Annotated in this window: 48 protein-coding genes (2 of these 48 cut by a window edge); 25 read left to right on the forward strand and 23 right to left on the reverse strand. The window is 71.7% G+C overall.

The features are described 5' to 3' along the window. On the reverse strand, positions 1–192 hold the 5' portion of the coding sequence (locus ACZ4IF_RS38235; protein WP_467571762.1) for a phosphatase PAP2 family protein. The gene continues 834 nt to the left of window position 1, outside the view; only the first 192 of its 1,026 coding nucleotides appear in the window; its start codon is at positions 190–192; the stop codon falls past the left edge of the window. Positions 193–431: 239 nt separating this feature from the next. Continuing rightward, positions 432–1,601 (reverse strand): glycosyltransferase family 39 protein, encoded by a 1,170-nt coding sequence (locus ACZ4IF_RS38240; protein ID WP_467571765.1) that lies wholly within the window; start codon positions 1,599–1,601, stop codon positions 432–434. Positions 1,602–1,861: 260 nt separating this feature from the next. On the opposite strand from ACZ4IF_RS38240, the gene ACZ4IF_RS38245 reads away from it, so the two are divergent. Continuing rightward, a complete protein-coding gene (locus tag ACZ4IF_RS38245) occupies positions 1,862–3,469 on the forward strand; it encodes an MFS transporter (protein WP_467571767.1) in 1,608 nt (535 codons plus the stop codon). A gap of 252 nt (positions 3,470–3,721) precedes the next feature. Continuing rightward, entirely contained in the window at positions 3,722–4,912 is a 1,191-nt protein-coding gene (locus ACZ4IF_RS38250) for an acyl-CoA dehydrogenase family protein (protein WP_467571770.1), read from the forward strand. A 44-nt stretch (positions 4,913–4,956) separates the two neighbouring features. Here ACZ4IF_RS38250 and ACZ4IF_RS38255 read toward each other — a convergent pair whose 3' ends face one another. After that, the gene (locus ACZ4IF_RS38255) at positions 4,957–5,394 is read right to left on the reverse strand and encodes a cell division protein SepF (RefSeq protein ID WP_028805261.1); all 438 of its coding nucleotides are present in this window, start codon (positions 5,392–5,394) and stop codon (positions 4,957–4,959) included. 290 nt (positions 5,395–5,684) lie between these two features. Here ACZ4IF_RS38255 and ACZ4IF_RS38260 point away from each other — a divergent pair, with 290 nt between their 5' ends. Further along, positions 5,685–6,983, forward strand: coding sequence for a DUF5685 family protein (locus tag ACZ4IF_RS38260; protein WP_467571774.1), 1,299 nt, complete (start codon positions 5,685–5,687; stop codon positions 6,981–6,983). A 258-nt stretch (positions 6,984–7,241) separates the two neighbouring features. Here the strand turns inward: ACZ4IF_RS38260 and ACZ4IF_RS38265 are convergent, their stop codons facing one another. After that, positions 7,242–8,198 carry an ABC transporter substrate-binding protein gene (locus ACZ4IF_RS38265; protein WP_467571777.1) on the reverse strand — a complete coding sequence of 319 codons (957 nt, stop codon included), beginning with the start codon at positions 8,196–8,198 and terminating at the stop codon, positions 7,242–7,244. A 436-nt stretch (positions 8,199–8,634) separates the two neighbouring features. Between ACZ4IF_RS38265 and ACZ4IF_RS38270 the strand changes: the two genes are divergently transcribed. The 11 genes from ACZ4IF_RS38270 to ACZ4IF_RS38320 all read left to right on the forward strand — a co-directional run bounded on the left by ACZ4IF_RS38270 (position 8,635) and on the right by ACZ4IF_RS38320 (position 23,858). After that, positions 8,635–9,486: an amino acid ABC transporter permease gene (locus ACZ4IF_RS38270; RefSeq protein ID WP_467571779.1), complete on the forward strand. Its 852-nt coding sequence runs from the start codon at positions 8,635–8,637 to the stop codon at positions 9,484–9,486. Next, positions 9,483–11,237 carry an FAD/NAD(P)-binding protein gene (locus tag ACZ4IF_RS38275; protein WP_467571782.1) on the forward strand — a complete coding sequence of 585 codons (1,755 nt, stop codon included), beginning with the start codon at positions 9,483–9,485 and terminating at the stop codon, positions 11,235–11,237. Before ACZ4IF_RS38270 ends, ACZ4IF_RS38275 begins: the two co-directional genes overlap by 4 nt. Positions 11,238–11,360: 123 nt before the next feature. Next, the gene (locus tag ACZ4IF_RS38280; RefSeq protein ID WP_467571998.1) at positions 11,361–12,113 is read left to right on the forward strand and encodes an amino acid ABC transporter ATP-binding protein; all 753 of its coding nucleotides are present in this window, start codon (positions 11,361–11,363) and stop codon (positions 12,111–12,113) included. A 76-nt stretch (positions 12,114–12,189) separates the two neighbouring features. After that, positions 12,190–13,269: an LLM class flavin-dependent oxidoreductase gene (locus ACZ4IF_RS38285; RefSeq protein WP_467571785.1), complete on the forward strand. Its 1,080-nt coding sequence runs from the start codon at positions 12,190–12,192 to the stop codon at positions 13,267–13,269. Next, positions 13,266–14,600, forward strand: coding sequence for an NtaA/DmoA family FMN-dependent monooxygenase (locus tag ACZ4IF_RS38290; RefSeq protein ID WP_467571788.1), 1,335 nt, complete (start codon positions 13,266–13,268; stop codon positions 14,598–14,600). The genes ACZ4IF_RS38285 and ACZ4IF_RS38290 overlap by 4 nt, the downstream gene beginning before the upstream one ends. A gap of 4 nt (positions 14,601–14,604) precedes the next feature. Further along, positions 14,605–15,387 carry a DUF1684 domain-containing protein gene (locus ACZ4IF_RS38295; RefSeq protein ID WP_467571791.1) on the forward strand — a complete coding sequence of 261 codons (783 nt, stop codon included), beginning with the start codon at positions 14,605–14,607 and terminating at the stop codon, positions 15,385–15,387. Positions 15,388–15,646: 259 nt separating this feature from the next. After that, a complete protein-coding gene (locus ACZ4IF_RS38300; protein ID WP_467571794.1) occupies positions 15,647–16,546 on the forward strand; it encodes a S1 family peptidase in 900 nt (299 codons plus the stop codon). Positions 16,547–16,772: 226 nt separating this feature from the next. Further along, positions 16,773–17,780: a slipin family protein gene (locus ACZ4IF_RS38305; RefSeq protein WP_467572001.1), complete on the forward strand. Its 1,008-nt coding sequence runs from the start codon at positions 16,773–16,775 to the stop codon at positions 17,778–17,780. Between the two features lie 289 nt (positions 17,781–18,069). Beyond that, positions 18,070–19,152 (forward strand): S1 family peptidase, encoded by a 1,083-nt coding sequence (locus tag ACZ4IF_RS38310; RefSeq protein ID WP_467571797.1) that lies wholly within the window; start codon positions 18,070–18,072, stop codon positions 19,150–19,152. Positions 19,153–19,380: 228 nt separating this feature from the next. Further along, entirely contained in the window at positions 19,381–22,887 is a 3,507-nt protein-coding gene (locus ACZ4IF_RS38315) for a DNA polymerase III subunit alpha (RefSeq protein WP_467571801.1), read from the forward strand. After that, a complete protein-coding gene (locus ACZ4IF_RS38320) occupies positions 22,884–23,858 on the forward strand; it encodes a DNA polymerase Y family protein (RefSeq protein ID WP_467571804.1) in 975 nt (324 codons plus the stop codon). Before ACZ4IF_RS38315 ends, ACZ4IF_RS38320 begins: the two co-directional genes overlap by 4 nt. A 112-nt stretch (positions 23,859–23,970) precedes the next feature. Here the strand turns inward: ACZ4IF_RS38320 and ACZ4IF_RS38325 are convergent, their stop codons facing one another. Together ACZ4IF_RS38325 and ACZ4IF_RS38330 are read right to left on the reverse strand one after the other, a co-directional pair. Continuing rightward, entirely contained in the window at positions 23,971–24,171 is a 201-nt protein-coding gene (locus ACZ4IF_RS38325; RefSeq protein ID WP_467571806.1) for a hypothetical protein, read from the reverse strand. A gap of 96 nt (positions 24,172–24,267) precedes the next feature. Then, positions 24,268–24,642, reverse strand: coding sequence for a cupin domain-containing protein (locus tag ACZ4IF_RS38330; protein WP_467571808.1), 375 nt, complete (start codon positions 24,640–24,642; stop codon positions 24,268–24,270). Between the two features lie 105 nt (positions 24,643–24,747). Between ACZ4IF_RS38330 and ACZ4IF_RS38335 the strand changes: the two genes are divergently transcribed. Together ACZ4IF_RS38335 and ACZ4IF_RS38340 are read left to right on the forward strand one after the other, a co-directional pair. After that, on the forward strand, positions 24,748–25,191 hold the full coding sequence (locus ACZ4IF_RS38335) for a MarR family winged helix-turn-helix transcriptional regulator (protein ID WP_359492673.1): 444 nt from the start codon (positions 24,748–24,750) through the stop codon (positions 25,189–25,191). 171 nt (positions 25,192–25,362) lie between these two features. Then, positions 25,363–26,223, forward strand: coding sequence for an esterase/lipase family protein (locus tag ACZ4IF_RS38340; RefSeq protein WP_359492671.1), 861 nt, complete (start codon positions 25,363–25,365; stop codon positions 26,221–26,223). 58 nt (positions 26,224–26,281) lie between these two features. Here ACZ4IF_RS38340 and ACZ4IF_RS38345 read toward each other — a convergent pair whose 3' ends face one another. Further along, positions 26,282–27,328 (reverse strand): lytic polysaccharide monooxygenase auxiliary activity family 9 protein, encoded by a 1,047-nt coding sequence (locus ACZ4IF_RS38345; protein ID WP_467571811.1) that lies wholly within the window; start codon positions 27,326–27,328, stop codon positions 26,282–26,284. A gap of 658 nt (positions 27,329–27,986) precedes the next feature. Between ACZ4IF_RS38345 and ACZ4IF_RS38350 the strand changes: the two genes are divergently transcribed. Together ACZ4IF_RS38350 and ACZ4IF_RS38355 are read left to right on the forward strand one after the other, a co-directional pair. After that, a complete protein-coding gene (locus tag ACZ4IF_RS38350) occupies positions 27,987–30,062 on the forward strand; it encodes a hypothetical protein (protein WP_467571814.1) in 2,076 nt (691 codons plus the stop codon). 125 nt (positions 30,063–30,187) lie between these two features. Beyond that, on the forward strand, positions 30,188–30,637 hold the full coding sequence (locus ACZ4IF_RS38355) for a GNAT family N-acetyltransferase (protein WP_467571817.1): 450 nt from the start codon (positions 30,188–30,190) through the stop codon (positions 30,635–30,637). A gap of 208 nt (positions 30,638–30,845) precedes the next feature. On the opposite strand, the gene ACZ4IF_RS38360 is transcribed toward ACZ4IF_RS38355, so the two are convergent. Continuing rightward, the gene (locus ACZ4IF_RS38360; protein WP_359492661.1) at positions 30,846–30,980 is read right to left on the reverse strand and encodes a hypothetical protein; all 135 of its coding nucleotides are present in this window, start codon (positions 30,978–30,980) and stop codon (positions 30,846–30,848) included. A 137-nt stretch (positions 30,981–31,117) separates the two neighbouring features. On the opposite strand from ACZ4IF_RS38360, the gene ACZ4IF_RS38365 reads away from it, so the two are divergent. Continuing rightward, positions 31,118–31,732: a class I SAM-dependent methyltransferase gene (locus tag ACZ4IF_RS38365; protein ID WP_467571820.1), complete on the forward strand. Its 615-nt coding sequence runs from the start codon at positions 31,118–31,120 to the stop codon at positions 31,730–31,732. 103 nt (positions 31,733–31,835) lie between these two features. Here the strand turns inward: ACZ4IF_RS38365 and ACZ4IF_RS38370 are convergent, their stop codons facing one another. After that, positions 31,836–32,336 carry a ribonuclease FAU-1 family protein gene (locus ACZ4IF_RS38370; RefSeq protein ID WP_467571822.1) on the reverse strand — a complete coding sequence of 167 codons (501 nt, stop codon included), beginning with the start codon at positions 32,334–32,336 and terminating at the stop codon, positions 31,836–31,838. Then, the gene (locus tag ACZ4IF_RS38375; RefSeq protein ID WP_467571824.1) at positions 32,317–33,246 is read right to left on the reverse strand and encodes a GNAT family N-acetyltransferase; all 930 of its coding nucleotides are present in this window, start codon (positions 33,244–33,246) and stop codon (positions 32,317–32,319) included. The genes ACZ4IF_RS38370 and ACZ4IF_RS38375 overlap by 20 nt, the downstream gene beginning before the upstream one ends. Positions 33,247–33,316: 70 nt before the next feature. On the opposite strand from ACZ4IF_RS38375, the gene ACZ4IF_RS38380 reads away from it, so the two are divergent. After that, complete coding sequence (locus ACZ4IF_RS38380) at positions 33,317–33,685, forward strand: GntR family transcriptional regulator (RefSeq protein ID WP_467571827.1); 369 nt, start codon at positions 33,317–33,319, stop codon at positions 33,683–33,685. 178 nt (positions 33,686–33,863) lie between these two features. Here ACZ4IF_RS38380 and ACZ4IF_RS38385 read toward each other — a convergent pair whose 3' ends face one another. Both ACZ4IF_RS38385 and ACZ4IF_RS38390 read right to left on the reverse strand, forming a co-directional pair. Beyond that, entirely contained in the window at positions 33,864–34,616 is a 753-nt protein-coding gene (locus ACZ4IF_RS38385) for a DUF72 domain-containing protein (protein WP_467571829.1), read from the reverse strand. A 97-nt stretch (positions 34,617–34,713) separates the two neighbouring features. Next, positions 34,714–35,808 carry a DUF5925 domain-containing protein gene (locus ACZ4IF_RS38390; RefSeq protein ID WP_095933287.1) on the reverse strand — a complete coding sequence of 365 codons (1,095 nt, stop codon included), beginning with the start codon at positions 35,806–35,808 and terminating at the stop codon, positions 34,714–34,716. 167 nt (positions 35,809–35,975) lie between these two features. On the opposite strand from ACZ4IF_RS38390, the gene ACZ4IF_RS38395 reads away from it, so the two are divergent. Continuing rightward, entirely contained in the window at positions 35,976–37,397 is a 1,422-nt protein-coding gene (locus ACZ4IF_RS38395) for a GH39 family glycosyl hydrolase (RefSeq protein WP_467571832.1), read from the forward strand. Between the two features lie 134 nt (positions 37,398–37,531). On the opposite strand, the gene ACZ4IF_RS38400 is transcribed toward ACZ4IF_RS38395, so the two are convergent. The 5 genes from ACZ4IF_RS38400 to ACZ4IF_RS38420 all read right to left on the reverse strand — a co-directional run bounded on the left by ACZ4IF_RS38400 (position 37,532) and on the right by ACZ4IF_RS38420 (position 44,763). Then, on the reverse strand, positions 37,532–41,386 hold the full coding sequence (locus ACZ4IF_RS38400; protein WP_467571834.1) for a lipopolysaccharide biosynthesis protein: 3,855 nt from the start codon (positions 41,384–41,386) through the stop codon (positions 37,532–37,534). Then, positions 41,379–42,152, reverse strand: coding sequence for a polysaccharide deacetylase family protein (locus ACZ4IF_RS38405; protein ID WP_467572004.1), 774 nt, complete (start codon positions 42,150–42,152; stop codon positions 41,379–41,381). The genes ACZ4IF_RS38400 and ACZ4IF_RS38405 overlap by 8 nt, the downstream gene beginning before the upstream one ends. Positions 42,153–42,172: 20 nt before the next feature. Then, on the reverse strand, positions 42,173–43,186 hold the full coding sequence (locus ACZ4IF_RS38410; RefSeq protein WP_467571836.1) for a glycosyltransferase family 2 protein: 1,014 nt from the start codon (positions 43,184–43,186) through the stop codon (positions 42,173–42,175). Then, positions 43,183–44,001, reverse strand: coding sequence for a glycosyltransferase family 2 protein (locus tag ACZ4IF_RS38415; RefSeq protein WP_467571839.1), 819 nt, complete (start codon positions 43,999–44,001; stop codon positions 43,183–43,185). Before ACZ4IF_RS38415 ends, ACZ4IF_RS38410 begins: the two co-directional genes overlap by 4 nt. Before the next feature lie 417 nt (positions 44,002–44,418). Continuing rightward, on the reverse strand, positions 44,419–44,763 hold the full coding sequence (locus ACZ4IF_RS38420; protein ID WP_467571842.1) for a hypothetical protein: 345 nt from the start codon (positions 44,761–44,763) through the stop codon (positions 44,419–44,421). A gap of 529 nt (positions 44,764–45,292) precedes the next feature. On the opposite strand from ACZ4IF_RS38420, the gene ACZ4IF_RS38425 reads away from it, so the two are divergent. Continuing rightward, entirely contained in the window at positions 45,293–46,102 is an 810-nt protein-coding gene (locus ACZ4IF_RS38425) for an SGNH/GDSL hydrolase family protein (RefSeq protein WP_345648020.1), read from the forward strand. A gap of 3 nt (positions 46,103–46,105) precedes the next feature. Here the strand turns inward: ACZ4IF_RS38425 and ACZ4IF_RS38430 are convergent, their stop codons facing one another. From ACZ4IF_RS38430 to ACZ4IF_RS38445, 4 genes are all read right to left on the reverse strand, one after another. Beyond that, the gene (locus ACZ4IF_RS38430; protein WP_467571846.1) at positions 46,106–47,755 is read right to left on the reverse strand and encodes a serine/threonine-protein kinase; all 1,650 of its coding nucleotides are present in this window, start codon (positions 47,753–47,755) and stop codon (positions 46,106–46,108) included. Positions 47,756–47,800: 45 nt separating this feature from the next. Further along, positions 47,801–49,678 (reverse strand): HoxN/HupN/NixA family nickel/cobalt transporter, encoded by a 1,878-nt coding sequence (locus tag ACZ4IF_RS38435; protein WP_467571848.1) that lies wholly within the window; start codon positions 49,676–49,678, stop codon positions 47,801–47,803. Next, positions 49,675–51,306: a tetratricopeptide repeat protein gene (locus ACZ4IF_RS38440; RefSeq protein ID WP_467571851.1), complete on the reverse strand. Its 1,632-nt coding sequence runs from the start codon at positions 51,304–51,306 to the stop codon at positions 49,675–49,677. The genes ACZ4IF_RS38435 and ACZ4IF_RS38440 overlap by 4 nt, the downstream gene beginning before the upstream one ends. Before the next feature lie 122 nt (positions 51,307–51,428). Next, entirely contained in the window at positions 51,429–52,967 is a 1,539-nt protein-coding gene (locus ACZ4IF_RS38445) for a DUF4331 domain-containing protein (protein WP_359492635.1), read from the reverse strand. Positions 52,968–53,205: 238 nt separating this feature from the next. Here ACZ4IF_RS38445 and ACZ4IF_RS38450 point away from each other — a divergent pair, with 238 nt between their 5' ends. The 3 genes from ACZ4IF_RS38450 to ACZ4IF_RS38460 all read left to right on the forward strand — a co-directional run bounded on the left by ACZ4IF_RS38450 (position 53,206) and on the right by ACZ4IF_RS38460 (position 54,942). Next, on the forward strand, positions 53,206–53,748 hold the full coding sequence (locus ACZ4IF_RS38450; RefSeq protein WP_095933278.1) for a sigma-70 family RNA polymerase sigma factor: 543 nt from the start codon (positions 53,206–53,208) through the stop codon (positions 53,746–53,748). Beyond that, on the forward strand, positions 53,745–54,557 hold the full coding sequence (locus ACZ4IF_RS38455; RefSeq protein ID WP_467571857.1) for an anti-sigma factor: 813 nt from the start codon (positions 53,745–53,747) through the stop codon (positions 54,555–54,557). Before ACZ4IF_RS38450 ends, ACZ4IF_RS38455 begins: the two co-directional genes overlap by 4 nt. Positions 54,558–54,672: 115 nt before the next feature. Then, complete coding sequence (locus ACZ4IF_RS38460) at positions 54,673–54,942, forward strand: hypothetical protein (RefSeq protein ID WP_028801703.1); 270 nt, start codon at positions 54,673–54,675, stop codon at positions 54,940–54,942. 158 nt (positions 54,943–55,100) lie between these two features. Here the strand turns inward: ACZ4IF_RS38460 and ACZ4IF_RS38465 are convergent, their stop codons facing one another. Together ACZ4IF_RS38465 and ACZ4IF_RS38470 are read right to left on the reverse strand one after the other, a co-directional pair. Continuing rightward, entirely contained in the window at positions 55,101–56,309 is a 1,209-nt protein-coding gene (locus ACZ4IF_RS38465; RefSeq protein WP_467571861.1) for a CaiB/BaiF CoA transferase family protein, read from the reverse strand. A 220-nt stretch (positions 56,310–56,529) separates the two neighbouring features. Then, positions 56,530–57,080: the 3' portion of an ABC transporter permease gene (locus ACZ4IF_RS38470; protein WP_467571864.1), read on the reverse strand. The gene runs 232 nt beyond the window's last position; 551 of the gene's 783 nt are visible here — the last part of the coding sequence; its start codon lies off the right edge, out of view; it ends in the stop codon at positions 56,530–56,532.

Consider the following 57,080-nt stretch of genomic DNA (forward strand, 5'->3'; position numbering starts at 1 on the left):
GTCGAATCTGACCAGCCATGAAGTGATGGCGACGGCCCACACGATGGCCAGGTAGAAGGCCAGGGTCGCAGCGAACAGCACGACCCTGTGCCGGCTCATCCTCGGCACGTCGATGTGGGCCGGCCGTTCAGGTTCACGGTCGAGCCGGGCGAAGACCCGGTCCAGACGGGTCAGGTTTCGTTCGGTACGCACTCAATCGACGTTACAGCGAGTGAGCTGCGTTCCAGGCCGAATCACTCGCTTTGTGATGACGATGTGATGTGGGATTCCTCTCAGGTCCGTGTTTATTTTCTATGAATGTCTAATCCTCGGAGAGTGGACTTCGTAATTCCATTGATCCGTCCGTGGTTCGGTTTTATGACGCTTATATATTCGTTCACCGAATGCTGGGCTGGAATTGTCCGGCAGCTCACCGGGCGTCCGGGAGTCGATCATGGCGGACCGGAGCCGTTCAGCCAGAAGGCGCCGTAGACCGCGGAAGCCGCCGCCACGCCACCCAGGACCGCCGCCGACCTGGACGTACGCAGCCGGGACAGGGCCAGGGCGAGGGGCAGCAGAAGAGGGAAGGCGGGCAGCAGGAGGCGCGGTTTCGAGCCGAAGTAGCTCGACGCGCACAGGGCGAGCGCGGTGACGACGCCCGAGTACACCAGGAGCGGCAGCGGCTGCCCCTGGCGCACGCACGTCACGTACAGCCAGACGACCAGCGCGACGCCGACGATCAGTCCGACGCCGGCCAGGGCCGACGGGAAGGACGTGAACTTGTCGGCCACGAAGCGCGCGAAGGCGTAGCCGCCGTCGAAGCCGTTGCGCCAGCCCGCCTGCACGTCGAGATAGCCGAGCGGGCCCTTGCCCGTGCGACGGCCGACCCAGAGCACATAGCCGGCGGCGCCGAGCGGCGCGAGAAGCATGCCGAGGGCGCGTCGCCACCGGGGTGCGCCGTCCGGGCCGGGTGCGCTTCGGTCCCGTACGAACGACATGACCGCCGTCACCCAGACGGCCGCGACCACCGCCACCCCCACCGGCCGGGTCAGCCCCGCGAGCGCGGCGAGCAGGCCCGCCGTGACCCAGCGGCCGGTCAGCACCGCGTACAGCGACCAGGCGGCGAGCGCCGTGAACAATGACTCGCTGTACGCCATCGACTGCACGACACCGATCGGCAGCACCGCCCACACCAGCACGGCGCAGACGCCCGCCCGCCGCCCGTACACATGCTCCGCGACGGCGAAGATCCCCCAGGCCGCGGCGAGCGAGGCCACCGTGCTCACCAGCAGACCCGCGTCCGCGGACGACAATGGCGTGAGGGCCGAGCCCAGACGTTCCAGCCAGGGCAGCAGCGGGAAGAAGGCGAGGTTCGAGTGCACGTCGCCGTTCGGAAGCCGCACCTCCCAGCCGTAGCCGAGGTCGGCGACACGGGTGTACCAGAGCGCGTCCCAGCGGGCTGTGAGCAGGATGTGCGCGCTCTTGCCGTTCGCCGCGCTCCACGCGGCGAGGACCACGAGCCCCAGCGCGCGGACGCCCGCGTACCCGAGGAGGGCGGGGGCCGCGCGGCGCAGGGCGCCCGCGCGGGGCGGCGTCGCGACAGGTGTCTCAAGATCGGTCACGGGCTCGATTATCGATGTCGCCCGGAACCGTCGGGCCCGGCGGGGCGTGGTGCTCCGAGGGGAGCGTGGCGCACGCCACACGCAATGCGGGAAGAACGTGAGAGGTCTGCCACGCGTCATCACCGGGAACTCGCGTACTGTGGGCCGCTCACTCGCCTTTGTTGCGTGGGCCGGGACTCCGCTCCCCCAGGCCACAGCCCCAGGGAGTCCCCACCCTGAGGTTTCCGCCGAACGCGAGGGAACATCTGGGAGGTACGTACATGTCCGGGACGACCACGGCCGCTGCGCGATGCCGTCGGGAGACCGGGGCCGGTGCCAACCGCTGGGTCGTGCTCGTCGTCCTGTGCGTCAGTCTGCTGCTGGTGGCGCTCGACGCCACGGTGCTGCACGTCGCGGTGCCCGCCGTCACCGAGGACCTCAGGCCCGGCGCGATAGAGCTGCTCTGGATCGTCGACATCTATCCGCTGGTCTGCGCCTCGCTCCTCATACTGTTCGGCACGCTCGGCGACCGCGTCGGCCGCCGACGCGTCCTCCTGCTCGGCTACGCCCTCTTCGGCGTCGCCTCGGCCGTCGCTGCCTGCGCCGACAGCGCGCAGCTCCTGATCTTCGCGCGGGCCCTGCTCGGCGTCGGCGGCGCGATGATCATGCCCGCCACGCTCTCGATCCTGCGCCAGGTCTTCCCCGACCGGCGGGAGCGGGCCCTGGCGATCGGCATCTGGAGCGCGGTCGCCGCCGTGGGCGCGGCGGTGGGACCGCTGCTCGGCGGCTTCCTCCTCGAACACTTCTGGTGGGGGTCCGTCTTCCTGGTCAACATCCCGTTGATGCTGGTCAGCCTGCCGATCGGACGGATGCTGCTGCCCGAGTCGAAGGGCGACCGCAACGGTCCCTGGGACATCGTCGGAGCCCTGATGGCCGCCGCCGGACTCTTCGGGCTCGTCCTCGGCGTGAAGCGGCTCGGCGGCGGGGAGGCCCCGTTCGGCCCGCTCACGCTGGGCCCCCTGCTCCTGGGCGGGGCGCTGCTGGCCGGCTTCGTCCGGCGCCAGCGGCGGCGTGCGCATCCGCTGGTCGACCTGCGGATGTTCGCGCGGCCCGCGTTCAGCACCTCGGTGGGATGCATCGTCCTCGCCATGCTCGCCCTGGTCGGTCTGGAGCTGATCGCGGCGCAGTACCTCCAGCTCGTGCTCGGCCTCTCGCCGCTGGAGACGGGGCTGCGGCTGCTGCCGCTCACCGTCGCGGCGATGGCCGCCGGGCTCGCCGGGGCGAAGATGCTGCGGCGGTTCGGCCCGCGCACGATGGTCAGCCTCGGCTTCTGCCTGACCGCCGCCGCGGTCGTCACGCTGACCGCGATGGGCGGGAACGACAACACAGGGCTGCTGCTCTTCGGCTTCGTGCTGCTCGGTTTCGGCCTGGAGACCACGCTCTTCGGGGCGTACGAGTCGATGCTGAGCGAGGCGCCGCCCGCGCAGGCCGGTGGGGCCGCCGCCATCGGCGAGACCTCGTACCAGCTGGGTGCGGGCATCGGGATCGCCCTGCTGGGGAGCGTGATGAACGCCGCGTACAAGCCGGGGCTCTCGTCGGTTCCCGGGGTTCCGGCCGCCGACTCGACCGCGGCGGGGCACTCGCTCGGGGAGGCGTACGAGGTCGCCGGGCGGCTCGGCGGGGCGCCCGGCGCGGCCCTTCGGCATGCCGCGCGGGACTCCTTCGTGCACGGACTGCATGTGACCCTGCTGGTCAGCGCGGGCCTGCTGATGCTGGGCGCGGTGATGGCGCTGCGGCTGCCGCGGGTCATGGAGTGCCCGGCTCCGGCGGCGGGTCCGGCGGAGATCCCGGCACCCCGCGAGGTCGCCGAGTCCCGTGTGACCGCGTAGCTCTCCCCGCCCCTGCGCCCACCGGCTCTGCCCGCCGGCCCGTGTGCCCTCCGGCTCCGCCCGCGGGCCCGTGCGGGTCTTCCGGCAGGGCGCGTGCCCGTGCCGCGTGGCCCTGCGTTCGTGACGCGTGGCCGTGCGTTCGTGTTCGTGGTCGTGTGGGGAGGGCCCCTGGACGTGCGGGACACTGCGTCGTAACGTCGGCCGCGACGTCGTAACTAACACTGCTAGTTTTAGCGTGCCGGAGGCTGCCTCATGTCCGCGTCCTCGAAGCTCCCGCCCTTCGACCCCGCCGACCCGCTCGGCATCGACGACCTGCTGGACCCGGAGGACCTCGCCGTCCGCGACACCGTGCGGACCTGGGCGGCCGACCGGGTGCTGCCGCACGTCGCCGAGTGGTACGAGAAGGGCGAGCTGCCCGGAATCCGGGAGCTGGCGCGCGAGCTCGGCGCCATCGGGGCACTCGGCATGTCGCTCCAGGGGTACGGGTGCGCCGGGGCGTCCGCGGTGCAGTACGGTCTCGCCTGCCTGGAACTGGAGGCCGCCGACTCCGGCATCCGTTCCCTCGTCTCCGTGCAGGGCTCCCTCGCCATGTACGCCATCCACCGGTTCGGCAGCGAGGAGCAGAAGCAGAACTGGCTGCCGCGGATGGCCTCCGGAGAGATCATCGGGTGCTTCGGGCTCACCGAGCCCGACCACGGCTCCGACCCCGCCTCCATGCGCACCCACGCCAAGCGTGACGGCGGCGACTGGGTCCTCAACGGCCGGAAGATGTGGATCACCAACGGGTCCGTCGCCGGGGTCGCCGTGGTCTGGGCCCAGACGGACGACGGAATCCGCGGCTTCGTCGTCCCCACCGACGCGCCCGGCTTCTCCGCGCCCGAGATCAAGCACAAGTGGTCGCTGCGGGCGAGCGTCACCAGCGAGCTCGTCCTGGACGACGTACGGCTGCCCGCCGACGCCGTGCTGCCGGACGTCGTCGGGCTGAAGGGACCGCTCAGCTGTCTCTCGCACGCCCGCTACGGGATCGTGTGGGGCGCCATGGGCGCGGCGCGGGCCAGTTTCGAGGCCGCCGTCGAGTACGCGAAGACGCGCGAGCAGTTCGGCCGGCCCATCGGCGGCTTCCAGCTGACCCAGGCGAAGCTCGCCGACATGGCGGTCGAGCTGCACAAGGGAATTCTGCTCGCCCACCACCTCGGGCGGCGCATGGACGCGGGACGGCTCCGTCCCGAACAGGTCAGTTTCGGCAAACTCAACAACGTGCGGGAGGCGATCGAGATCTGCCGCACCGCGCGGACGATCCTCGGCGCCAACGGAATCTCGCTCGAATACCCCGTGATGCGGCACGCCACGAATCTGGAGTCGGTGCTCACCTACGAGGGCACCGTCGAGATGCACCAACTCGTGCTGGGCAAGGCGCTCACCGGACTCGACGCCTTCCGGTAGAGCCCTGGGGACCCCGTGGGGCAGGGCCGGTGAGCGGCCCTGCCTCAGCTCTGGTTGAAGAAACCGTCCGTCTGACGGCCCGCGGCCTCGCCGCTGACGATCTCCGTGTTGGCGGGGGTCAGCAGGAAGACCCGGGTGGCGACCCGCTCGATCGTGCCGCGCAGGCCGAAGGTCAGGCCGGCCGCGAAGTCCACCACGCGCTTGGCGTCGGCGGGCTCCATGGACGTGAGGTTGATGATCACCGGGACGCCGTCCCGGAAGAGCTCGCCGATGCCGCGCGCGTCCCGGAAGCTGTCCGGGGTGACCGTGCCGATCCGGCGGCCCTTCTCCTCCGCCGTCTCGGACGCGACCTTCACCCGCGGGTCGGTGACCCAGGCCTCGCCGGACTCCTGTCCCTCGGCGTAGTCGTCGTCGTAGTAACGCTCGTCATCGTTGTCGTCGACGAGGCCAAGCCAGGCACTCGCCTTGCGCACCGATCCCATGGACGCCTCCTCTCACAGCGGTCTTTCGTGCTTTCCGCATCCCCATGGTCGTCCATGATGCGGATGTCGCGCCAAGTGGATAGACGCCGCGCGGGGGTTTCGTGACGGTACTGGTGCACAGCGAATCCGTCGAGAGCCCCGGTATCCCAAGGGTCTTGCTGTGTACGGCTGCTGACTGAGAGTGAAATATGATTTGCCACGGCGTTCGGGTGACGGTCGGTGCGTACGGGTGAACGGAGTGGTCGTTAGGATGCCGCCGCTCAACGTCGTACGTGTCACGGGGGAGTGTCGTGTTCGGAATCGTGAGGCCCTGTAGCCACCGTCTCGGTGAAGGGCTCAAGACCCAGTGGATGGCCCACCTGTGCGGGCTGTGCCTCGCGCTGCGCGGTGACCACGGGCAGTTCGCGCGGATCGTCACGAACTATGACGGTCTGCTGATATCCGTTCTGACGGAGGCTCAGGCGGAGCGGGCGACGGGATGGCGCCGGACCGCCGGGCCCTGCCCGCTGCGCGGCATGCGCACCGCCTCCGTCGCCCAGGGCGAGGGGGCTCGCCTGGCCGCCGCCGTCTCGCTGGTGCTCGCCTCGGCGAAGGTCCGCGACCACGTGGCCGACGGGGACGGGCTGTTGGCGCGCCGGCCCGTGGCGCTCGCCGCCCGCCGGGTCGCCGCGAGCTGGGGCAGGGCCGGCGCGCGCACCGGTTCCGACGTCGGCTTCGACACCGCCGTGCTCGTCGACGCCGTGGACCGGCAGATCGGCATCGAGGCGCTGGCCGGGCCCGGAACGCCGCTGCTCACCGTCACCGAACCGACCGAGACCGCCACGGCCGCGGCCTTCGCGCACACCGCCGTACTCGCCGGCCGGCCCGGCAACGCGGAGCCGCTCGCCGAGGCGGGACGGCTCTTCGGACGGCTGGCGCATCTGCTGGACGCCGTCGAGGACAGGGAAACTGACGCCGCGTCGGGAGCGTGGAACCCGCTCACGGCCACCGGGACGTCGCTCACCGAGGCGCGGCGGCTCGCCGACGACGCCCTGCGCGGGATCCGGCTCGCGCTGCGCGAGGTCCGGTTCACCGACGGCAAGCTGGCGCATCTGCTGCTGGCGCACGAGCTGGGCCGGTCGGTGGACCGCGCGTTCGGCTCGTCCGCGTGCGGGCACACGGCGGACGGCGCGCACGGGGCGGGTGGCGTCCTGGCGCCGCCGACCGGTCCGGCCGGCGGTGTGCATCCGGCCGAGGGTTCGTTCGGGCCGCCCCAGCACGGCGGCCCCTACGGCCCGCAGAGCCCCCACGCCCCGCACGGTCCCTACGATCCACAGAACCCGTACGCCGGTGGCGGCAACCCCTTCGGCGGCGGACCCTCCTTCCAGCCGCCCGGTCCCGGAAAGCGCGGCTTCTGGGCCGGGTGCGCCGCCGCGATCGGCCTGTGCTGCACCTGCAAGGTCTGCTGCGCCGAGGAGTACGAGGGTCCCTGGTCGCGCAAGAAGCGCGAGGGCTGCCTCAGCGACTGTGACTGCGACTGCAACTGCTGCGAGGCCTGCCAGTGCTGCGAGTGCTGTGAATGCTGCTCGTGCTGCGACTGCGGGCTGTGAGGGCCCGCGGGCGGGAGTGAGCCGCGTGCTCGCCGCGGGTCGGGGGCGTGCCCCGGCCCCTGTCGTCGGGTTGGACATGCACCGGTTCCTGCCGCGGTCGGACACGCCTCTCGCTCTCGCCGCGGGTCGGACACGCCCCCGTCCTTGCCGCGGGACACGCGCCCCGCCCTTGCCGCGGGTCGGGCATGACCTGAGACAGGGGCGGGGGAGGTGTGTCGCGCGGAGCGGCCAAGTGCTCCGCAGCAGCGGTGAGTTGATTCAGTCCTTCAGTTCCGGCGGCGAGATCCGCGACGTCTCGATGGCCGAGCCGGTCGTCCCCCACTTGTCGAGGATCTTCGCGTACGTCCCGTCGGCGATGAGCTTGTTCACCGCGGCCCGGAAGGCGGGCGCCAGTTTCGTGCCCTTCTTGAAGGCGAAGCCGACGTCGAGGCGGTGGAACTCGTTGAGGAACTTCACGCCCTGCTGGTGGGCGACGGCGTAGCGCAGGCCGTTGATGGTGCTCATCACGATGTCGCTGCGGCCCTGTTGCAGTGACGACCAGATGGCGCCCTGCTCGCTGTACGTCTGCACCTTGTACGGCTTCTTGCCGGCCTCGGCGCAGGCCTTCTTGTTCTCCTCCAGCGTCGCCTCGAAGGTCGTCCCCGCGGCGGTCGCGACGTTCAGGCCGCACAGCTGCGTCAGTTCGGTGATCTTCGAGAGCTTGCTGTCGGCGCGGGTGGCGAAGCCCTGGCCGTCGTTGATGTACGTGACGAAGTCGATGGTCCGGCGGCGTTCGTCGGTGACGCCGAAGTTGCTGGCGCCGACGTCGTACTTGCCGCTGCCCAGGGCCGGCAGGATCGCCTCGAAACTCGCGGACTCCTGCTTCAGTTCGATGCCGAGCGTCTTCGCGACCGCGTTCGCGAAGTCGACGTCCTGGCCGGTCAGGGTCTTCCCGTCGGTGAGGTAGGTGGTGCCGGGCGGTGCGCCGGAGATGCTGACCCCGACGGTGAGCGAGGTGGTGCCGGCCGGCAGCAGCCGAGCCGCGGCCTCGTCCTTGCGGACGGCCGAGACGACGTCCGTGGTGGGGATCTTGTCGGCCTCGGCGGCGGCCTGGACGGTGCCCGCCCCGCCGGTGCCGTCCGAGCCGGAGCCGCAGGCGGTGAGCAGCAGTGTCGTGGAGGCGAGAAGAGCAAATGTCGCAAAATACCGATTTCGGGTACGCGTGAACGTACTCATCGTGTGCGGTCTCCTGAAGGCAGGCGGCGAGAAGGCGTGACGCGGTGCGGCGCGACGCCGGGAGGGGAGGGGTACGCGTGTGAAGGCGGGGAAGGCCGGGAGAACGGCGGAAAAGGCGAGACGCGACAACTGCCCGAGGGGGCGTGCGCGCAGGGGGTCAGCTCAACAGGACGAGGACCACACTCGACCGAAGTCGATGTGGGAGCGCGTGACCAGCCACTGCTGCGGATGCATGCGCCAAGTGGAACAGGCATCCGTTTCCTCGTCAACTGGCCTGAGACGTACGGCTCACAGTGTGGACATGCTTGACAGTGAACGGAAACGGCACCGTACTCTCGATCGACGGCCCTGCTGAGGGGCTCGGCCGTCGGCGCCCCGAGGCGCTCCGTGTGAAGGCATCCACCGTGTTCGATCCGACGTATCACGGAGCCTTCGCATGTCCTCCGACACCCTCACCAAGGCCGCCGCGGCCGCACCACAGGAAGCGGCGCCCCTGCGCATCGTCCCGCAACGCCGTCTCGGACTGTGGACCACCGCGGTCGCGGTCCTGGTCCTGCTCGGGCTCGCCCTCAACTCCCTTGCGCACAACGACGCCTTCCAGTGGGACGTCGTCGGCGACTACTTCACCTCGGCCTCCGTACTGCGCGGCCTCTGGCTCACCCTCTGGCTGACCGCGGTCGTCATGGCGCTCGGCTTCGCTCTCGGCACCCTGCTCGCCGCGTTCCGCCTCTCCACCAACCCCGTTCTCCGGGCGGTCAGTTGGGGGTACGTCTGGCTCTTCCGGTCGATGCCGATCCTGGTGCAGCTGCTGTTCTGGTTCAACATCGGGGCGCTGTATCCGCAGATCCTCGGCGTGAAGACGGTGAACCTGCTGGGCCCGGTCACCGTCGCCGTCCTCGGACTGACCCTGCACGAGGCCGCGTACGCCGCCGAAGTGGTGCGCGGCGGCATCCTCTCCGTCGACCGCGGCCAGATCGAGGCGGCACAGGCGCTGGGCCTGAGCCGGTGGCGCCGTTGGCGCAGGATCGTGCTGCCGCAGGCGATGCGCTCCATCGTGCCGCCGGCCGGCAACATGCTGATCGGCACCCTCAAGGGCACGTCCATCGTCAGCGTCATCGCCGTTCAGGACCTGCTCTACTCGGTGCAGCTCGTGTACCACCGCACCTACCAGGTCATGCCGCTGCTCATGGTGGCCACGCTCTGGTACGTCGTCGTCACCTCCGTGCTGAGCGTCGGCCAGTACTACGTCGAGAAGCACTATGCGCGCGGCTCGGAGCGCACGCGATGAGGCCCTCGCTGGTGATCGTCGGAGCCGGTCCGCGGGGGACCGGTCTGCTGGAGCGGATCGCCGCCAACGCCGCGGAGCTGTACGGGGATCAGGACCTGGACATCCATCTCGTCGACCCCTATCCGCCCGGCGCCGGACGCATCTGGCGCGAAGCGCAGTCACCGCTGCTGTGGATGAACTCGCAGGCCCAGGACGTCACGATGTTCACCGACCCGACGGTGGACATGGCGGGCCCGGTCCTCGAAGGCCCCACCCTGCACGAATGGGCGGGCCTGGACGGACGCACCTTCGCGGACCGGCCCCAACAGGGCGCCTACCTGCGCTGGGTGTACGAGCGCGCCGTGGCCGCGCTGCCGCCGGGCGTCCGGGTGCACCACCACGCTCGGCGCGCCCTGCGGGTCGGCGGTCCCGCCGAGGGCCGTCAGCAGGTGTGGCTGGAGGGCCGGCCCCGGCCGCTCCTCGCCGACCTCGTCGTCCTGACCCTCGGCCATCTCGACGCCGAACTCGACGACGAGCAGCGTGCGTTGTCCGACCATGCCCGCGAGCACGGCCTGGTCCATCTGCCACCCGACTTCACCGCCGACAGCGACCTGTCCGTCCTCGCCCCCGGCGAACCCGTCCTCGTGCGCGGCTTCGGACTGGCCTTCGTCGACCTGATGGTGCTCCTCACCGAGGGACGCGGCGGGCGCCACGACGGGGAGACGTACCACCCGTCCGGTCGCGAGCCCATCCTCTACGTCGGGTCCCGGCGAGGCGTCCCCTACCACTCCAAGATCGGCTACGACTGGGAGGGCGAACGGCCCCCGCTGCCCCGCTTCTTCGGGCCGGCCGAGGTCGACGCGCTCCTCGCGCGCCCCGACGGCTTCGACTTCCGCGAGGACGTCTGGCCCCTCATCGAGAAGGAACTGGGCTTCGCCCACTACCACCGGCTGTTCTCCGCGCACCCCGGACGCACCCGCACCGCGTGGACGGACTTCGAGGCGAAGTACGCGGCCGGCGACGCCGCCGGGATCCGGGCCCTGGTGGCCGCCGCGGTGCCCGACCCCGCCGACCGGCTGGACCTGACCGCCCTCGACCATCCGCTGGAGGGAGTGCGGTACGCCTCGCCCGAGGAGCTCCAGCGCGGCCTGCGCAGTTACATCGAGCAGGACCTGAACAGGCGTCACGATCTGACGCACAGCCCGGACTTGGCGGTCTTCCTCGGGCTGCTCTCGGTCTACGGCCAACTGGTCCGGCTCGGCGACATCGGCTCGTGGTGGCACGGCTTCTTCAGCTATCTGGCGTCGGGCCCGCCCGGCCCGCGGCTGCGGCAGATGCTCGCCCTGTCCCGGGCCGGAATCCTCAGATTCGTGGGCGCCGGCATGACCGTCACCGCCGAGCAGGACGTCTTCCGGGCGAGCGGCGCCGGCGTGCCCGGCGCGACCGTCGAGGCCCGCGCACTCGTCGAGGCCCGCCTGCCCCACCCCACCGTCGCAGGCAGCCGGGACCCCCTGCTGCGCGAGCTGCACGCCGACGGAGCCGCCACGACCCCCGAGGGACTGCTCGCCGTCGACCCCGCGGACGGCCGGATCCTGGACGCCTCCGGCACCCCGCACCCCCGGCGCTTCGCGCTCGGTCCGCACACCGACGCCCGGGGTTCCGGCGCCTTCACCCGGCCGCGCACCGGCGGCCCGGCCTTCCGGCAGAACGACGCGACGGCCCGTGCCGCGCTGGACTTCCTGCGCGCACTGCCCCGCCGCGCCGCCGCCTGACGCCGTACCCGTCTCCGTCCTCCGTGAAGGGAACCACCACCGATGAACGCGCCCGACGAGGCCAACGGCGGGACCGCAGTCTCCGCCGCGGCGGCCGGCACGAACCAGGCCGGGACCGCCGCCATGGTCGACATCAAGTCCGTCCGCAAGAGCTTCGGTGCACTGGAGGTGCTCAAGGGCATCGACCTCCAGGTGCGCTCCGGGGAGGTCACCGTCGTCATCGGGCCCTCCGGCTCCGGCAAGTCGACGCTGCTGCGCACCATCAACCATCTGGAGAAGGTCGACCAGGGCCGGATCAGCGTCGACGGCGCGCTCGTCGGCTACCGGCGCTCCGGCGACAAGCTGTACGAGCTGCCCGAACGCGAGATCCTCGGACAGCGCACCCGGATCGGCTTCGTCTTCCAGAACTTCAACCTCTTCCCGCACCTCACGGTGCTGGAGAACATCGTGGAGGCGCCGGTCCACGCCCTGAAGCGGTCCCGTGAGGACGCCCTCGCCGCGGCACGCCGGCTGCTCGACCGGGTCGGGCTCGCCGACAAGGCGGACGCCTATCCGAAGCAGCTCTCGGGCGGCCAGCAGCAGCGCGTCGCCATCGCCCGCGCCCTCGCTCTCGAACCGAAGCTGCTCCTCTTCGACGAGCCGACCTCCGCCCTCGACCCCGAACTGGTCGGCGAAGTCCTCGACGTCATCAAGGACTTGGCCCACCGGGGAACCACGATGATCGTCGTCACGCACGAGATCGGGTTCGCCCGCGAGGTCGCCGACACCGTGGTCTTCATGGACGACGGCCGCATCGTCGAACAGGGCGCTCCCGACGACGTACTGGAGCACCCCGCGCACGAACGCACCCGGGCGTTCCTCGCGAAGGTCCTGTGAACGGGTCCCGCGAGCACGGGCCCCGAGCGGCTTCGGCCCGATGGACCCCACCACCCCCACCGAAAGGTTCCGCGTCATGACCGCACAGCCCGGCCGGGCGCTTCTGCATCTGGCCGCCGCCCTCGACCGGCAGGAGGTTCACGACGCCGCCTCCCTCGGGGAGTCCGTGCGGCTCGCGGAGCTCGGCGCGCTCGACTTCGTCACGCTCGGCGACTCCTTCGTGCGGCCCGGACTCGACGCGCTCGCCGTGCTGGCCCGGCTCGCGCCGGCCACCCGGCGGATCGGTCTGGTGCCGACCGTGGCCACCACCCACACCGAGCCCTTTCACGTCCAGGCCGCCGTCGCGACCCTCGACTGGGTCAGCCGGGGCCGCGCCGGATGGCACATCGACGTGTCGACCACCGAGGGCGAGGCCCGGCTGTTCGGCCGGCGCCACGCCGCCCCCGCCGACGCCCTGTGGCGGGAGGCGGGGGAGGCCGCCGATCTGGCCGCCAGGCTCTGGGACAGCTGGGAGGACGACGCGGTGATCCGCGACGAGGCCACCGGCCGCTTCGTCGACCGGGACAAGCTGCACCACGTCGACTTCGAGGGCAGCGCCTTCGCCGTCAGGGGCCCCTCGACCGTGCCGCGCCCTCCGCAGGGCCACCCCGTGCGGGTGGTCGACGCCACCGAGCGGCACGCCCGGTGGACGGCCACCCGGTACGCGGACGTGGCGCTCGTCCGGGTCGCGGGCCCGGCGCAGGCGCGTGCCGTGCGCGACGAACTGCGGACGGCCGCGGCCGAGTCCGGACGCGACCCCGACGGCCTGCGCGTGCTCGCCGGCCTCTCGGTCGACCTCGGCGACGGCGAGCGCGCCGCCGAGCCGGGCCACGGCGGCGGCGGACCCCGGCAGACCGCGCAGGGCCCGCTGTACCGCGGTGGCCCCGTCGACCTCGCCGAACTGATCGCGGCCTGGCACCGGGCCGACGCCGTCGACGGTTTCCACCTCACGCCCGTCGAGCCGCGCCGTGACCTGGAACGGCTCGTCAACGGAACGGTCCCGCTGCTCCAGCACCGCGGACTGTTCCGCACCTTCTATCCGGGCAGCACGCTCCGGGAGCACCTGGGGCTGGGGCGGCCCGCCAACCAGTACGCCGTGACAGGGGGAGCGTCATGACCGTACGCAAGCAGATCCATCTCGCCGCGCACGTCCCGGGCACCGACGACACCGTCCGTTCCGACCGGCGCTCCGGGTCCCCGGCCGAGTTCGCCTCCTTCGCCCACCTGGCGCGCACCGCCGAACGCGGACTCTTCGACTTCCTCCTCGTCGCGGAGGGACTGCGGCTGCCCGAGCACAAAGGACTCATCCACGATCTCGACGTCGTGGGACGGCCGGAGACCCTGACCGTCCTGAGCGCGCTCGCCGCGACGACCGAGCGGCTCGGGCTGGCCGCAGCGGCCTGCACGGCCTTCCACGAACCGTACGAACTCGCCCGGCGACTCGCCACGCTCGACCACCTCAGCGGGGGCCGGGCGGCCTGGAAGGCGGTGACGTCGCAGGACCCCCGGACGGCCGAGAACTTCCGGCGCCTCGCCCACCCGGACCCGGCAGGCCCTCCCGAAGCTCCCGACTCCGCCGCGACGGTGCTCGGCCCCCTGGCCCGTGCCGCCGAATTCCTGCAGGTCGCACGGGAATTGTGGGACTCCTGGACGCCCGACGGGACGCCCCGCCCGTTCGCATACCAGGGCCGGCATTTCGACATCGCGGGCGAGTTCACCGTGCCGCGCGCGCCGCAGGGGCACCCTGTGGTCATCGGATCCGCGGACTCGCCGCAGGACCGTGAGTTCGCCGCGTCCGTCGCCGACGTCGTGCTCACGCGGCACGGCACCCCGGAGGAGAGCCGCGCGCTCCACGCCGATGTGAAGGGGCGCCTCGCCGCGTACGGCAGGGCGCCTCAGGACCTCAGGATCATGTCCGAGGTCAGCGTCGTCCTCGGTGACACGGCCGCCGAGGCACAGGAACGGGCCGCCACGGTCAGACGAGAGCGGATCTCCCCGCAGAACGCGATCGTCGCCCTGGAACGGATCTGGGGCGTGGACCTCTCCGCCTACGATCCCGACGGCCCCCTCCCCGACAGCGACCCGGACCCCGGATCGACCCTCGTGCGGGGCCGGGCAGAGGCCGCCGAACTCCTCGCGGTCGCCCAGAAGTGGCGGACCCTGTCGCGGGAGAAGGGCCTGTCCATCCGGCAGACCGTCATCGAGGCGTCCGTCCGGCAGTCCTTCGTCGGCACCCCGCAGGCCGTCGCCGACGAACTCGACGAGCTGGTCCGGACGGACGTCGTCGACGGGTTCGTCCTCTTACCGCAGCCGACTCCCGGTGGCCTCGACGAGTTCGTCGACCGGGTGGTGCCGCTGCTCCAGGAGCGCGGCACGTTCCGCACGGAATACACGGGCACCACGTTGCGCTCACACCTCGGGTTGCCGGAGCCCGTATGGAAGGGTTGATCACATGACGACGGACGCATCCGAGGACTGGAAGCAGTGGCACGAGCACCGCACCAGGACGGTGGCCGAACCCTACGGACCGCTCGCCCTCACGGGCACGCACTGGATCGAGGACTATCCGGAGGGTCGACTTCCGGACATCCCCGGGCAATGGACGGCCAAGGACGACGGCGTCGTGCTGGCGGCGGTGGACGAGGACGGACTCACCCTCGACGGACAGCCCTTCACCGGTGAGGTCGTTCTCGACGCCGACTACGGGCCGGCCTCCGGGGCGCGTGTGGGACACGGCGAGCGCCGGTTCGTCGTTCTCGTGCGCGAGGGAGTCTGGGGCGTGCGCGACTACGACCCCGCCGCACCCACGCGCCAGGCATTCGAGGGCATCGAGGCGACCCCTCACGACCCGCGCTGGTCGGTGCCGGGGCACTTCACGCCGTACGGGGAGGACCGCACCGTGCGCGTCGAGAACGCGGACGGCGTCGCGCGCGGCCTCGGGCTCGGCGGCGTCCTCGCCTTCACCCTGGACGACCAGGACCTGACGCTCCAGGTGTCGGTGGAGAGCGACGGCTCGCTGTGGGCCGTCTTCGCCGACACGACCAGCGGGGACAGCAGCTACCGCTTCCGGTTCCTGTGCCCGGCGGCGCCCGACGACGAGGGGCGTACGACGGTGGACTTCAACCGTGCCGTGCTCCCGCCGTGCGCGTTCGCCGACCACTTCATCTGCCCGTTCCCGCCGCCCGGCAACACGCTGGACGCGGCCGTCGAGGCGGGTGAGCGCCGGCTGCGCTGACCGCCACAACTCCGAAGGCGGCCGGGGGCTGCGCCCGTGCCGGGACCGGGAGCCGACGGCAGGGGGACGTACGCAAGTTGAACGCTGCACGGCCGAAAGGTGCCCTTGCGCCGGTCGGCCGTGCGGCCGAATACTCCCCCCAGCGCTTGTCAGGAGCACGGCTTGTCCGGAATCCGGATGAGCGGGCCCCCGGCTGCGCCTCACGGGCCCTCAACCCCACGAGACGAGGACCCCCGACTTCCCTTCGGAGGAACGAAACGTGAGGATCAAGCGCACCACCCCCCGCAGCGGCATAGCGAGACGGACCCGGCTGATCGCCGTGACCACCGGACTCGTGGCCGCGGCCGCGTTCGCGGTCCCCAACGCGAACGCATCCGACGCCCAGACCTTCAGCACCACTCAGCTGAGCAGTGTCAACAAGTCGGTACTCAAGTCCGATGTCGCGGGCACCGCATGGGCGGTCGACGCCAAGACGAACCGGGTGGTCGTCACCGTCGACAGCACGGTCTCGAAGGCCGAGATCGCCAAGATCAAGAAGGATGCGGGCGGCAACGCCGACGCGATCACCATCAAGCACACCCCGGGCAAGTTCAAGAGGCTGATCACCGGCGGCGACGCCATCTACGGCGGCTCCTACCGCTGTTCGCTCGGCTTCAACGTGCACAGCGGGAGCACCTACTACTTCCTGACCGCCGGCCACTGCGGTGAGGTCGCCTCCACCTGGTACTCCAACTCGGGCCACACCACGACGCTGGGCACGAACGTCAGCTACAGCTTCCCGACCAACGACTTCGCGCTGGTCCGCTACACCAACTCCTCGATCGCGCACCCGAGCGCGGTCGGCAGCCAGACCATCACCAGCGCCGCGACGCCCAGCGTCGGCACGACCGTCTACCGCCGTGGCTCGACCACCGGTACGCACAGCGGCCGGGTCACCGCGCTGAACGCCACGGTCAACTACGGTGGCGGCGACGTGGTCTACCAGATGATCCAGACCACCGTCTGCGCCGAGGGCGGCGACAGCGGCGGTCCGCTGTACGGAGGCTCCACGGCCTACGGCCTCACCTCCGGCGGCAGCGGCAACTGCAGCTCCGGCGGCACGACCTTCTTCCAGCCGGTCGTCGAGGCGCTGAACTACTACGGCGTGAGCGTCGGCTGACCGACGGATCACCGACCGACGGATCACCGACCGTCGGACCACCGACCGGACCGGCAACCCCCCACGTCACCACCCGGCCGGACCAGCAGCCGACAGCAGGCGAGCCCCCGCACCCAACCGGTGTGCGGGGGCTCGCTCTTGTTCAGGTGACGGAGTTACCTTCGAAGTACATGCCGTACGCGTTGTACGCGCCTGATGCGCCCACTTCGGACCCTGGGGGGCCGTGATGGTCGAGGAGCTGGTGGCGGCGGGAGTCGCCGTCGCGTCCGCGGGGCTGGTCTATGCGCTGGCCGGTGCCCGAGTGGTCAAACAGTACGAACGGGGCGTGGTGCTGCGGCTCGGCCGCCTGCGCTCGGGCGTACGCGGCCCGGGCTTCACCATGATCGTTCCGGTCGTGGACCGGATCCGCAAGGTCAACATGCAGATCGTGACGATGCCCGTGCCGGCGCAGGAGGGCATCACACGGGACAACGTGACCGTGCGGGTGGACGCGGTCGTCTACTTCAAGGTGGTCGACGCGGCCGACGCGGTCATCCAGGTCGAGGACTACCGGTTCGCGGTCTCGCAGATGGCGCAGACCTCGCTGCGGTCCATCATCGGCAAGAGCGACCTGGACGACCTCCTGTCCAACCGCGAGAAGCTCAACCAGGGCCTGGAGCTGATGATCGACAGCCCGGCCATGGGATGGGGCGTGCAGATCGACCGCGTGGAGATCAAGGACGTGTCGCTGCCGGAGACGATGAAGCGGTCGATGGCCCGGCAGGCCGAGGCCGACCGCGAGCGCCGCGCCCGGGTCATCAACGCGGACGCGGAACTGCAGGCGTCCAGGAAGCTGGCGGAGGCGGCCGGGGTGATGTCCGAGCAGCCCGCGGCGCTCCAGTTGCGGTTGCTGCAGACGGTGGTGGCCGTCGCGGCCGAGAAGAACTCGACGCTCGTGCTCCCGTTCCCGGTGGAGCTCCTCAGGTTCCTGGAGAAGGCGCAGCAGACGGTCGGGGCGCAGCAGCCCGCCGTGACGCAACAGCCGGTCGAGGCACGGCAGTCGGCCGGGCTCCAGGACGCACCGCGGCCGGCCGGAGCGCAGCAGTCCGTCGAGGCGCTGCGCCCCTCGGTCCCGGCCCCGGCACCTTCACCGGCCGAGTTCCAGGAGTCCGGTCCGCCGGTGCGGGAGCAACTTCCGTCCCCGGACGTTCCCTTGAGCGAAGAGCCCGAGGGGTCGAAAACAGGACAGGACTAGTCCTCACCGTCCGCACAACGGTCGCCTGCGCGCAGTGTTTGCACCGGAAACCCACGTGGTACTACCACGCGCAGTCAAGACGCAGGGGGCGTACGCCCGTTGGCGTACGCGCGTCCTGAAGTCGACCTTGTGTGCCCCCTGTGTGCCTGGGAATAGTGGGCTGGGAACAACCGGCACGGACGCGGCTTGACGCGACTTTTTGTCGTGCGCCGGGCCCGTGCGTGTACGCCTTCCGGTCTCGGAGGTCCCCCACGACCTTCGTGACCGACCCCCCACAGGAGGACGTCAGTTGAAGCACCGACGCATACCCAGGCGGCGTGCCGTCATGACGGGTGCGGGCATCGCCGCGCTCGTCGCCGCGGGAGTCACCTTCCAGACTGCGAACGCGAGCGAGACGCCGAGGACCAGCACGCCGCACACCCTCTCGGTCGCGGCGGCCGGAAAGCTCGCCTCGACCCTCGGCAAGGACCTCGGCGCCGACGCGGCGGGAACGTACTACGACGCGAAGTCCCGGCACCTCGTCGTCAACGTGCTCGACGAGACCGCGGCCGAGGCCGTCACGGAGGCCGGCGCCAAGGCCAGAGTCGTCGAGAACTCCCTCGCCGAGTTGAAGAGCGCCCGCGCGACGCTCAGCAGCGACGCGACCATCCCCGGTACGTCGTGGGCGACCGACCCGGAGACCAACAAGGTCGTCGTCACCGCGGACCGCACGGTCTCCGCGGCCGAGTGGACCAAGCTCTCCAAGGTCGTGAAGGGGCTCGGTGCCAAGGCCGAACTCCAGCGCACCAAGGGAGAGTTCAAGCCCTTCATCGCCGGCGGCGACGCCATCACCGGCTCCGGCGGACGCTGCTCGCTCGGCTTCAACGTGGTCAAGGACGGGCAGCCGTACTTCATCACCGCCGGGCACTGCACCGAGGCGATCTCGACCTGGTCGGACTCCAGCGGCACCGAGATCGGCAAGAACGAGCAGTCCAGCTTCCCGGACAATGACTTCGGTCTGGTCAAGTACACCGGGAACGTCGACCACCCGAGCGAGGTCGACCTCTACAACGGCTCCACGCAGGCCATCGCCAAGGCCGGCGACGCCACCGTGGGCATGAAGGTGACCCGCAGCGGCTCCACCACCCAGGTGCACGACGGCACGGTCACCGGCCTGGACGCCACCGTGAACTACGGCAACGGCGACGTCGTCAACGGACTCATCCAGACCGATGTCTGCGCCGAGCCCGGTGACAGCGGCGGCTCGCTCTTCTCCGGCGACACCGCGATCGGCCTCACCTCCGGCGGCAGCGGCGACTGCACCTCGGGTGGCGAGACCTTCTTCCAGCCGGTCACCGAGGCGCTCTCGGCCTTCGGCGCCCAGATCGGCTGACGGCTCACCGTCCCGGCAGAGTCCCGTCCCCGCGCAGGCTGCGGGGGCGGGACTCCGCCGTGTGGACCGGAGAGGCCCCCGCGGCCCGGGCCGGCCGGCGTTTGCGCAGGTGGGAAGGGCTCGGACGGATGTCGCACAGTAGTTCGAAAATTGGTCTATGGTGGGGGTGAGGCAATTGGGAACGAATGTTCGAGAGCTCGTGCGGGCTCACGGGTGCGGGAGGTGCGTGTGCCGGGATTCACGCATCTGCACACCGTGTCCGGGTTCTCCCTGCGGTACGGGGCCTCGCACCCGGAGCGGCTGGCGGAGCGTGCCGCCGAGCGGGGCATGGACGCCCTCGCCCTCACCGACCGGGACACCCTCGCGGGCTCGGTCCGGTTCGCCAAGGCGTGCGCCAGGGCGGGTGTCCGTCCGCTGTTCGGCACCGAGCTCGCGGTGGGGGAGTCCGAGCGCGGCGGGAAGCGGCGCGCCCCGGTCCGCGGCGGCGCCTTCGTCGACGAGTCGGCACCTCGTGCGACCTTCCTCGCCCGGGACGGCGCGGCGGGCTGGGCCGACCTCTGCAGAATCGTTACGGCCGCGCATGCGGGAGACCCGGGCGACCGGCCCCGGCTGTCCTGGCCGGACAACCACGCCGAAGGCCTGACCGTACTCCTCGGCCCCGCCTCCGACGTCGGCCGCGCGCTGGCCGCCGGACGCCCCGACCGGGCCGCGAAGCTGCTCGCGCCCTGGCGGGAGGTCTACGGCGACGCCCTGCGGCTGGAAGCGGTGTGGCACGGCCGCGAGGGGACCGGGCCGGGATCCCTGCGGCTGGCCGCCCGCACGGTCGGGTTCGCCGCCGAACAGCGGGTGCGCCCGGTGCTCAGCAACGCCGTCCGGTACGCCGACCCCGGCATGGGCCCGGTCGCCGACGTCCTGGACGCCGCCCGGCTGCTCGTCCCGGTCGACCCGCGCCGCGGGCTGGACTCGGGCGAGGCCTGGCTCAAGGACGAGGCCGCCATGCTGGGCGCGGCCGAACGGATCGTCGAGGCCGCGGGCTACCGCCGCGACACCGCGCACCACCTGCTCGAACAGACCCGAGCCACCGCCGCCGCCTGTCTCGTCGACCCGGAGGACGACCTGGGCATCGGCACCGTCCACTTCCCCGAAGCGCACCTCGTCGGCGCGGGCCATCGCACCGCCCAGCGGGCCCTGGCCTCCCGCGCGGCGGCGGGCATGGTGCTGCGCGGCTACGACCGTGACCGGGCCTACTGGGAGCGGATGCACCAGGAACTGGACATCATCGCCCACCACGACTTCGCCTCCTACTTCCTGACGGTCGCCCAGGTCGTGGACGACGTACGGGACATGGGCATCAGGGTCGCCGCGCGCGGCTCCGGCGCGGGCTCCCTCGTCAACCACCTCCTCGGCATCGCGCACGCCGACCCCGTCGAGCACGGGCTGCTGATGGAACGCTTCCTGTCCAAGCGGCGCGCGGTGCTGCCCGACATCGACATCGACGTCGAGTCCGCGCGCCGTCTGGAGGTCTACCGCGCGATCATCGCCCGGTTCGGCACCGAGCGGGTCGCCACGGTCTCGATGCCCGAGACCTACCGGGTCCGGCACGCGGTCCGCGACGTGGGCGCCGCCCTCTCTCTCGACCCGGCGGACATCGACCGGATCGCCAAGTCCTTCCCGCACATCCGTGCCCGCGACGCCCGCGCGGCGATGGAGGAACTGCCCGAACTGCGGGAGCTGGCACAGGAGAGCCGGCGGGACGGGGAGAAGTACGGGAGGCTGTGGGAGCTGGTCGAGGCGCTCGACGCCCTCCCGCGCGGCGTCGCCATGCACCCGTGCGGCGTGCTCCTCTCCGACGCCTCCCTGCTCGCCCGTACGCCGGTCGTGCCGACCAGCGGCGAGGGCCTGCCCATGTCGCAGTTCGACAAGGAGGACGTGGAGGACCTCGGGCTGCTCAAGCTCGACGTGCTGGGCGTGCGGATGCAGTCCGCGATGGCGCACGCGGTGGCCGAGGTCGAGCGGGCGACGGGCGACCGGCCGGACCTCGACGCGGTGCCGCCGGGCGACCCGGCGACGTACCGGCTGATCCAGTCGACCGAGACGCTGGGCTGCTTCCAGATCGAGTCCCCGGGCCAGCGCGACCTGGTCGGACGGCTGCAGCCCGCGACCTTCCACGACCTCGTGGTCGACATCTCGCTCTTCCGGCCGGGGCCGGTCGCCGCCGACATGGTGCGGCCGTTCATCGAGGCGCGGCACGGCCGGGCGCCGATCCGCTATCCGCACCCCGACCTGGAGCGGCCGTTGAAGGAGACGTACGGGGTCGTCGTCTTCCACGAGCAGATCATCGACATCGTCGACATCATGACCGGCTGCGGACGCGACGAGGCGGACCGGGTGCGGCGCGGGCTCTCCGACCCCGAGTCGCAGGGGCGGATCCGGTTCTGGTTCGCGCAGCACGCGGCGGCGAAGGGGTACGACGCCGACACCGTCGCGCGCACCTGGGAGATCGTCGAGGCCTTCGGGTCGTACGGTTTCTGCAAGGCGCACGCGGTCGCCTTCGCCGTGCCGACGTACCAGTCGGCCTGGCTGAAGGCCCATCACCCGGCCGCCTTCTACGCGGGGTTGCTCACCCATGACCCCGGGATGTACCCGAAACGGCTGCTGCTGGCGGACGCGCGGCGGCGAGGGGTGCCGATCCTGCCGTTGGACGTGAACCGGTCAGCGGTCGCCCATCGTATCGAACTGGTGTCCGATTCACGGGGGTCGGAGAGCTGGGGCCTCCGGCTGGCGCTCTCCGACGTGCACGGCATCAGCGAGGCCGAGGCCGCGCGGATCGCCGACGGGCAGCCCTACGGCTCGCTGCTCGACTTCTGGGAACGGGCCCGGCCGAGCCGCCCGCTCGCCCAGCGGCTGGCCCAGGTCGGCGCGCTGGACGCCTTCGGCGCCAACCGCCGTGATCTGCAACTGCACCTGACCGAACTGCACCGGGGCGCGCGGGGCGGGCGGGCGGATCAGCTCCCTCCCGCACTCCTCGACATGGGGGAGGCACCCTCGGCCGGAGGGCGGACGACGGCACCGGCCGGGCTGCCCGACCTCTCCTCGGCGGAGCGGCTCAGCGCCGAGCTCGGTGTGCTCTCCATGGACGCCTCCCGCAATCTCATGGACGACCACCGCGGGTTCCTCGAGGAACTGGGCGTGGCCACGGCGCGCCGGCTGCGGGAGGCACGGCACGGTGAGACCGTCCTGGTGGCCGGGTCCAAGGCGGCCACCCAGACCCCGCCGATCCGGTCCGGCAAGCGGGTCATCTTCACCACTCTGGACGACGGCACCGGCCTGGTCGACCTCGCCTTCTTCGACGACTCGCACGACGCCTGCGCCCACACCGTCTTCCACTCCTGGCTGCTGCTGGTGCGCGGAGTGGTGCAGCGCCGAGGCCCGCGCAGCCTCAGCGTGGTGGGCGCGGCGGCCTGGAACCTCGCCGAACTGGTCGAACTGCGCGCCCGGGGCGGCCTCGACGTGGTCGCCGCGCATCTCGCCGAGCCCGCAGCGCGGAAGCCGGAGCCCGGGGAGCGGGAGGAGCCGGCGGGGCCGGGGAAGTCCGGCGACGGTCCGGCGGAGGGTCGCACGATCCGCATGTCCACGGGGTACGAGATGCACCCCTGGGCCGATCTGCGTCCCGCGGGCGAAGGGCCCGCGGGTGGAAAGAAGTTGTGGCACCAGAGTCCGGGGAGTGCGGGATGACCATCCTCTGTGTACGTTTCCAGCTGCCTCCGATGTGCGAGGCGGCCCTGCCTCAACTGCTCGGACTCCTGGAGGACTTCACCCCCGTCGTCGAGGCGCTGCCACCCGACGGGGCGCTGCTGGACCTGCGGGGCGCCGAGCGGTACTTCGGGCGCAGCGCCGTGGAGCTGGCCTCGCTGATCCGGTTGCGGGCGCTCGCCCTGCACGGGATCGACTGCGTGATCGGCGCCGGACCCGGCCCGATGCTCGCGCGGATGGCCCTGCGGGACGCCGCGCCTGGCGTGACCCCCGTGGTGCCCGAGGAGCCGGACGCCGTCGCCGGCTTCCTCGCCGAGCGGCCCGTCGCCGCGCTGCCGGGAGTCGGCGGCGCCACCGCCCGCACCCTGCGCGAGTACGGCCTCGACACCATCGGCGAGGTCGCCGCCGCACCCCTGTCCACACTGCAACGCCTCACCGGCGCCAGGGCCGGCCGCGAACTGCGCGAGAAGGCGTCCGGCATCGACCGCGGCCGGGTCGTGCCGAACGCCACCTCACGCTCCCTCGCCAGCGAACACCCTTTCCGAAGGGACGAGTTGGACCCCTCCTGGCATCGCCGCGCGCTGCTGGGTGCGGCCGAGGACCTGGGTGCCCGGCTGCGCGCCCTGGAGAAGGTCTGCCGCACGCTGACCCTCACCGTCCGGTACGCCGACCGCTCCACGACCACGCGCAGCCGCACCCTGAAGGAGCCGACCGCCCATTCGTCGGCGCTCACCGACACGGCGTACCGCATGTACGAGGCGCTCGGCCTCCAGCGGGCCCGGGTCCGGGGGATCGCCCTGCGCGCCGAGGGGCTCAGCCCCGCCGAACAGGCCTCCTTTCAGCTCACCTTCGACCCGGTGGACGAGAAGGTCCGCCGTATCGAGGAGGTCGCGGACAGGGCGCGGGCGAGGTTCGGGCCGCACGTGATCGGGCCGGGGACGCTGGCCGCGTGACGTCCGGGATCCGGCCGGGGCCGCCAGTGCTGTCACCGCATCGGCCCGCCGGCCCGGGCTGCGGCCCCGCGAGACCGCGGGCCCGGAGCAAGGCTCTCGCGGCACGCACCGGTCAGGCCGCCCGGTCGGCGGCGGCCGGTGCCTGCGCACGCTTGGCCCGCAGCAGCCGTCGGCGCCTGGCGGCACCTCCTGACACGCGGTGCAGGCGGTACGCGCCGGGCCTGTGCGCCGGGTAGGCCAGATGCTTGTGGATGGTCGTGCAGGCGATCTCCTTGAACCTGGCGCCCAGCAGGCCGTCGACGTGGAACTCCACCGCGAGGTCCGACCCCGGTACGCGGGTGATCCTCCGCCTTGCGGTGCACCGCACCGGAGGCCGCGGCCCGATCCGAGCCGATCCGAACGAAATCCCCTAGTTGGCCCACGGAGGCGTGAGGACCGAGCCGTCGGCCAGCTCCGCCCGGAGGCCGATCGACGTGGTGACCCAGGAGACGGCGGTCTCCCGGGTCGGGTTCTCGACGCCGAGGGTGGTCCCCGGATTGATGATCACGGTGTCGCCCGCGGTCACCCGCTCGGTGCGGCCGTCGAGCGTGATCAGCAGTTCGCCGGAGAGGAGATGGAAGATCTCCTCATGGCTGACGGTGTGCTCCGGGGCCTTGAGCCCCGCGGGGATCTCTCCCCGCCAGGCGCACAACTCCTTGCTCCCGCTGCGGGGAGTGGCGTACGAGACGAATCGGGCGCCGTGGATCTCGTGGACGACGGCTTCGGACGAACGGACGACGGGCATGGGCGACTCCTGGATCGCGGGAAGACGGTCAAGCTGCTTGACCATCTCTACGGGCCCTATGGTCAAGCTGCTTGACCAATCCGTCAAGGGTGTTTCAATGCACCCGTGCAGAACTCCGAAGCCATGGCCCTCGCCGTCGCCCTCCTCGCCGCCGCGGGCGAGCTGACGCAGCGCATCAACGACGGAGTCGTGGAGCGCGGGTTCGAGGGGCGGCCCGCCTACGGCTTCGCCTTCGCCCGGCTCTCCGCCGGCGGCGCGACGGTCACCGACCTCGCCGCTCACCTCGGGGTCACCAAGCAGGCCGCCAGTCAGCTGGTCGACGAGCTCGTCCGCAAGGGGTACGTCGAGCGGCACCCGCACCCCGACGACGCGCGCGCCCGCCTGATCGTGCTGACCGAACGGGGCTGGGCCTGTACGCGCGCCGCGGAGGAGGCCGCCGCCGACGTCGTGCGCGCGTGGGGCGACCTGCTGGGCGAGGGTGAAATGCGCGCGTTGCACGACCGTTTGGCGCGCATCGCGCCCTATGGTCCCATCAGGCCTGCCTGGTGACGGTTCATCGGGTGTAGCCGCCACCTTTAATTACCGCTGGAAGTTTTTACTCGCGCGTAACTTCACACCGGAGCTACTCGCCCGTAACTTGACGAGTGAACAGCATCCTCGTGATCCGGATCACAGGGCGTACGCCGTCGCAACTCCCTTGAGCCGCAAGGAGATCACCCGATGCTGCCCTGGAAACGAGTGCTCAGACCCCTCGCCGCGCTGCTGCTGACCGCCGCGGTCGCCGTCGTCCCCGCCGCCACCGCGCAGGCTGAATCCGCCCCCAGCCACGGCTGGAACGACTACTCCTGCAAGCCGTCCGCCGCCCACCCCCGCCCCGTCGTCCTCGTCCACGGAACCTTCGGGAACTCCGTCGACAACTGGCTGGCCCTCGCCCCCTACCTCGAGGTCCGCGGCTACTGCGTCTTCTCCCTCGACTACGGGCAGTTGCCCGGAGTGCCCTTCTTCAACGGCCTCGGCCCCATCGACAAGTCGGCAGGACAGCTCCAGGTCTTCGTCGACAAGGTGCTCGCCGCGACCGGCGCCGCCAAGGCCGACCTCGTCGGCCACTCGCAGGGCGGCATGATGCCCCGCTACTACCTCAAGTTCCTCGGCGGGGCCGCCAAGGTGAACGCCCTCGTCGGCATCGCGCCGGACAACCACGGCACCACCCTCAGCGGCCTCACCAACCTGCTGCCGTACTTCCCGGGCGCCGAGGACCTGCTGAAGGCGACCACTCCCGGACTGGCGGACCAGATCGCCGGCTCCGCCTTCCTGACCAAGCTCAACGCCGGCGGCGACACCGTCGCGGGCGTCCACTACACGGTCATCGCCACCAAGTACGACGAGGTGGCCACGCCGTACCGCTCGCAGTTCCTCAGCGGGCCCGACGTCGACAACGTCCTGCTGCAGGACCTGTGCGGGCTCGACCTCTCCGAGCACGTGGCGATCGGTCTCTTCGACCGCATCGCCTTCCACGAGGTGGCGAACGCCCTCGACCCGGCGCACGCCAAGGCCACCACCTGCGCCTCCGCGTTCAGCTGAGCACGCCGCCGGGGGCTGTCCGGCCTGAGCCGCCGGACAGCCCCCGGATTCCCCGTGCCTAGCGGCCGCGGCGGCCCCCCGTGACCGCGCGGCGCCGGACCGAGGCGAACAGGGCCGCGGCGCCGAGCGCCAGGGCGGCGGCTCCGCCGATCGCGATGTAGGGCGTGCCGGCGTCGCCGCCCGTCTCGGCGAGGTTCCCGGAGGAACCGGCCGCTTCCGGCCGGTTCGAGCCGTCCGTGCCCGCCCCGGCGGGCTGGGCCGAGGCGTCCGCGCCGGCCGCGTCCGTGGCCGCCTTCGGCTCCGCGGACGTACGGGCGTCGTTGTCGCCGTGGCCGTGGTGCTCGACCGTCGACTTGTCGGTGCCGTCCTCGATCTGCTCCTCGGAGGGCGCCGAGGCGGTCGGTGCCGGAGCGGTGCCGCCCGACGAGCCGCTGCTGTCGCCGCTGCCGCTGTCGCCACCGCCGCTCTTGCCGCCGAAGGTGACGTCGGAGCAGGAGTAGAAGGCCTCCGGGCTGTCCGAGCGCTGCCACACCGCGTACAGCAGCTGCTTGCCGGAGCGCGCCGGGAGCGTGCCGGAGAAGGTGTAGAAGCCGCCCGAGGCGACCGGGTCGGTGGCCGTCGCGACCGGGCGCGCCAGATCCAGGTCGTCCCAGGCGAGCGGCTTCGACGGGTCGTAGCCGGCCTTGGTCACGTACACCTTGAACGTGCCCTTGTGCGGCGCGGTGACGCGGTACTTGAAGGTGTACGCGCCGCTGCTCACGGAGGTCGCCGGCCAGTCGGCGCGGGCCAGGTCGAGCCCCTTGAACTCGTCGTTGTTCGCGCTGCACAGCTTGCCGTCGGGTATCAGCTGCTGGTGCCGCCCGTTCGCGTCGCCGATCCGGATCCCGTTCCAGTCGTACAGCGCCTGAGTCCCGCCCGCGGCGACGGCCGCCTTGCAGGCGTCCGACCTCGGGCTCTCGGGTCCCTCCGCGTAGCACTGGGACACCCGGCTGACCGGGTCGCCCATCGAGCCGTGCGCGGACGCGGGGGCGGCGGCCAGTGCCGAGAGCGTGAGCGGGGCGATGCCGACGGTGACGACGGCGACGGCCTTGCGGCGAGCAGACATGAGGGAACTCCTCGGAAACGGTCCTCGGTGTGGGGTGGATCCCGCGGGGGTGATCAGCAAACTAGCCCCAAGAAACCGGAAAATCGCCTGCTGGAGGGGGGTGGGTGAGATCCTTATGGCGCCGTTAAGGCGGGGCTAACGGGGGGCTGAGGAAGGGGGGTGCGGCAGCCCGGCCCACCAGGGCCCGACCCGCTGCACCGTCCGTGGTCCATCCGCTTCCCGAGGGTTGAGATCCGCTGCCGACCTCGCCATGCCCTGCGGCAGATCATCATTGGCGACGGTCTGTACGTCTGCGCCCGCTGTGCTGTCGATCGTCGTCCTCCGGCAGCTCGTCCGCCGGTTGGAGCGCGCCGCTTCGACCGCGTCCGTGGAGGCGGGGGCGACAGGCCGAACATTCCCGGGTGCAACGGCAGCGGGACGGCCTTGAGGGGCGCACGGCGGGCCGCGGAGGACCGGTGGGGCGGCGCTGGAGGTGACGTCGGACACCGCTGGGTAAATTTCAGCCCACCCGCCGGTAGATTCCCGCTATCGAGCGGATAAAGTCCGACCACCTTTTTGAAGAGAGAACATCCGCACACAGCTGCTTCCGGCCGGGGTCGTCCGATCGTGCCGGTCGGCGAGCGCGCGCGAGGATGTTGAGTTGCCTGGAGCCCCCCAAGTGTCAGCATCGCCCCTGCCCGCCCGGTTGCGCACCGCAGCGGCACGTTTCTTCCTGCCCACAGTGCTCGCGGTGTCGTTCGCCGTTCAGGCGGTGGGCGCCTTCCTGCCCTCCGTCCCCCTCCTCGTGGCCTCCGCGGCCGTCGGACTCGCGGCGGACATCGCCCTGCACCGGTGGCAGCGCAGCATGGCCGCCGCCCTCGGCAAGCTGCACGCCACCGTCTTCGTGCGTCAAGTGGTCCGGGACCTCCTGATGGTGGCCGGCCTGATCCGTATCGAGGATCAGGACTACGAGAAGAAGTACCTGGCTCTCGTCTGCGGCCTGCTGCTCTTCTACGCCCTGCACTCCGCCTGCCAGGCGCTCGCGATTCTCGTGCGCCGCACCCGCACCCTGCCCGTGGTGACCCGGAACATCGACGCCTCGGCGCTGCGGCTGAGCGCCGCTCCGCCGGCGCTGCTGATGAGCCGCTCCGGGCAGCGGCTCCTCCTGCTCGGCCTGCCCTCGGCGGCCGGCCTCGTGATCACCGCGGCGGGTGGCTCGGCCCGGTGGGCCGCCGCGGGAATCGGCCTGTCCGTCGCCTGCGCGACGGTGGCCGTCGGCATGCTGGCCGTGCGGCTGAGCCGGGGACGCAGGCCGGTGACGAGCGAGCAGGCGCTGGAGTGGTTCGAGGCGTGGCTCGCCGAGTACCGCCCGACCGTGGGCATGTACTTCTCCGGCGGGACGAGCTCGGCCTACCAGGCGAACATGTGGCTGGAGCCGCTGGCCCGGCTGGAGGGCCGCCCGCTGATCGTGCTGCGTGAGCGCTTCATGGTGAAGCACATCGCGTCCACCGACATCCCGATCGTGTGCCTGCCGAAGGTCGCCGACCTGATGAGGCTGGAGCACTCCTCGCTGAAGACGCTGATCCACCCGTCGAACTCGGGGAAGACCTCGCAGGTGCTGCGGATCCCCACCATCAAGCACGCGTTCGTCAATCACGGCGAGAGCGACAAGCTGTCCAGCTGCAACCCGTACGCGAAGGCCTACGACGAGGTGTGGGTGGCCGGTCCCGCGGCACGCGAACGGTACGCCCTGGCGGACGTGGGCGTCGACGACCGGGACGTCGTGGAGATCGGGCGTCCGCAGTTGGACGCCATCGAGCCGTACTCCGGTGCGCCCGCGGGCCCGTACACCACCGTCCTCTACGCCCCCACGTGGGAGGGCTGGGACGGCAACCCGGGCAACACCTCGGTCGTCGAGGCCGGCGAGAACATCGTCCGCGCCCTCCTCGCCGATCCTCGCGTCCGTCTCCTGTACAAGCCGCACCCGCTGACCGGATCGGTCGATCCCCGGGCGGGAGCCGCGAACACCCGGATCCAGGAGATGATCCGCGCCGCGAACGACATGCGGGCCGCGGAGCACGCCGACGAGCGGCCCGCGCCCTCCGCGGCGGCGGAACTCGCCCGGCGGACCGCCGAACTCGACGCCCTGACCACGTCCTCGTTCCGGGCGAGCGCGGACGACGCGGAACGGATGCTCGTGCAGACGGTGCCCGCACCCGGCCGGGCCGCGGCCGTGGCCGCCGCGACCGCCGCCTGGGAAGCCGCGTACTGGGCCTCGTTCCCGGCGTGGGAGCACCGGATCGTCGTCGGGGCGCGGCCGAACGTCTACGCCTGCTTCAACAGGGCCGACCTGCTGGTCAGCGACGTCTCCAGCGTCATATCCGACTATCTGGCGAGCGAGAAGCCCTACGCCGTCGCCAACACCAGCGGGCTCTCCGAGCAGGACTTCCGCGACACCTTCCCGACGGTCCGGGCCGGGGTCGTCCTCACTCCGGACGCCGCCGGTGTACCGGCTCTGCTGGAGACCGTGCGCGAGCCGCAGAAGGACACCTTCATCGAGGCTCGCAACGAGCTCAAGCAGCACCTGCTGGGCCCCTCCGACCCGCCGTCCGTCGTCCGCTTCGACGAGGCCGCCCGTGCGCTGTGCGCGGCGGCCGACGGACACCGGGCGGGCATGGCGCTGCGCACGCTCCCGGTCATCCCGGCTCAGCGCGAGGCGGCGGCGACGCCGGACGCCGAGCACGCCAGGGGTTGAGCACCGCCCCGCACCGGGGATCCCATGGTCGGCGCCGGAGATCTCGCGGCCGGCGCCGACGGGGGAGCCGGGCGGCGGCGCCGGGGGAGTACTGACGCCGTGATCAAGTAGGTAGCGTTCGCGGCATGACAGAAGAGGAGATCCGGCCGGCCGTCGCCGCCGACGTGCCGGCCGTGAAGGCCGTGATCGACACGGCGTTCCATCCGTACATCGCGCGCATCGGGCTGGTTCCCGCGCCCATGGAGGCGGATCACGCGGCGAACGTGGCCGCGGGCCATGTGTTCGTCACGGGGGAGCCGCTGACGGGGCTCGTCGTGGTCGAGGCGCGCGAGGACCACCTGTACCTCGACATCATCGCCGTCCGCCCCGACGCCCACGGCACGGGCGTGGGGCGCAGGCTCCTGCACTTCGTGGAGGCACACGCGCGTGAGCTCCGGCTCCCCGAGATCCGGCTGCTGACGAACGCGAAGATGTGGGAGAACCGGAAGATCTACCCGAAGTACGGGTACGAGGTCGTGGAGCGCCGCGTGGACGGCCCGTACGACCGGGTCCACTACCGCAAGCGGCTGGACTGAGCGTCCGGGCGGAGGCGGGTCACCGCAGTGCGGACGGACCGACGGCCGGGCGTCGGGCGGGTCACTGCGCGCGCGGACGGACCGCAGTTCCTGTCACCGGGCGGGACGGACCGGCGGCCCGGTGTCCGGCGCGGCGCACGTCCGGAGCGACGGCCCGGCCCGTTGTCACGGTCGGCCGTCACGATCCGGGGGTTGTCGGGCCGCCGGATCAGCCGTCCGGCCACCACGTTCGTGCGATGTCCTTCCGGACTTCGGGGCGCCCGGCGGGGCGCTCGTCGATGTCCTCCCGCACGCGGCGGGAGTCCGACTTCCTCTGGGGCTTCTGCACGGTCACACGGCGCATCGCTGCCTCCTTGTGCCTACCGATTTCCGCGGTCGTACGGAGGTAGACCCTTTCCGGGAGAGTTACTCATCGGCCGGGATCTGTCTGTGGCGCCAGTCACGAATCGACTGTCAGTGGCGGCTGTCACCCTGGGGCCCATGACGCATCACACTGACACGAATCCGGGAGCGGGCGTCGACTGGGACGCGGAGTCCGTCACCTTCGACGAGGAGCCCGACCACGGTCTGCGCGACCCGGTCGTACGCGAGGCGTGGGCGGCCAGGATGGCTGAGTGGCTGCCCCGTCCCGCGTCCGACGTCCTCGACGTCGGCTGCGGCACCGGCAGCCTGTCACTGCTCGCGTCCGAGCGCGGGCACCGGGTCACCGGGGTCGACGCCTCGCCCCGCATGGTCGAGCTCGCCCGCGCCAAACTGGCCGGTCGTGACGCGGTGTTCCTCCTCGGTGACGCGGCCGCACCGCCCGTCGGTGAGGAGCGGTTCGACGTGCTGATCTGCCGCCACGTGCTGTGGGCGCTGCCGGAACCCGGGCGCGTCCTGCGTCACTGGCACGGGCTGCTGCGCCCGGGAGGGCGGCTCGTGCTCGTCGAGGGCCGGTGGGGGCCCCTGAGTCCGGTCGGCCTGCCCGCCGAGCGGCTGGCCACCCTGGTGGAGCCCCTGGTGGCGGGTCTGACCGTGGAGCCGCTGTCGGGCGACGCGCGACTGTGGGGCCGCGAGGTCGACGACGAGCGGTACGCGGTGGTCGCCACCGTATGACCCCGGGGTGAGCCCCGCCCGGCGGGTACCGGGGCCGTCGTCGGAGCCAGGCCGGATCAGGCCGTGGCGCGCGTCGCGGACCCGGGCCGATCCGAACGACCCCCTAGTCCAGCAGGGACTCGAAGTCGCCCTCGCGAGCGAGGCGTTCGAGCTCGTCCAGGGCGTGCTCGGCGGCGGTGGCGGCCTCCGGGTCGGTGGTCGCCAGACCGCCGGCCGCGAACTCGTCCTCGTCCAGGCGCAGTACGGTCCTGCCGTCGGCCGAGCGCCACAGGTCGAGGTCGAGGTCCTCGACGATCAGCTCGTCGCCGGAGACCGTCGCCGGGCGCGTGATGTCGCAGTACCAGCCCTTGAGCACGCCCTCGGCGTCGCGGACCTCCTTCACCGAGTACCAGCGGTCGCGCCAGTAGTGCTCGGTGAAGACGTCGCCCCGCTCGAACCGCACGAAGCCGAAGTCGCGGGCGTCGTCGCCCGCCCACGGGGCACGCACGGTGACCCGGTTGCCGTCGTCCCGCAGCAGCTCGGCCGGGTAACTGATCTTCGTACGCCCGTACTTGACGAGAACGACCCTCAACGAGCGCCGTTCGTCAGACGAGTTCGCGGGCATACGTCACCTCCGTCGCGCAGATCTTGTAGCCCAGCCACCGGTTGATCGCGAGCATCGGGCCGTTCCCCGAGTCGTTGCCCGTGAAGGCCTGTGCGAAGCCGGCGGCGCGGGCGCGGTGCAGGGAGTGGTTCTTGGCGAGCTTGGCCAGGCCGCGGCCACGGAAGGCGCGGGCGGTGCCTGTCATCACCGTGCCGTAGCGCGTGCCGCCGTCGGTGCGGGCCGCACTGAACGCGGCGGGCCGGCCGTCGACCACGGCCACCGACGTCAGCTCATGACTGAGGAGAGGGTGGTGCCAGGTCTCCTTCAGCCATGCGTCATAGTCCGTGAACTCGCGGTCGAGATCGCTCGGTTCGTCCAGCAGCGTCTCCGCGTCCAGTTCGAACAGCGGGCGCGGGTCGTCCGCGAAGTCCGCGGCGGTGCGCAGTTCGACGCCCGCGGGCGTCTCCTGGAGCGGCGGCAGGGGGGTGTTCGCCAGGTCGAAGCGGAGGAAGTGCGCGGAGCGGCCGGCGCGGTAGCCGCGCTTCTCGGCGAAGGCGCGGTCCGCGGGCCTGTCGAGCACCCATGTGTGCAGCTTCTTCGCGCCCAGGGCGCCGAGCCGTTCCTCTGCGGTGCTCACCAGCAGCGCGCCCGCGCCGCGTCCGGTCCGCTCCGGGTGCACATACACGGTGAGGGAGCCCTGACCCGGCTCGGGGCTGTCGTACACCATGCCCACCTGCGCGGTGCCGATCAGTTCGCCGTGCTCCTCGGCCAGCAACAGCCGGTAGTGGGAGTCCGGATGAGCGTGCTCCACGTCATGGGCGACGGACTCGGGCGTGAAGAGCATGAAGGGGAGCGCCAGGTGACGGATGCGGGCGAAACCCTCGGCGTCCGCCGGGTCTCCGAGGCGCAGCTCGCGGACGATCACTGTCATGGAGCCGCACGCTACGCGTGCGTCACGGCGGATGCCTCTCATTTTCGGGCGCGTACGGGACAATCGCTGCGTGACTTTGAAGATCCACATTCATGAGGGGGCCGCTCCTTACGAACAGGTGCGCGCCCAGATCTCCGAGCAGGCCCGTTCCGGTGCGCTGCCGGTCGGCTACAAGCTGCCCACGGTGCGGGGGCTCGCCGAGTCGCTCGGCCTGGCCGCCAACACCGTCGCCAAGGCGTACCGGGCCCTGGAGGCGGACGGGGTGATCGAGACGCGGGGGCGCAACGGCACGTTCGTGGCCGCCGCGGGCGACGCCGCCTCGCGCGAGGCCGCCACCGCGGCCCAGGGCTACGCCGAACGCGTACGCCGTCTCGGGCTCAGCGAGGAGGCGGCCCTCGACACCGCACGGGACGCCCTGCGGGCGGCGTACGGGGCCTAGGCGCTCCGCTGCGCGCTTGGCCGACGTCCGGGTGCGGCGCCGTCGTGGCTGGTCGCGCAGTTCCCCGCGCCGCTGCGGGGCACGGAGTCCGCGGTCGGGTGCGGCTCCCTTGTGGCTGGTCGCGCAGTTCCCCGCGCCGCTGCGGGGCGCGGGTGGACGGCGCCGTGCACGGGGAGCGCTACGGGGTGCGCGTGACGGTCAGTCCTGCCGCGCGTGCGGCGCGGGCGAAGGCGACCGCGTCGTGGACCGCCGCCCCGTTCGGATCGTTGTTGAAGTAGGCGTACACCTCATGGCCCTCGGGCCAGGCGTCCGCGATGCGCCCCGCCCACGACACCAGGGACCGCCGGCCGTAGTGCGGCCACTGCCGGGCGCGTCCCTCGTGGAAGCGGACGTAGCCCCATGCGGCGGTCCGCCACAGCGGGGTCACCGGCCGGGCCAGCACGTCGGCCCAGCACAGCGCCGCGCCCCGTGCCTCCAGCACCTCGCGTACCCGGGGCGTCCACCACGAGTCGTGACGCGGTTCCACGGCGACCCGGGTGCCCGACGGGAAGCGGGCGAGGCAGTCGTCGAGGAGTCCGGGGTCGGCGTGCAGCGTGGGCGGGAGCTGGAGCAGGACCGGTCCGAGACGGTCGCCGAGTCCTGCGGCGTGGTCCATCAGCCGGTGCACCGGCTCCTCCGGGTCGCGCAGCCGCTTGATGTGCGTCAGATAGCGGCTCGCCTTGACGGCCACGACGAAGCCGTCGGGGGTGCGCTCCCGCCAGTTCTCGAAGTTCTCGCGCGACGGCAGCCGGTAGAACGCGTTGTTGATCTCGACCGTCGCGAAGTGTGCCGCGTACTCCTCCAGCCAGAGCCGCAGGGGCAGTCCGTCCGGGTAGAGGACGCCGCGCCAGTCCTTGTACTGCCACCCCGACGTGCCGACGTACAGGGTCATGCCTCCATGAAAACACCGGACCGTCCGCCACACCCGGGCGCGGTGCGCGCCGCACCCGGGGTCGGCCTGCAGGGGTGCATCGCACCCGGGTCTCGGCCTACAGGTACAGCCCCGCGTCCGCGCCGTCGCGCTGGTCCGGCACCGATGTCGGGCTGGTGCCCCGGCGCAGCGCGTACAGCTCCGCGAGGGTCGCGCCGTCGCGCGGGACGCCCTCCTCCGTGCCGAGCCAGCCGACGGCCTCGGAGCGGGTCAGCGGCCCGACCTCGATACGGGCGAGGCAGCGGCCCGGGCGGACCACGGCGGGGTGCAGACGCTCCAGGTCCTCGTTGGTCGTGACGCCCACGAGCACGTTGCGGCCCTGGCCGAGCAGCCCGTCCGTGAGGTTCAGCAGACGGGACAGCGCCTGGCCCGCCGTGTGCTTCGCCTCGCCGCGGATCAGTTCGTCGCAGTCCTCCAGCAGGAGCAGCCGCCAGCGGCCCTTGCCCGTGGCGTCCTCCTCGCCGATCGCGATGTCCATCAGATAGCCGACGTCGGAGAAGAGCCGCTCGGGGTCGAGGACGCAGTCGACCTGGCACCAGTCGCGCCACGAACGGGCCAGTGTGCGCAGCGCCGAGGTCTTGCCGGTGCCGGGCGGGCCGTGCAGGAGCAGTAGCCGGCCTGCGATGTCCTCGGGGGTCGTCTTCATCAGGTGGTCCATCGCGTCGGCCACCGGCTCGGTGTAGTTGGCGCGGACCTCCTCCCACGTACCGGCCGAGATCTGGCGCGTCGTGCGGTACGGGCCGCGGCGCGGCGACACGTACCAGAACCCCATCGTCACGTTCTCCGGCTGCGGCTCGGGTTCGTCCGCGGCGCCGTCCGTCGCCTGGCCGAGCACCTTCTCGGCCAGCTCCGCGCTGGTGGCGGTCACGGTCACGTCGGCGCCGCGGTTCCAGCGGGAGACCAGGAGGGTCCAGCCGTCGCCCTCGGCGAGGGTCGCGCTGCGGTCGTCGTCGCGCGCGGAGCGCAGCACGCGGGCGCCCGGCGGGAGCAGGGTCGCCCCGGACCGTACGCGGTCGATGTTCGCCGCGTGCGAGTGCGGCTGCTCGCCCGTCGCGAAGCGGCCGAGGAACAGCGCGTCGACGACGTCCGACGGCGAGTCGCTGTCGTCGACGTTGAGCCGGATCGGCAGAGCGTCGTGTGGGTTGGCAGACATGCCGCCATGATCCGTCACACGGGCTTCGCATGCACCCGGTTTCCGTAGTGCGCCGCGAGTGTCACCCGAGGTCCGGTGCTTCCGGTGTGTCCCTTCCATCCTGTTACAGGGCTGTGCACTCACGGGATCTGTCCGACGGCCAAGGCCCACGGTTACTGTTGCCCATGATGGGACGTCATGGGTGGAATTCGGGGGCACGGCGGTGGCGGCTCACCGCGCTGCTCGGCGTCGGTGTGGCCGCTCTGGCCCTGGTGGTGACCCTGCTCAACACGCTTCCGGGGGACGGCGGGAGCACGGCCGGCACCACCCGTGACGGGGACAAGGTGCACGGCACGCCCGTCACCCCGCCCGGGTCGCCCCGGCCGGACGTGGGCTGGGGCTTCACGCACACCCAGTTCAGTGCCGACGAGGGCAGCGACGCCGCCGTCGAGCGGGCCGAGGGGCTGCTGGAGAAGCAGTCGGTGCCGCAGAACCAGCACATCATGGGCTGGGGCGCGGACAATCCCGAGCCGTCCGAGGGGCGTTACGACTTCTCCGCGATGGACCGGCGCATCGACTTCGTCCGCAAGACCGGTGGCACCCCGGTCGTCACCCTGTGCTGCGCACCGGACTGGATGAAGGGCGGCAAGGCGGGCGCCGGCAACACCGACTGGAGCCAGTCCTCCCTGGAGACGGCCCCGGAGCGGTCCCACTACAAGGACTTCGCCGCGCTCGCCGCGACCGTCGCCAAGCGCTATCCGGACGTACGCCACTTCATCGTCTGGAACGAGTTCAAGGGTTTCTGGAACAACAGCGAGGGCCGCTGGGACTACGAGGGCTACACCGAGCTCTACAACCTCGTCTACAAGGCGCTGAAGAAGGTCGACAAGGACATCATGGTCGGCGGGCCCTACCTGGTCATGGACAGCCTCGATCCGCGGCAGAAGGAAGGCGCGTCCACGACGGTGAAGGGCACCTGGGGAGCCATGGACCAGCGGGTCCTCGACGCCTTCGACTACTGGAACAAGAACAAGGCCGGAGCGGATTTCGTCGTCGTCGACGGTTCCAGCTACACCAATGACGACGAGATGCTGCCCGACGAGTTCGCGGCCACCGACAAACTCAGCGCGGTCGGGGAGTGGGTGCGGGCGCGCACCCACGACCTGCCGTTGTGGTGGGCCGAGTACTACGTCGAACCCGCCGACGGCAAGGACGAGCGCAACGGCTGGTCCGAGACCCACCGGGTGGCGGTCCAGGCCGCCGGCCTGATCGCGATGGTCAAGGGCGGCGCGTCGTCCGGCTTCTACTGGAATCCGGAGGACGAGAAGGGCACCGACTGCCCCGGCTGCCTGTGGACACCGACGGACACCGCCGGCGGGGGCGGGAAGCTCCCCATGTACGACCTGGTGACCCGCTTCGGCAAGGAGTTCGCACCGGGCACGACGTACAGGTCCGTGTCCGTCGCCGCGGACGACGTGCCCAACGTCCGCGTCCTCGCCACCGACAGGACCGTACTCGTGGTCAACACCCTCGACCGCTCGATCAGCGCGAAGGTCGACGGCAGACGGTTCGAGATGGGCGCGTACGAGGTGAAGTGGCTGACGCGCTGAGCCCCCGGTGCGTGGTGCGGGCGCCGCCGTGCTGAGCCCCCCGGTGCGTGGTGCGGGTGCCGCCGTGCCGAGCCGCACGAGCGAGGGGGCTCGCGCGGAGAACCGCGCGAGCCCCCTCGTCCTCGGCACGGGCGCTACTTCATGGTCAGGAACCGTTGCACCATCGAGGCCAGCAGCACCGCGAGCAGCGGCAGCGAGAACCAGAAGCTGCTCTGCAGCCACCGCAGTTGCCGCACGCTCGGCCGGGCCGCGACACGGACGACCTCCCGGGCGGCCAGCAGCACGATGAGCGCGATCGCCGCCAGGCCGCCCACGACCGACCACGGCGTCCAGGTGACCTGGGGCCCGATCGGTCCGGGCTCGGCCTTCTCGACCTTGCCCGCGGGCCGCTTGCGCAGCTCGTACATGGTGACGTCGTCGTTGGCCAGGACCTTCTTCAGCTCCTGGCGGTCGTCGAGGTTGCTGATCAGCCGCGACTCCCACGTCGCCGAATAGCCCACGTCCAGTTCGAGGTAGACCACCTGACTGCGGTTGATCATCAGGTACGAGTTCGGGCCCGCGTCCTTGAGGGCCTTCACGAGCCCGGAGACCAGCACCGGGTCGGCGGGCGCCGGCGTGGGCACGTACTGAACCTTCTCCATGTCCTTCGCGCCCCACGGCATCGCCGGCGTCACGTTGTCGACCGTGTCGTTGCTCAGCCACAGCAGCCGTACCGTCGGATCGTCGTGCTCGTACACGTAGTTCATGGCCGCGACCTCGCCCGACCTGATCCGCTCGAAGGGCTCGTTGCCCCAACGGGCCACCAGGAAGCCGCCCATGAGCAGCAGTCCGGCCATCAGGGCGGCGACCGGCGCGAGGCTCACCCGGTCCCGCTCGCGCTCCTTCGCGGTGATGCCGGTGCGCGGGAAGAACGCGAGTCCGGCCAGCAGGGCCGCGCCCGGCAGCGCGAACATGAAGACCCGCAGGGCCATCTCGCCGCCGTACGACTGCATGCCGAAGCCGAGGAACGGTACGAAGGTGAGGACGAGCAGGGACCGCTCGCGGTACTTGTGGTCGCGCCGCCGCCACCAGCCCCAGCAGGCGAACGCCATCACGCCGCCCGCGAGCAGGACGCGGGTGTACAGGACGAGCTTGTGCGAGGAACTGCCGCCCTGGATGCGCCCGGAGACCGATGTCGACACATTGCTGCCCACGCCGCCGACGCCGCCGAACAGATCGTCGAAGTGCCCCGACCAGTAGGGCTCGGCCATGAAGCTCAGCCAGACCGCGACCAGCACGGCGAACAGGATGGGCAGGCCGCGCAGTTCGCAGCGGCCGATGAGCACGAGGACCGCGAGGACGCCCAGCATCACGAACGGGGTCAGCTGGTGCGCGGGCACGGTCGCCGCGAACAGCCCCGTCAGGACCATGAGGAGCACGGCCTGCTGGCGGCGGTTCGTCGGCTCGACCTCCGCCTCGCCGGGACGCGCCTTCGTCCACAGCACCCGCGGGGCCCGGAACCACACGAGCAGGATGGCCACGAAGACGAGGTACAGCAGATAGGTGAAGCCCTGCGGTGAGAAGTAGTCCTGGCCGACCCAGCCGCTCAGCGCGAAGATCCAGATGCCGGTCCACTTGGCGCGCCAGCCGGCCCGCAGGGAGCGCACCAGCAGGAACATCGGGGCCAGATACAGCAGTTGGACGGTCAGCGGCCACCAGCGGATGACCTCCGTGAGGTCGCCGACCCCGCACGCCTTCGCGACGAACGCGGCCACCGCGAAGAAGCCCGGCCAGCTCCAGCGGGCGTCCAGGTCGGGCACCGCGGACCCGGTCCGGTCGATGTAGTCGAGGAAGCCGAGGTGCTGCCACGCCGTCGCGAACCGCGGCTCGGTCTCGATCGCCGCGGGCAGCGCGTGCAGCGACACCACGGTGGCGAGCAGCGTGAGGCACAGCAGCCCGCGGTGCTCGCGGGCGGTCCACAGCAGCGACGCGAAGACGACGATCAGCAGGGCGGCCCCGACCAGGGTCGGGAGCGGCAGTACGGAGATGAGGCCCAGGCCGCCCATCTCGTCGAGCGATCGGTCGTCCAGGGCGAGTGCCGGGACCCAGTACAGCAGCAGCGCCGAGATCAGCAGGCAGCCGAGGACCACACCGGGTCTGGTGGGGTGCCGCAGCCGTTCGCGCAGCGACGGCAGGGTGTCGTCCGGCGGCTGCGGCGGGTCCGCGTCCGGCCACGGCGCGGCCGCGGAGACGTTCGGCACCGGCTCGCGTGCCATCGCGGCGACACCGTCCGTGCCGTGCGTCTCGAACGGCGCGTCGACCTCGGGTGCCTCCGCCGGACCCAGCGACGCCTCGGAACCCGGTTCGCGCGCCTCGACGGGCAGCCCGACCGAGGGGCCGGGCTGCGCCCGCAGCGCCCAGGTCGGCCGGTGCTCCGGCCGTGCCCTGGGTGTCCCGGTGGGCGGGGTGCCCGGGCCCGGCCGTACGTCCGGCCTGCGCTCCTGGTGGTCGAAGTCGACGTGGACCCCCAGGGCGAGGGTGTCCGCGTCCAGCGCCCACGCGGGCCCGTGCCGCCCGTCGCGGGGCTTGGCGGGGGGAGCCTCGCGGGCCCCCAGGTCGGCGAGGTCGCCGTCCGGCGCGGCGTCCGCGGGCAGTTCTGCGGGCGGCGCGGTGCGCACGATCCGGTACAGCTTGGGGGCGGCGATCATGACGATCACCGCGAGGCTGGAGATCTCCGCGACGCCGGCGCCGGTCAGGCCCATCCGGGGCAGCAGGAGCACGGTCAGGCCGAGGACCAGGACGCACAGCAGGCCCTGCAACCAGGCCAGTCCGGCGGTCCGGCTCTGCGCGCGCAGGACCGCGAAGTACGTCTCCATCACGACCCGCAGCACCGCGCCGACGGCGAACCAGCGCAGCAGCGGGGTGGCCGCGTGCGCGTACCCGTCGCCGAAGACGTGCAGGATGAACGGGGCGGCGAGGAACAGCAGTCCGCACACCGGCAGCATGATCCGGGCCATGCGCTTGAGGGCGGCCCGGGTGTTGGCGGCCAGCCGCGCCGGGTCGTGCGAGCCCTCGACGGTCAGCGAGGCTCCCATGTTGATCGCCAGCAGGTTGACCGTGCCGCCGATCGTGGTGGTGATGTAGAAGTAGGCGTTGTCGGTGGAGCTGACCTGCGACGCGATGATCACCGGGACGAGGTAGACCACGGCGAGCGAGAAGAGGGAGCCCGTGTAGTCCCCGGCGAGGAAGCGGCCGATCTCCTTGAGGGAGGGCGGTTTCGCGTGGTCCTCGGTGGCCTTCACATGACGGGGCACCAGTCGCCGGAACACCAGCAGGCCGAGCGGCACCACCGACAGGGCGATCGCGGCGACCCAGGAGACGAAGACGCCCGTCGTGGGGATCGCGGCGGCGAGACAGACGAGCAGCAGCAGTTTGGCCGCGGAGAACACGGTGTTGCCCACCGGCACCCACAGGGCGCTGCGCAGCCCGGTCAGCACGCCGTCCTGGAGCGTCAGCAAGGACCACGCGACGACCGCGAGGACGAACCCGAGGCCGTTGAGCGGCCCGTGCAGGAAGCGGTACGACGGGCCCCACAGGTTGAGCGTGAGTAGGAAGACCCCGGCGGCCAGCGCCACGATCACCGAACTTCCCGCGTACGTACGCAGGATCATGCGCCCGGTGCTGCGCCCGGCGATCGGGATGAAGCGGGCCAGCGCGCCCGTCAGCGTGACCGCGGTGAGGCCGGCGAGGAGCTTCATCGCGGCGATGGCGGCGGAGCCCTGGCCGACCGCCGACTCGGAGTAGTAGCGGGCCGCGATCAGCCAGTAGCCGAGCCCGAGCACGGCGGAGATGCCGGTGTTCAGCATCAGTGCGTAGGCGTTGCGGAACAGCTGGTTGCCGCCGCCGGCGCCCTTGCCCTTCCGGCCGGGCAGGCGGAAGCGGCGCGTCGGCGGCTGCTCGGGCGCCTCGGCGGGCGTGGAGGCCTGGGCTGTGGTCGTCGTGTCAGACACGGGAACGGATGGCCTTCCGGCGGACCTGTCGTGCTCTTCGGACCATGGCGTACCCCTTGGTGAGGGCGCGGTCCCGGGCGAAGGTGCGGGTGATGGCACGGCCTTCGACGAGCTGCTCGAACTCCTCGATGCCGGTCGTGCGGCGCACGGTGACGCGTTGCAGGGCGTACGGGCCCTGGCGGCGGCGCGCGAGGGCGTTGCCGACGGCGAGCGACTGGGCGAAACCGGCCTCCCGCACCGTACGGCGCACCCTGCGGCTGGAATATCCGTACGGGTAGGCGAACGAGACCGGGCGCGCGCCCAGTTCGTCGGCGATGATCTCTTTGCAGCGCAGCAGCTCGGACCAGAGCGCCTCGTCGGTGATCTGGTCCAGCTCCGGGTGGGTGTGGCTGTGGCCGCCGATCTCCACCTGTTCCCCGGCGAGTTCGCGCACCTGGTCCCAGTCGAGCATGGCGTCGAGGCCGCCCCCGGTGTCGTACGGGCCCCTGAGCCAGCCGGTGGAGACGAACAGGGTCGAGGCGAAGCCGTGCTTGGCGAGCACGGGCAGCGCGTGCCGGTGCACGCCCTCGTAGCCGTCGTCGAAGGTGATCAGCACGGGACGGACGGGCAGCGTGGCCCCCGACCGCCAGGCGGCGGCCAGCCGCGCCGTGTCGACCGGGGTGAAGCCCCGGTCGCCGAGCAGCGCCATCTGCTCGGTGAACGCCTCGGGCGCGACGGACAGGCCTCGGGTCGCGTCGTTCGGGGAGTGGGCGATCGAGTGGTACATCAGGATCGGGACCGGTTCGTTCACGCCGCCACCCCCTCGCCCTCGCGGCCGTCCTCGATCCTGCCCACCGGGACCACCGAGAACACGGCGCCGCCCTTGCGTGCCCGGACGCTCCCGAGGACGTAACCGCCGGCCGCGGTGAGCACCCCCGCGACGATCGCGCCCGCGCGGCCCGCGCCGCCCGGGCGGGCCAGCGCCGCGTCGCGCAGTCCGCGCAGGACGCCGGCCGGCAGCACCCTGGTCGTGTAGCGGCGCTCCGACTCGAGTCCCTTGTCGGCACCGACACTTCGCGCGACGAGCGCCTTCGACAGGCCCTCGGCGTACGCGCGCGTGCGGAAGTACCGGAAGTGCTCGCGCACCTCGGGCACCCGGTGGTGGATGACCGCCCGGTCGTCGATCATCAGGACCGCGTCGGGCCGGGCGCGGGTGAGCCGGATGCACAGCTCGGTCTCCTCGCAGCCCAGCGGACGCTTGTCGCCGTCCCGGCCGATGCCGGTGGCGAAACCGCCCGCCGCGTCGAACGCCGTTCGACGGAAGGAGGCGTTGCCGCCCAGGACGTTGCGCACACGCACACGGCCCGGCGGCAGCCCCTTGTACGTGCAGCCGACCACCCAGTCGAACTCCTCGGGGAACCAGGCCGGCCGGCGGCCCGACGCCCAGATCGGCATCGTCCGGCCGCCGACGGCCATGACTCGAGGGTCCGCGTACCCCTCGGCGAAGTGCCGCAGCCAGTCCCGCTCGGCCACCGCGTCGTCGTCGAGGAAGGCGATGATCTCGCCGCGCGAGGCGGCGATCCCGGTGTTGCGGCCCGCGGACAGGCCGCGGGGGCCCGCGTTGGCGAGCACCCGCACCGCATCGGTCTCCTTGTACTCCCTGGTCAGCCGCCCCAGGAGCGTGACGTTGTGGTCCACGACGAGGAGCGTCTCCAGGGCGGGCAGCGACTGCGCCCGCACCGAGGAGACCGCCGCGAGGATGTCCTCCCAGCGGTCCTCGGTGTAGACGCAGATCACCACGGAGATGTCCGGCACGCTCAAGACATCTCTCCCTGGCCCGAGTCGAGCTGGGCGGCGTGCGGCCTGCGGCGCAGCGCGCGCCGGTTGGAACGCTCCTTGAGGATCACCTTGAGCACCCGGAACCCGTCCCGCACGGCGCGCAGATTGCTCTTGCCGTGGATGCGGAGGTACTCGTGGCTGGGGATCTCCTGCACCTTGAGACCGGCCTTGACCACCCGGATGTTCATCAGGGTCTCGACCTCGAAGCCGGTGCAGTCCAGCTCGATCTTGTCGAGGCAGTGCCGCCAGAACGCGTTGTAGCCGTAGCAGAGGTCGGTGTAACGGGCGCCGAACTTGGCGTTGACGGTCGCGCACAGGACTCTGTTGCCGAGCTTGCGGATCGGTGTCATGTCGGAGGTGCCGCCGCCGTTGGCGAAGCGCGAGCCCTTGGCGAAGTCGGCTCCGGACACCAGCGCGGACACGTATGACACGATCTCCTGACCGTCCGCCGAGCCGTCCGCGTCGACCATCACGATGATGTCGCCGGTGCACGCCTCGAATCCGGTGATCAGGGCGTCGCCCTTGCCCTTTCCGCGCTGCTCGACGACCTTGACGTCGGGCCACAGGTCACGGGCCACTTCGACGGTGTTGTCGGTGGAATTGCCGTCGACAAGAACGACTTCGTGTATCCAGTCGGGAAGCGTCTTGAAGACGTACGGGAGATTCTCGGCCTCATTCATGGCGGGAATGACGACACTCACCGGAGGCGCAATGGCCAGGTGAGAAGAGATCGGCCGGTACTTGCGTGCCATTGACGGATCTTGGCCCGAAAAGGCGGGCCGCAGGACTGAGCTCATGAGTCTGGTCCCTCTCGTCCGGTGGACCGCCCGCCCCTGGGCGGTCCGGCTCTTTGTCCGGTTCGAAAGGGGGGTTCTCACTTGAGCATGACGAAATGGATCTCCGTGCATGCCGCGTGAGCTTGCAAAGCTGGCCGGTCCCGGAATCGGGAACCGGTCGCGCGGCACGACTCGGCATACGTCTGGCCACCGAGTACGGCACCCCCCAACCGCGCCCCGCGCCGGGAACCATCGCGGTCCTTGAGCCCTCCCCTAGAGCCGCTGATGATGGACCGATGCGGGTGAGATGTACGACGGTATTGACGATTGAGTCTGTATGGCAAGACCTGGAACGAGGCCTCACGTTTTTGTTGGTTTGGCCGTTACCTAACGACTCGAACGGATTTTCCTCATCCGTTTGCGTATTTCGTGATCAATTCAGGTGGCTCCTCCGTTCGCCGTCCGACGGCGCAGTCGGCGCGCGAGGACCAGCAGCAGGATGAGGGAACTGAGCGCGGTCACCACCGCGATTCCGCCGCGGACCGACCAGCGGTGCACGGCCAGCATTCCCTGGGCCACCAGCATGTTGAGGGCAACCGCGCCGGCCAGGGAGGCCACCGCGCGCCCGAACGGTTCCAGTCCGCGCAGCGCGGCCGCGATGGCCGCGGACGGCGCCGCGAGCAGGAAGAACAGCGTGAACGGGCCGCGCAGCGGTGAGTCCACGTCGGCGAGTGCGAGGACCGCGCCGACGCCACCGATCACGGTGGCCGCGCCCGCGACCAACGGCAGCAGGTCCCTCCCCGGATGCTGCCGTGGCCCCTCTGTTTCACCTGATGAAGGTGACTTGATGCGTATGGTCTGCATTGGCGACTTTGCCCCCTGAAGCGCCGGATGCCGGGCTTCAATGTCGCGCAGCGGGCGGGGGGTCGTCAAGATGCGGAAGGCGCCCATGGCGGTTCTTGGGGTCCTTTGCGCATGCGTTGCCCGCGGCGCTGCCCTGCTGTGGGCAACGGCCTTGCTGATCAACGGAGTTGGCAAGCGGCATCGGTCCGCTCCCTCTCGTTCGGGACGATCTCCGGAAGCCCGGTCCGGGGGTCCGGGTCGTTCTCCTGCCGGTGACGGTCCTGCCCGTCCGGACGCGCCGATGTCATCTGACGCAGGGTCATGAACGCGTCGTCGGGGCGACGAACCGGCCGGTGGACAAGTTCGGGCAACAACGGTAAGAGCCGAAAATTCTTGGCATGGACACTTCCAGTCAACACGCGTAGCTGCTACCAAAGTTGTGGCAGAGATCCTGCTAAAGGGAGGTTCCATGAGACGTTCCCGAATTACGGCATACGTGACCTCGCTCCTCCTCGCCGCCGGTTTCGCCCTCACCGGGGCTGCGACGGCGCAGGCCTCCTCGACCGCAGCGGCCACCGGATACGTGGCACTCGGCGACAGCTACTCCTCCGGTGTCGGCGCGGGCAGTTACATCAGCTCCAGCGGCGACTGCAAGCGCAGCACGAAGGCCTACCCCTACCTCTGGGCAGCCGCCCACTCACCCTCGTCGTTCGACTTCACCGCTTGCTCCGGCGCCCGAACGGGTGATGTCACGGCGAACCAGCTGGGCCCGCTCAGCTCCTCCACGGGCCTGGTCACCATCAGCATCGGCGGCAACGACGCAGGCTTCTCCGACGTCATGACGACGTGTGTGCTCCAGTCGGAGAGCTCCTGCCTCTCGCGGATCGCCACCGCCAAGGCGTACGTCGACTCGACGCTCCCCGGCAATCTCGACACCGTCTACTCGGCGATCAGCGCGAAGGCCCCGGCCGCCCACGTGGTCGTCCTGGGCTATCCCCGTTTCTACAAGCTCAACGGCAGCTGCATCACGGGCCTTTCGGAGACCGAACGCGCCGCGATCAACGGCGCGGCCGACTACCTGGACAGCGCGATCGCCAAGCGTGCCGCCGACCACGGCTTCACCTTCGGCGACGTCAGGGGCACCTTCACCGGGCACGAGATCTGCTCCGGCTCCGCCTGGCTGCACAGCCTGAACTGGCTGAACATCGGCGAGTCGTACCACCCGACCGCGTCCGGTCATTCCGGCGGCTACCTGCCGGTCCTCACCTCGACGGCCTGACCCTCAGGGCGACACGGAGGCGGAGGCCCCGTCCGTCGGGGTCTCCGTCGCACAGGTGATGGTGAACGCGACCGAGTTCGACGTCGCCCGGACCGGCGCCCGGACCTCCACCCCGATCTCGTTCCGGATCGTCCCGCTCGTGTCGTACGTCGTCGCGACGACCGTCTTCTGCCGGGTCCTGCCGCCTCCCGCGGGGAACGACAGCGTCTTCCAGCCCGGGTCCGTCACCTCGCCCGACGTCGTCACCCAGCGGTACTCGACGTCCACCGGGACACGTCCCACCGTGAACGTCGCCGTGAACGAGGGCGCCCCGTCCCCGGGGGGCGGGCAGGAGCCCGCATAGTCGGTGTGCCGACCCGTGACCGTCACCTGCACGGACTGCGCGGGGGGAGTGGTCGTCGCGTGGCCGCCGCCGGGAGCGCTCGTCGAGGGACTCGGGCCGGTCGAGGCGGTGCTGTTGCTCTCGCTGTGCGTCGCACCCGTGCCGGAGTTCCCGCCGCCGTTGCCCGGAGCACCGCTGCTGTTGCCGCCACTTCCCTGGTCGCCGTCCCCGCCGCCCCGGTTCAGCAGCGCGTACGTCAGCCCGCCCAGGGCCAGCGCCAGCGCGACCAGGCCCGCGACCAGGACCACGGCCGCGCGGCGGTTGCGGTCCGGTTCGCGCGTCGCGGCGGTCGTGGGCGCGGTGCCCGACAGCGGTCCGCCCGGGCCCCGGGGGCCCGGCGGACCTTGGGGAGCGGGGCCGAACGTACCGAGCGTCGGCGCGTCGGAGCCCGTCGGCCCCGGAGGCGTGACGGGCAGGGTGTTCCGGCGGGTGGTCGGCGCCGCGCCGCCCGCCGCCACGACGCGCAGGTCGTGCTCGGCCTGGTCCGCGTTCATCCGTTCGGCCGGGTCCTTGGCCAGCAGGCCCTCGATGACGGGACCTAGGGAACCCGCCCGCCGCGGCGCCGGCAACGGCTCGTCGACGATCGCCCGCAGTGTGCTCAGCGGAGTGTTCTGCCGGAACGGCGAATTGCCCTCGACCGCCGCGTACAGCAGGACGCCGAGCGACCACAGGTCGGACTCCGGGCCCGGCGTGCGGCCCAGTGCCCGCTCCGGAGCGAGGAATTCGGGGGAGCCGATGACCTCACCGGTCATCGTCAGCGCCGAACTGCCCTCGACCGTCGCGATCCCGAAGTCCGTGAGGACGATCCGCCCGTCGTTCGCCATCAGGACGTTGCCCGGTTTGACGTCGCGGTGCAGGACCCCCGCCTCGTGCGCGGCGCGCAGTGCGGCGAGCACCTCGGCGCCGATGTGCGCGGCGCGTGCCGGGGCCAACGGGCCCTCCGCGTCCAGCAGATCGGAGAGGGCGAGGCCGCGGACCAGCTCCATGACGATCCACGGACGGCCGTCCTCGGTGGCCACGTCGTACACCGTCACCACATTGCGGTGCGAGACGCGTGCGGCGGCCCAGGCCTCCCGCTCCAGCCGGGCGTACATCCGCTCGACCTCGGCGTCCGGAAGCCCGGCCGGGGCGCGGACCTCCTTCACCGCCACCTCGCGCTGCAGCACCTCGTCGCGGGCGCGCCACACCGTGCCCATGCCGCCCTCGCCCAAGGGCGACAGCAGACGGTAGCGGCCCGCGATCACACGTTCACTGCCCGGGTCTTCGGACACGTGCGCCCCCTCTTCGCATCCGCGCGATTTCTCCACAAAAGTAGCTCAGCCGAGTACGGATGCGGCCCCCCTGAACACCAATCCAGCCCCAAGCGCTACGACGACGACCGCCGATCCCAGGGGCGCGGCCCTGCGCACCAGAGCCGCCGTGCGGCCCGCGGCCCAGCGCGGACGCCGGGCGAGGACCCGGCTCATCCCGCCGCCGAGCCTGACGACGGCGAACCCCGCCGCCGTCAGCGTCAGCGCGAGACCGGCGCCGTAGGCGAGGACCAGGAGGAACCCGAACCACGCCTTGCCCAGCGCGGCGGCACCGACCAGCACCACGACCGCGGACGGGCTGGGCACGAGGCCGCCGGCGAAGCCGAGCAGGATCGTGCCGCGCAGGGTCGGCGCGATCTCGTGCGTGTGGGTGAAGCCGCCGTGGGTGTGTTCGAGGGCGCGGGAGCGGGAGGTGCCGGGGGAGTGGGGTTGCCCGTGCACGTGGTCGTGCTTGTGGTCGCGACCGTGCCGGTGGTTGTGGGCGCCGTCGACGGTGTGTTCGCGTGTGTCGGACGCGTCCGAGGTGTCGGCCGTGCTCGGCGCGGTGGCGGTTGCGGTGACCGCGGCGGAGTGCGCGAGGACCAGGGGCCGTTGGCGGTGCCGGGTGCGCTCGGGGGCGCGGGTCCCACCGGCTGCGTGGCTGTGGTCGTGGTCGTGATGGTGGTCGTGATCGTGCCCGTGCGGTCGGTCGCCGTCCAGTCCGTGGTCCGGGGAGAGCTCGTGGTCGTGCCCGTGTTCATGGGGGTGCCCGTGCGCGTCCGCGTGCGTGTGCGTGTGGTCGTGCGTGTGCCCGTCGCGGTGGGCGTGGTCGTGGGGGTGACCATGCCCGTGGTCGTGGGTGGGGCCGTGCGAGCGGTTCCGCCAGGCGCGTCGTACGAGGGTGGCGCCCGCCGCCGTGACCAGGACCCCGCTCGCCACGCCCAGCCACGCGATCACGGTCGGCGCCGCGGCGGAACCGGCCGTGACCAGCAGGCCGAGCGCGACCACGCCCATCGTGTGGGTGACCGTCACCGAGGCGGCGAGCGGCAGGACGTCCTTGAGCCGGGCCCGGCCCCCGCGGGCCGCCGCCGTCGCGGCCATCAGCGTCTTGCCATGACCGGGCGCGAGGGCGTGCATCGCGCCCAGCGCGACGGAGATGACGAGGGCCAGCGCGGCGAAACCGACGGTGAGGTCGTGGCGGGCCACCAGGCCGTCCAGCGCCTCGGTCCACCGGTCGGCGCCGCGCGGCAGGACCGACGCGGCCGGCGCGTTCCGCCGTTCCTCGGTGAGCGCCGGCCCGCCGGGGCGGATCCGCAGGGTGGCGGTGGCGGTGTCCGCGGGCGAGGAGAGCAGCGCCTTCGGGTAGTCCGTCAGCTCCTTGGACACCGACTTGCTCGGCACGTCCGACGCGGCGAGCGTCATCCGGTCGCCGCGCGCGGTGATCTCGCGCCAGCCGGGCCCCCGGTCGCTCCCCGCGCTGCGGAAGCGCAGGGACACGGTGTCCGCCTCGGGCAGTGGCGCCGTCAGCCGGCACTGCACGCGCAGGGTGTCGAGCCCGGCCTGTCCGGGCCGTACCCGCGCGTGGCTCTCGCCGACCGCGAGGGGCACGTCGCGTCCGCCGACCGAGAGTTCGCTGCGGTGCGCGGCCGACGCGCACCGCTCGCGCGCCCAGCCGGTCATCCCCAGCTCGTCGATCCGCGGCCGGGCCTGCGTGGCCGGGATCTCCGCCAGGTCCTCGACGTGGTCGATCCGCAACTGCCCCTGGGCGGCCACGAGTCCGTCGTACCGGTTGACGGTGAAGTTCCCGAGCGGGTGGGCGCTCGCCCGGCCGGCCGGGACGACCGCGAGCGCGCAGGCCGCGGTGAAGGCGGCGGCGCAGGAGGCGAGCAGTCGGCGGGTCCTCACTTCGCGGCCTCCAGTGCCGTACGGGCCGCGCGGGCGCCGAGCGGGGAGAAGCCCGGGTTCAGGTCGAGGGCGGCCTTCAGCGACGCGCGCGCCTCCTTCTCGTGGCCGGTGGCGCGCTCGATCATGCCGCGGTGGTAGAGGAAGGACGCGTTGCGGTAGCCGGTGGCGGTGGCCTTGCGGGCGTAGGGCAGGGCCTGTGCGTCGCGTCCGTTGACGTGCAGCGCCCAGGCCATCGCGTCCGCGGTGTGCACGGTGTGACGGCGGGCCCATTCGGCGCGCGCCGCCTTCAGCGCGGCGGCGTGGTCCCCGTGGTCGGCGGCGGCGAGGGCCGTGTCGAGGTCGGCGTTGACGCCGTTGGCACGGGCCAGCGAGACCCAGGCCTGCACCAGGGTGTACTGGTCGTGGGCCTTCCGGGTGTCCCCCGCAGCGCCCCGAGCCTCGTACAACTCGCCCAGTTCCACAAGGGGTTGGGGGAGAGGGTAGCGCTCGACGACTTGTTCCATGCCGCGGATCGCCGCCGCTTCGTCGCCCTGGGCGGCCTGGGCGCGGGCGCGGCCTTCGAGAGCCGGGAGATAGCTGTCGTCGGCGCTCAGTGCTCGTGCGTAGTAGGTGAGGGCGGTGCCGTAGTCGCCCTGACTCCATGCGAGTTGGCCGAGCGCGGTGGCGACGTAGGAGACGTCGCCGCGGGTGGTCGCCGAGTCGAGCGCCTGGCGCAGGACCCGGCGGGCCGTCCTGATGTCGCCGCGCAGCTCGTGGACGTAGGCGTACCGGGTGAAGACGGGGACGCCCGGTCGCCGCTTGTCGGCCAGGTCGGCGGCCTGCGACGCGTCGTCGTAGCGCCCGAGCTCGACGAGGGCATCGATACGGGAGGAGAGGGCGCGCTCGCTGTAGGGGTTCTGCTTCAGGGCCTTGTCCGCGTACTTCAGGGCGCCGGTGAAGTCGTGCCGTGCCGCGGCGAGGGCCGCGCGGCCGGCGAGCGCGGGGTCGTTGTCGGGGCGCAGCCGCAGGGAACGGTCGAGCGCCTCCTGGGCCTGTGGATAGCGGGAGGGGTCGCCCTTGGTGCGGGCCTGCTCCACGTAGGCGAGCCCGAGCGTCGCCCAGCCGCCGTGGTCCTTCGGCTGAGCCTTGAGGTGGGTCTGGAGGGAGCTGATGCTCGTGTCGAGGTCGCCGCCGGCGAGCAGTTGCGGCGAGACGGCGCCGGGCACGGAGGCGACGGTGCGGGCGCCGCTGTCCCGGGCTGCCCCCAGCACGATCGCTCCCGCCGTCATGGCGACCGCCAACGCACCAGCACAGAAGGCGAGTTGGGCGGCGCGTCGACGTCGTCCGGAGGCGGACAGCCGGCGTACGGCGGCGACGCGCTCGTCGTCGTGCGCGGAGCCCTGCCCGCGCGCGCCGTTCGCGGTGCCCGCGACGGGCGCGCTTCCCGCGACGCCGTCGTCCTCGCCGCCCGCGGGGTTCCCGCCGTGCCCGGCGCCCGCGAGGCCTTCCCTGTCTGCGGCGGCCCGTGCTGACACGGCGTCCGTCTCGGGCACGGCGTCCGCCGCGGGCACGGCGTCCGCCGCGGGCACGGCGACCGACGGCTCGCCGCGTTCGCTCTCCGGCGCGCTCTCGTTCGTACGCGGGGACATGCCCTCTCCTCTGGGTCCGGTGCGAAACACCTGTGCGGGAACGGTCGTTGACGAGCTGATGACGGCGCGGCCCGCGCCGTGGGGGACGGTTGCGTGCGGGCCGCGCCAGTCGGTGGACCGGGTCAGTAGGCCCGGTTGTGCATCCGCCGGCGCCACCACAGGAATCCGGTGGTGATCAGCAGGAACCCGGCGGCGCCGGCTGCGGCGGAGGCCGCGATCAGCGTGGTGTCCGTGCCGCCGCCGGTCGCACCCGCGGGCTTCAGCGCGTCGCCCAGCTGGCTGCGCACGTCGGTCCCGCTGGTCGTGCCCTTGGCGAGCGCGCCGCGCGAGCCCGAGGTCGGCTCGGCCACGTACGGGAAGTACTTCTCGAACTTCTTGTCGTTCTTGTCGACCGCGTCACCCAAGTCGTTCTTGGAGCCCACCAGTTCACCCTCGACGACCTGGAGCGAGGCGTCGATCACGTCGTCGGAGAGCCGGCGGCCGTTCGGGAAGCCCGCGTTGTCGCCGTCGAGCACACCGAGCCGCTTGGGGTGCATGGTCGGCTTGATCGAGGTGTTGAGCCGCAGCTCCTCGGCCGGGCGGACGTTCGGCGGCTGGTTGAGGCCCTTCACGCCCTTCAGGAAGACGTCGACCAGGTCGTTGCGGGGCTCGGCGGGCGCCTTGATCTTGTAGATCGCCTCGATGAGCTTCGGCAGCTCGGGGTTGGTCACGTTCTTCAGGAACTGGCCGTCGTTCCAGGGCGCGGACGCGTTGAACTTGTCCTTGTCCTTCTGCGGGTTGACGACCTCGTTGACCAGAGGCATCCCGAGCCGGGAGACCTGGGTCCAGTCGCCGTGCGCGTCCTTGCGCTGGGTGGTGGACCAGATGCCGACGACCGGCTGGCCCGCCGACTCGCGGATCATGTCGTTCGGCACCTGGAGGGCTATGGAGTTGACGTTGTAGCCCTTCAGCGTGTCCCTGCCGACCTCGCTCAGGTTGCCGCCGTAGAGCAGGTCGAAGACGCGCAGGTCCAGGAAGAAGGGGTCGTCCGCCTGGCCCGCGAAGGTCGTCGAACCGCCCGCGAGCTTGTGCACGGCCTGGCCGCGGAGCTTGCCGTAGTCCGGCATCGAGGCCTTGCCGACGTTCGACGGCGCCACCGGGACGTCGTCGGCCACCTTGGTCCGCGACACCAGCTTCTGGTTGTGCAGCCGCAGCAGGTCGATGTCGTACGTCTGCGTGATGTTCAGGTCGGGGTCGTCGAGGCTGGTGACAGGACCCGTGTTGTAGAGGAAGGTGTTGCCGTTCTTGCGATGCGTCTTGAAGGTGTAGCGGTAGACCAACTCACCCTGCGCGTCACCGTTGTTGTCGATGTGGAGGTCGTACTGGGCGTCGTCGGCGAACGTGTAGAAGTTCGGTCCGCCGGCGGGTTCCTCGAAGGGGATCCAGTTCGCCACGATGGTGGTCGTGTCGGGCTTGTCCGGGCTCACGAACGCGTACACGTCCGTGTTGTCGTACTGGGGCTGCCCCGAGATCAGCGGAGCCTCCCGGTGACTGGAGGCGGATGCCGCCCCCGGTTCCAGCGCGGTCACGCCGGCGGCTGCGAGCCCCCCGGCGGCCAGCGCACCACAGATGAGGGTCGCAAGACTCCTGCGTCCCGCGCCACTCCTGGAGATAGGTGTCATGCCGTCCGTCCTCACGTCCCAATTGCCTGACGCACGCCATTCGGAGCGGTCGCCGGGGTGGATTGGTCGAATCCCAAACGTCTTTACGGCGGCTCGCGCGGCTCGTTTCACCCGGCGCGCGTTTCTTCGGCGCCGGACCCGCGTTTTCGGTCCGCTGATCCGTAACCCATCCAGAGACGCGCTCGCTGCGAACACGTAGGGGAAAGGACGGGCCGTGTGCGGCCGGAGAGGGGGACGGGTGGAGGCGGACGAACTTCTGGTGCTCGTGGCCGGAGGTGACCAGAAGGCATTCGAGGAGCTCTACGGACTGGTGTCCGGTCCGGTGTTCGGACTCGTGCGCCGCGTGGTCCGGGACCCCGCGCAGACGGAGGAGGTGGCTCAGGAGGTGCTGCTCGAACTCTGGCGTTCCGCGGCGCGGTTCGATCCGGGGCGTGGCAGTGCGCTGTCCTGGATCCTCACCCTCGCGCACCGCCGGGCCGTCGACCGGGTGCGCAGCGCCCGCGCGGCCACCGAGCGCGAGCAGCGGGAGGGGCGGCGCGCGCACCACCCGGCCTTCGACCAGGTCGCCGAGGAGGTCGAGGCAGGACTGGAGCGCGAGTGGGTGCGCCGCTGTCTTGACCGTCTGACCTCGCTGCAGCGCCAGTCGGTGACCCTCGCCTACTACGACGGCTACACGTACCGTGAAGTCGCCGAACGGCTCTCGCTGCCGCTGGGCACCGTCAAGACCCGCATGCGGGACGGTCTGGCGCGGCTGCGGGAGTGCCTGGGAGGTGCGGCATGAGCTTCCTCGACCGGCTGATGCGCCGCGATCTGCACTCGCTGGCAGCTCCGTACGCCCTCGACGCCCTCGAACCCGAGGAGCGGCGCCGTTTCGAACGCCACCTGCGGGGCTGCGTGCGCTGCTCCGCCGAGGTGCGCGCGCTGACCGAGGACGCCGTACGGCTGGCGTGGTCGACGGCGGCACCGGCGCCGGCCGCGCTGCGCGAACGGGTGCTGGCCGCGGTGCGCACCACACCCCAGGAACCCGCCTCGCAGCCGTCCCGCGCCCGCCCGGCGCAGCCACCCTCGCGTGCCCGCGACGATCGGCAGCCCGAGCGCGCGCGTGCACCGCGCCTGCGGCCCCTGATGGCGCCGCTGGCTACCGCCACGGCCGCGGCGGCACTCGTCGTCGCCTCCCTCTTCGCCGTGCAGGCCACACAGACCCGGGACGAACTCGACCGGGAACGTGCGCAGGCACGTGAGATCGCCCACGTTCTGGCGGCGCCCGACGCGCGTGCGACCAGTGAACGCGACGCGCGGGGGCGAGGAATCGGAGTGGTCGCCTCCGCGTCCGAGCGGCGCGCCGTCGTGACAGTGAGCGGACTGGGCACTCCCTCGGGAGGGCGCGTGCATCAGCTGTGGCTCATGCGCCCGGGCGAGAATCCGCTTTCCCTCGGCCTCTTCGACGGCGACACGCCCTTGGTCGCCGACGATCTCAGTACCCGCGCGACGTCACTCGCTGTGACGGTCGAGCCTCACGGAGGGTCAGCGCAGCCCACTACGCAGCCGGTTGTCCAACTCGCCCTGGAATCGGTTGGATTCGGAGAGTAATCGTCAACACCCTTACGGGGAAGGTGAATCCTGCGCCCGCGATACACGAGTGCCATGAGGGGGCGATAGGGTTAGCCTGCCCGGGCCGGGTGGACTCGTACGGGTGGGGAGTGACATGGAACAGATAACAGTGCGCAGCAGGGCCCGTGTCCCTGCGATCACCTGCGGGAGCAGCGCGACCAGTTCGCGTCTCGACCGCCATCTCGCGGTGCTGGGCGGTCCTGCCGTCCCGCAGCGTGAGACGGCCGAGGCGACGTCGCTGATGCGTGAGCTCACCGCGCGTGACACCGCGCACGACAGCAACGGCAGGGTCGCGCGTGTGCGGCGGGTCTCGCTCTTCGCACCGCTGAGGCGGCTGCGCCGTTCGCTGTTCGGCGGCCACTGACGGCCGTCGCACCGGCGTTCCCCGACCCGTGCTCCGGCGGCCCCACCGCCCCGGCGCAGTGCTGCCCTTCCACGTCCGTCATCCCCACGGCAGGCAGCCGCGCCCGGTGGGTCACCACACCGGGGCGCGGGTCACCACCCCTGAGCGAGTCACCCGACTCAGCGGGCCACCCCCTCCCGCAGCAGCTCCACGACCTCCGCGTCCGCCATCCCCAGCGCCCGCAGCACCGGCCCGGTGTGCTCGCCGAGCCGGGGTACGGACCCCATCCGCGCCTCCTCCCCACCCGGCAGCGTGATCGGCGGCAGCAGCGCGCGCAACGGCCCCACCGGTGACCCCACTTCGCGCCACCGGTCCCTGGCGGCCAGCTGCGGGTGCTCCGCCACCTCCCGCAGGTCCCTGAGCCGCGCGCACGCGATACCCGCGCTCTCCAGCCGGGCCACCGCCTCGTCCGTGTCCAGCATCCCCAGCGCCTTCGCCACCAGAGCGTCCGTACGCTCCCGGTTGGCGACGCGCGCCGCGTTCGTCGCGTACGCCGGGTCGTCCGCCAGTTCCGGCTGCCCCAGCACATGGTGGGCCAGACGTCGCCACTCCCGGTCGTTCTGCACCGACAGCAGCACCCGTCCGCCGTCCGCCGTCGGATAGGCGTCGTACGGCGCGATGACGGCGTGTGCCAGACCCGTGCGCGCCGGGGGTGTTCCTCCGTGCATCGCGTGATGCAGCGGATGTCCCATCCACTCCGTCAGGGCGTCCAGCATCGACACCTCCACCGGGCCGCCACGACCGGTCGTGCCGCGCCGCACCAGTGCCGCGAGCACCCCCGAGAACGCGTACATGGCCGCCGCGATGTCCGCCGCGGGGATCCCCGCCTTCACCGGCTGCTCGGGCGTGCCCGTCACCGACACGAGCCCCGCCTCGCACTGCACGAGCATGTCGTACGCGCGCTTTCCGGCGTACGGTCCGGACGCCCCGTATCCCGAGATGTCCACGGCGATCAGCCGAGGGTGCCGGGCGCACAGGGTGGCCGCGTCCAGGCCCAGCCGCGCCGCCGCCCCCTGCGCGAGGTTCTGCACGAACACGTCCGCGTCCGCGACGAGCCGGTGCACGACGTCGAGCCCGCGCGGGTCCTTCAGATCGAGGGCGACGGACTCCTTGCCCCGGTTGCACCACACGAAGTGCGAGGCGAGCCCCGCCGCCGCCGTGTCGTAGCCACGGGCGAAGTCCCCGCCGTCGACACGTTCGACCTTGATGACCCGCGCGCCGAGATCGGCCAGCTGACGGGTCGCGAAGGGCGCGGCGACGGCCTGCTCGACGGCGACGACGGTGATGCCCTCCAGGGGCAGCGGCTGGGGCTTCGGGTGTGGCTGCATGCCGTGGATCATGGCCTGCACTTCACGCCTTTGTCATGCATGGATGTTGACGAGGCAACTTTCCGGGGCCCCGGGTGACCGAGGGGCTGCGTGCCTCAGTGGCTGGTTCATCCAAGGGCGGTGCGCTCCCGGACGGCTGCGAACCGCCCGCGCATGAGCATCCGGGGCCCGGCCGGCACTACGCGGCACGGGGACCAGATGCGGGCGTTCGGCGCGCCGGTCACCGTCCGCCCGTCGCGTACCGGCGGACGGCGGCCGGCAGGAACACGGCGACGACGACCGCGCACCAGGCCAGCGAACCGGCGACCGGATGCGTCACCGGCCAGGCGCCGTCGGCCGGGGCCGGGGCATTGCCGAACAGGTCCCGCAGTGCGGTGGTCACCGCGCTGATGGGATTCCACTCGGCGAGCGTGCGCAGCCAGCCGGGCAGGTTGTCCGTGGGGATGTAGGCGTTCGACAGCAGGGGCAGGACGAAGGTGGCCCCGCCCAGCTGGCCCGCCGCCTCCTCGCTCCGCGAGAGGAGGCCCAGCAGGATGCCGATCCATGTGGTCGCGAACCGGAAGAGCAACAACAGCCCGACCGCGCAGGCCGCTTCGAGGGCCGACCCCTCGATCCGCCAGCCCACGGCGAGCCCCACCAGCATCAGCGGAACCGTGCCGGCGGCGGTGACGACCACGTCCGCGGCCGCCTGTCCGAGCGGCACGGCGGCCCGGCTCATCGGCAGGGTGCGGAAGCGGTCCATGACGCCGCGGTGCGAGTCCTGCGCGGCCT

The sequence above is a fragment of the Streptomyces sp. NPDC025784 genome, assembly GCF_055558435.1.

What these genes read in the sequence shown, in the direction of transcription:
- ACZ4IF_RS38360 (WP_359492661.1), bottom strand. Translation starts at nt 30,980, where the DNA reads ATGCGCCGTGTGACCGTGCAGAAGCCCCAGAGGAAGTCGGACTCCCGC.
- ACZ4IF_RS38245 (WP_467571767.1), top strand. Translation starts at nt 1,862, where the DNA reads ATGTCCGGGACGACCACGGCCGCTGCGCGATGCCGTCGGGAGACCGGG.
- ACZ4IF_RS38355 (WP_467571817.1), top strand. Translation starts at nt 30,188, where the DNA reads ATGACAGAAGAGGAGATCCGGCCGGCCGTCGCCGCCGACGTGCCGGCC.
- ACZ4IF_RS38330 (WP_467571808.1), bottom strand. Translation starts at nt 24,642, where the DNA reads ATGCCCGTCGTCCGTTCGTCCGAAGCCGTCGTCCACGAGATCCACGGC.
- ACZ4IF_RS38265 (WP_467571777.1), bottom strand. Translation starts at nt 8,198, where the DNA reads ATGAGTACGTTCACGCGTACCCGAAATCGGTATTTTGCGACATTTGCT.
- ACZ4IF_RS38280 (WP_467571998.1), top strand. Translation starts at nt 11,361, where the DNA reads ATGGTCGACATCAAGTCCGTCCGCAAGAGCTTCGGTGCACTGGAGGTG.
- ACZ4IF_RS38465 (WP_467571861.1), bottom strand. Translation starts at nt 56,309, where the DNA reads ATGCAGCCACACCCGAAGCCCCAGCCGCTGCCCCTGGAGGGCATCACC.
- ACZ4IF_RS38285 (WP_467571785.1), top strand. Translation starts at nt 12,190, where the DNA reads ATGACCGCACAGCCCGGCCGGGCGCTTCTGCATCTGGCCGCCGCCCTC.
- ACZ4IF_RS38395 (WP_467571832.1), top strand. Translation starts at nt 35,976, where the DNA reads ATGGGACGTCATGGGTGGAATTCGGGGGCACGGCGGTGGCGGCTCACC.
- ACZ4IF_RS38370 (WP_467571822.1), bottom strand. Translation starts at nt 32,336, where the DNA reads ATGCCCGCGAACTCGTCTGACGAACGGCGCTCGTTGAGGGTCGTTCTC.
- ACZ4IF_RS38405 (WP_467572004.1), bottom strand. Translation starts at nt 42,152, where the DNA reads ATGTACCACTCGATCGCCCACTCCCCGAACGACGCGACCCGAGGCCTG.
- ACZ4IF_RS38290 (WP_467571788.1), top strand. Translation starts at nt 13,266, where the DNA reads ATGACCGTACGCAAGCAGATCCATCTCGCCGCGCACGTCCCGGGCACC.
- ACZ4IF_RS38415 (WP_467571839.1), bottom strand. Translation starts at nt 44,001, where the DNA reads ATGAGCTCAGTCCTGCGGCCCGCCTTTTCGGGCCAAGATCCGTCAATG.
- ACZ4IF_RS38425 (WP_345648020.1), top strand. Translation starts at nt 45,293, where the DNA reads ATGAGACGTTCCCGAATTACGGCATACGTGACCTCGCTCCTCCTCGCC.
- ACZ4IF_RS38275 (WP_467571782.1), top strand. Translation starts at nt 9,483, where the DNA reads ATGAGGCCCTCGCTGGTGATCGTCGGAGCCGGTCCGCGGGGGACCGGT.
- ACZ4IF_RS38320 (WP_467571804.1), top strand. Translation starts at nt 22,884, where the DNA reads ATGACCATCCTCTGTGTACGTTTCCAGCTGCCTCCGATGTGCGAGGCG.
- ACZ4IF_RS38250 (WP_467571770.1), top strand. Translation starts at nt 3,722, where the DNA reads ATGTCCGCGTCCTCGAAGCTCCCGCCCTTCGACCCCGCCGACCCGCTC.
- ACZ4IF_RS38440 (WP_467571851.1), bottom strand. Translation starts at nt 51,306, where the DNA reads ATGTCCCCGCGTACGAACGAGAGCGCGCCGGAGAGCGAACGCGGCGAG.
- ACZ4IF_RS38255 (WP_028805261.1), bottom strand. Translation starts at nt 5,394, where the DNA reads ATGGGATCGGTGCGCAAGGCGAGTGCCTGGCTTGGCCTCGTCGACGAC.
- ACZ4IF_RS38305 (WP_467572001.1), top strand. Translation starts at nt 16,773, where the DNA reads ATGGTCGAGGAGCTGGTGGCGGCGGGAGTCGCCGTCGCGTCCGCGGGG.
- ACZ4IF_RS38345 (WP_467571811.1), bottom strand. Translation starts at nt 27,328, where the DNA reads ATGTCTGCTCGCCGCAAGGCCGTCGCCGTCGTCACCGTCGGCATCGCC.
- ACZ4IF_RS38270 (WP_467571779.1), top strand. Translation starts at nt 8,635, where the DNA reads ATGTCCTCCGACACCCTCACCAAGGCCGCCGCGGCCGCACCACAGGAA.
- ACZ4IF_RS38295 (WP_467571791.1), top strand. Translation starts at nt 14,605, where the DNA reads ATGACGACGGACGCATCCGAGGACTGGAAGCAGTGGCACGAGCACCGC.
- ACZ4IF_RS38340 (WP_359492671.1), top strand. Translation starts at nt 25,363, where the DNA reads ATGCTGCCCTGGAAACGAGTGCTCAGACCCCTCGCCGCGCTGCTGCTG.
- ACZ4IF_RS38455 (WP_467571857.1), top strand. Translation starts at nt 53,745, where the DNA reads ATGAGCTTCCTCGACCGGCTGATGCGCCGCGATCTGCACTCGCTGGCA.
- ACZ4IF_RS38445 (WP_359492635.1), bottom strand. Translation starts at nt 52,967, where the DNA reads ATGACACCTATCTCCAGGAGTGGCGCGGGACGCAGGAGTCTTGCGACC.
- ACZ4IF_RS38460 (WP_028801703.1), top strand. Translation starts at nt 54,673, where the DNA reads ATGGAACAGATAACAGTGCGCAGCAGGGCCCGTGTCCCTGCGATCACC.
- ACZ4IF_RS38365 (WP_467571820.1), top strand. Translation starts at nt 31,118, where the DNA reads ATGACGCATCACACTGACACGAATCCGGGAGCGGGCGTCGACTGGGAC.
- ACZ4IF_RS38390 (WP_095933287.1), bottom strand. Translation starts at nt 35,808, where the DNA reads ATGTCTGCCAACCCACACGACGCTCTGCCGATCCGGCTCAACGTCGAC.
- ACZ4IF_RS38385 (WP_467571829.1), bottom strand. Translation starts at nt 34,616, where the DNA reads ATGACCCTGTACGTCGGCACGTCGGGGTGGCAGTACAAGGACTGGCGC.
- ACZ4IF_RS38375 (WP_467571824.1), bottom strand. Translation starts at nt 33,246, where the DNA reads ATGACAGTGATCGTCCGCGAGCTGCGCCTCGGAGACCCGGCGGACGCC.